A 42,216-nucleotide genomic window follows, 5' to 3' on the forward strand; every position below is an offset into this window, starting at 1 on the left:
ACGTCCGGTTTTTCATAATTTTAAATCGAGTTTCTTCTATTATATATGTCACCTGTCGGTTTATGTCGAAGGCCGGTCAGGACCTTCCAGTTTTTTATCACCGTATCCTTCTAAATCTTCTTCGTTAAATCCCCTTGGTTTTTCCTTTTCTTTTCGCTGGTCTGACCGTCTTTTCTTTTCTTCTTTTGCCAATTTACTAACCTCCTCTTGAGCTTTTTAGAACGTTGGCAGATTATCTAAGTTGTTGGATGGATCGCCATCAGCGTTTGACCTTAAATGCTCATCGCCATCCCTGCCTTTGAACACATTAACACCTTCAACTTGACCACCTTTGGCCATTGCCTGCGCTTCTTTATAATCGACCACTTTTCCTGACGACGTTTTTAATTCGACGATGTCACCGTCACCATTTTTCCTAACTGCAACAAATTTATCAGCCATTTGGTTTCACTCCTTGTAACAATATGATGAGCGGGTGTCGCACAGATTATGCAGGAAGCCGCTGCTACTTTTGACACATTAAGATAAACCGATGTGATGGGATATCTATATAGCCATTTGTTTCGATATTAACGTGGAGTTTGTATAGCTGATCCATATAGGTGCCAACCTGGCGCTGGGAAATGGCAGCGGTTCACTTGCCATTCTTCCGGTATCAGTAAAGAAAACTCGCCGATTGGCGAGCCTTTGGTGAAGACAGAGGCGTAGTTGCGACGCACAGGACGTGCTAGTACTGGCGTTGTAACAGGATGTTACGTCTTTAGCCAGTGCACTTATGTGCGTCAGAAAGTTATACTTTCTGATTAACTTAAAAACGAAAAGTCCCACCCTGAAAAAGGCCTTTTTGCTTGCTCTAAATAAAAATAAAACATTTCCTCCGATTTCATTGGATAACTCCTTTTTTATTTTCCATTATGCCATAACATGTTCTTCCTTTTAACAAAACGACAACAAATAATGAAACCGCTTTCAAATTTATGTGATTTATCATATGATGGAATAGAGAGATAGATATTATGGGGAGGTCATTTTAGAAATGGTACACCAAAAGAAGCGGTTTGAGACGGAAATTATTCATACAGGCTATGATTCGCTTGAAGAACAAGGCAGCTTAGTCCCGCCTCTTTTTCAAACGTCAACATTCACCTTTTCCAGCGCACAAGAAGGTGAACAGCGCTTTTGCGGTGAATCGAACGGCTACATTTATTCTAGACTGGGCAATCCAACCGTTCGTATTTTAACTGAAAGAATAGCTGCCCTCGAACAAGGCGAGGCTGCTCTTGCATTTGGCTCGGGAATGGCTGCTGTATCCGGAACCCTTTTTCATCTGACAAAAACTGGCGATCATATCCTCTGTTCACAAGGCATATACGGCTGCACATTTGGGCTGCTCCAGTTAATGAAGGAAAAACATCAAATTACACATGACTTTCTTTCAATGGACAAAGAGGATGAGTTGCGGAGTGCGATTCGTGATAACACAGCATGTCTCTATATCGAAACACCGATAAACCCTACAATGAGGCTGATTGATCTAGAAATGGTTGTCAAGGTGGCAAAAGAATATAATGTACCTGTTGTTGTCGATAATACCTTTAGTTCCCCGTATTTGCAACAGCCTCTCACCTTGGGTTGTGATTATGTCATACACAGCGCGACCAAATATATAGGCGGCCATGGGGATGTCATTGCCGGGCTTGTTATTGGCCGTCATGAAGAACTTGGGAAAATGGCAATGTCAACACAGAAAGATATCGGCGGCATCATTTCACCATTTGACGCGTGGCTCTTGCTTCGCGGCCTTAAGACGTTGCCTGTTAGAATTGACCGCCATTGCGATAATGCCGGAAAAATCGCGAAAATGTTAAAACAGCATCTGGCTGTGAAAAAAATGTATTTTCCTGGCGATCTTGATTTTCCGCAACATGAATTGGCTCAAAAGCAAATGAAGCGTCCGGGCGGCATGATCAGCTTTGAAATTAACGGCAACAAAGAGGATGCACAAGCGTTTCTAAATGCTTGCAAGCTGATAAAAATTGCAGTAAGTCTTGGTGATGCGGAAACATTAATCCAGCATCCGGCAACAATGACTCACGCTGTTGTACCAGAAGAAGAACGCCTCAAAATGGGCATTACCGACAATCTGATTCGTCTATCCGTCGGTTTGGAAGCTTGGGAAGATATCTGGGATGACCTCAAGCAAGCACTGGATCTTATGACCCCGGAAAACACGGCTTATGAAATGAAATAGCAAAAGCGATGGCGCCTTTAGCCATCGTTTTTCTTTTTCTTACCACTCAATTTTGCATTTTATAGCCAAATTCCCCCAAAGTGCTAATTTAATAAAACTCGTGATATTTTACCCTTATTTTCCATATTTTTGAGCTCCATTCTTTCTTAACATTAGTGCGAATATTATTATTTGTTTCGGTTAAGTTATTGTTGTAACACTTTTTAACCAAACTGAAACTTTTTAAAGGAATAATTCGTCTAAATAAGGGTATGTATTTTATTATGTTTCGTTAAGTTAAAAAATATGGGTTGTATCTGAGTTTGATAAACGGACGACCATTTTCCTATGGACCTGTAGCCTATCTTTAGAAATAATTATCCGGTTACTTGACATTTTATTTCAAAGCGCTAAAATAATTTAGGATACTATGAATCCAAACACTGGAAACTATAGGAATATAAGATTAATAAGAGAAGTCTTTTTACCGCCAGCTCAATAAATATTATGGGATGTTTTACACAATTATAAATTGCTGGTTTAAAAGTCATTATAATGACACGCAGGAGGTATGAAGTTTATGAAACTGACATTGAAAAAATGCCAGGATCTATTAAATAAGAAGTACTCGCTCTTCTTTTTAGTAGTTTTTCTATTCTGGATTAAAACGTATCTTACTTACGTCACGCAATTTCACCTTGGAATCAAGAATGACATGCAGGAATTCCTGCTATTTATTAACCCATTAAGTTCGGGACTCTTTTTCTTTGGAATCGCCCTTCTATTTAAAGGACGCGGCAGAAATATCGCAATGATCGTTATCCACCTGATCCTATCTGGACTATTATATGCGAACGTCGTATTCTACCGGTTCTTTAACGACTTTATTACGCTGCCAGTTCTTTTCCAAACAAAGAACTTCGGTGACGTTGGCGGAAGTGCGGTAGCATTAATGAGACCTTACGACTTTTTGTTTTTCCTAGACACTTTATTACTTATTGGACTTATCGTCTTTAAGGTTGTTAAAACACAGGCTAATCGCATTGGCAGACGCGCAACGTTAACCGTATTCGCGACAGCCATTATGATTTTCATTGTTAACTTAAGTCTCGCTGAAGCTGACCGTCCGCAATTATTGACAAGAACATTTGACAGAAATTACCTTGTTAAATATCTTGGAGCGTACAACTTTACCATTTATGATATCATTCAAAACACAAAATCATCCGCTCAGCGGGCATTCGCTGACAGCAGTGATATTACAGAAGTAGAGAATTACACAAAATCAAATTATGCTGACCCGAACAAAAAGTATTTCGGCAAAGCAAAGAACATGAACGTCATTTATGTGTCGATGGAGTCATTCCAAACCTTTATGATTGACCGAAAGCTAAATGGTAAGGAAGTTACACCATTCCTAAATTCATTGGCACACGGGAAAGACGGCACGTTCTACTTTGATAATTTCTTCCACCAGGTAGGTCAAGGTAAAACATCCGATGCCGAATTTATGATGGCAAATTCATTGTTCCCGCTGCCGCAAGGATCAGTCTTTACAACTAAGGCTCAAAATACGTACCAAGCAACACCGCAAATCCTTAAATCTAAAGGCTATATGTCGGCAACATTCCACGGTAACTATAAGACATTCTGGAACCGTGACGAAATGTATAAATCACTCGGAATCGATAAATTCTTTGATGCTGATTACTATGACATGAGCGCTGAGCATACGATCAATTATGGTATGGAAGATAAGCCATTCTTCAAAGAATCAATGCCATACCTTAAGAACCTGCATCAGCCGTTTTTGACTAAATTTATTACACTGTCTAACCACTTCCCGTTCAAATTAGATAAGGAAGATCAGGATTTTCCTGCGGCAGACACAAATGACCAAGTAGTCAATCATTATTTCCAGACCGCACACTACATGGATGAAGCACTAAAACAATTCTTTGAAGAATTGAAGGCTTCCGGTCTTTATGACAATACTGTCATTGTTCTTTACGGAGACCATTATGGTATATCTGAAAATCACAATACTGCAATGGCCAAGATCACTGGCGGAGAAATTACGCCATATAAAAATGCTCAATTACAGCGGGTGCCATTATTCATTCACGTACCTGGGGTTAAAGGCGGTGTAAGGCACACTTATGGCGGTGATGTGGATGTCCGCCCTACTGTATTACATTTACTTGGTGTTAATACAAAGGACTACATCTCTTTCGGAACCGACCTATTGTCTAAAGAGCATCGCTCAATCGTACCGTTCCGTAACGGCGATTTCGTAACACCAAAATTTACTAGCGTAAGCGGAACATGTTATGCCAACCCAAGTGGCAAACAAGTCGATGGCGAAAAATGTAAGCCATACGATAAAGTCGTCAAAAAAGAGCTTGGGCTCTCCGACAAGGTCGTGTACGGCGATCTGCTTCGTTTCTACAAGCCAGATGGATTTGAACCTGTAAAACGCTCTAAAATTAGCTATACAGGCGATCAAACCCTCCCGCTTGAAAGATATGTGGATCAGTCCGAAAAGTCAAAACACCTAACTAATAATCAGTTAATAAAAAAAGATGGGTCAGAGACAAAATCAAATAACGAATCAAAGCAAAAGTCTGATCAATCTAAATAACTCCTTTACCCTTCGGCAAATCATGCCGGAGGGTTTTTCTATATAGAGAATGGCAAGAGCTGGCTGCAATCATTTTGTGTATTAGGGAGAGCCTAATAAAGAAGGAGGTCAGATTATAATGGGCAACAATAATCATTATCTTGTACCTGAAGCAAAAGAAGGCATGCAAAAATTGAAGGAAAAAGTGATGGCTGAACAAGGCTATAACGTTAATCCCGAGCAGCCTAATGATGTAAAATATGAGGTTGCAGAAGAAGTCGGTGTTCCGCTTAAAAAAGGATATAACGGTGACATGACCGCTAAAGAAGCCGGTAAAATCGGCGGCAATATCGGCGGTAATATGGTTAAGGAAATGATCCAAATGGCTGAACAAAGCCTAACCAACAAAAAATAACTGGCTGACCCTTCACAATTAGGGGCATTCCCGAATGAGTGGGGATGCCTTTTATCTCGTCAAATGATATAGGGGTAAATATAACAAACCCCCGGAGGTATTTGGGCGGCACTGCGGAAATACAGTCGCTTTCCCGCAGGAGTCTTATGTATTTCCGTTGATTCGTGATTTTCTAGACCGTATCAACTCATCTAAAAATGTTTCTATGATGATTATACAACTTATGTTGTATTGATTAGCCGATTTTAATGAAAGAATCCGAGTAAAAAATAGTAAAGAAAACTCGCCGATTGGCGAGCCTTTGGCGAAGACAGAGGCGTAGTTGCGACGCACAGGACGTGCTAGTACTGGCGTTGTAACAGGATGTTACGTCTTTAGCCAGTGCACTTATGTGCGTCAGAAAGTTATACTTTCTGATTAACTAAAGAATAAGGCTACATTTCGTTCGAAATCAAACGAAATGCAGCCTTTTTAAATATGGATACACTTATAAATTTGAAAAAGGTATGTTTTTCAGCGGCCTCTGTATTTGCCGGGGGTTTTAGGTAATGCTTATGCTTTTGGTCCTGTCATATCCTCCGGTCTGACCATTTCATCAAATTGTTCTTCAGTGAGAATCCCGGTCGCGATGGCAGCCTCTTTCAAAGTAGTCCCTTCTTTGTGGGCCTTCTTTGCAATTTTAGCGGCATTTTCGTAGCCGATATGCGGGTTCAAGGCAGTGACCAGCATAAGAGAATTGTGCAAATAAGCGTCAATTTTCTCTTTGTCAGGCTCTATGCCTACCGCACAATGATCATTAAATGATACCATGGCATCCGCAAGCAATCGCGCCGATTGCAAGAAGTTATAGCCGATGACAGGCTTAAAGACGTTCAATTCGAAGTTCCCTTGGCTCGCAGCAAATCCGATTGCAGAATCATTACCCATAACCTGAACGGCAACCATTGTGACTGCCTCAGCTTGAGTTGGGTTTACTTTACCAGGCATAATTGAACTTCCAGGTTCATTTTCGGGAATGGTGATCTCCCCTATGCCACATCGTGGACCGCTTGCAAGCCATCTGACATCATTTGCGATTTTCATTAAATCAGCAGCAAGTGCCTTTAACACACCATGCACTGTTGTGATTTGGTCGTGGCTCGTAAGGGCATGGAATTTGTTATCCGAAGATGTGAAGGATTTCCCTGTCATGTTGGAAAGCTCTTCTGCTGTCATCTTGCCGAAATCAGGATGGGCGTTCAAACCTGTTCCAACCGCCGTCCCGCCGATCGCAAGTTCCTTAATGAATTCGGTCACGCTTTTAAGCATCTTTTCGGTTTTATTCAACATCTGATACCAGCCGCTGATCTCTTGGCCGAGTGTAAGCGGGGTGGCATCCTGCAAATGAGTGCGGCCGATTTTGATGATATCGTTAAATGCATCTGATTTTTCTTTTAATGTTGCTTTTAATTTCCCCAGTGACGGAAGGACATTTTCCTCAATCGTCAAAACACTTGCAACATGCATAGCCGTCGGATAAGTATCATTGGAGCTTTGTGATTTATTCACATCATCATTCGGATGGACTTTAAGCTCGCTGTTCTTTTCTTTAAGTATTTGATTCGACCTGTTTGCTATTACTTCATTAACGTTCATATTCGATTGCGTGCCGCTCCCGGTTTGCCAAACAACAAGCGGAAACTGATCATCCCACTGACCGTCGATAATTTCATCAGCAGCTTGTACTATCGCGTCAGCCTTTTCTTCTTCAAGCTTACCTAACTTCTTATTAGCAAGCGCTGCACCCTTTTTAAGCATCGCAAACGCTTTAACAATTTCTAAAGGCATTTTTTCCCAGCCTATTTTAAAATTTTGCTTGCTGCGCTGCGTCTGGGCAGCCCAAAGCTTATCAGCTGGAACTTTCACTTCACCTAGTGTGTCCTTTTCAATTCTGTAATCCATTGTCATCCTCCCTAACTTTCAAACAAGATTATTCCATCTAATTATGGCACTCCTTCCACGGGTAGTAAAGGGGTGCAGCCTCCCTGGGTCTGACCCCGCCTTTTTTTTCTTTTTTTGATCAAAATAGTTTACATGTATGAAATATTTATGTACTATATATAATTAGTGATTTGTTATCAGGGGGTTTGAAATGGAAAATAGAGATATGATGATTTTTATCGAACTGATTCGTCAGGTCAACAAAAGTGTCCGTAAAGAATGGCACTTTAACTTATCCGGTCCGCAACTGAGTCTTTTGCGAATTCTTAGATACAAAGGCCCGCAAAAAATGTCTGAGCTCGCGGAAGAGATAGGCATCAGTCATAGCGGTGCCACGGCCCTTGCAGACCGCATGATTAAGGGGGGATATGTTGCCCGGGACCGTTCTGAGAAAGATCGGCGGGTCGTCAATCTGGCCATCACAGATAAAGGTGAGGCTTTATGTGAAAAGTTTTCAAAATCCAGGGATGTTGCCGTAGAGAGGTTTTTTGGCAAATTGGACGCTGAAGAAACAGCTGAACTCCTGAGAATGTGCAAGAAAATGTTGGAATGATATTTAATGGTTAATCGATAAGCTTTCAAGCTACACTATCCATTACCACGTCTGATTTATATCGACCATTACGAAACCTTGTTATTTATTTTATTAACTTTATATAGAGGTGTTATTATGCCATTAGATGCTGAACAAATTGAACAGGCCGTTGAAACTGTCGAACACGACGATCACTCTTTTAAACGAATCTTTAAACAGCCAAAGGCTGCCTGGGCAGTTGCTTTTGCCTGTGTTGTCGCTTTTATGGGACTTGGCCTTGTTGACCCTATTTTACCGGCGATCGGGAAACAACTGCATGCTACTCCCGCTCAGGTAAACTTACTTTTTACAAGCTATATGCTTGTAACAGGTGTCATGATGTTGATTACCGGCTGGCTATCCAGTCGGATTGGTCCAAAACGGACCTTGCTCCTCGGACTTATTATTATTGTTATTTTTTCCGCTTTGGGCGGCTTTTCCAGTACAGTAGGTCAATTAGTCGGTTACCGCGCAGGATGGGGCTTAGGGAATGCTTTATTCATATCCACAGCCCTTGCTGTTATTGTCAGCGTTGCAAGCGGCGGTACCGCGAGCGCAATTATTCTCTATGAGGCAGCTCTTGGCCTAGGGATGTCAGTTGGACCTTTACTTGGAGGCTGGCTTGGGGCCATTAGCTGGCGTGGACCGTTTTTCGGCGTCGCGATCCTTATGGCGATCGGGTTTATCGGGATATTAGTCTTGCTCAGCGATGTTGAAAAGCCAAAACAAAAGAGCTCCATCCTTGATCCTATAAAAGCCCTTGGGCACCGCGGGCTCCTATCCATGGGTATCATGGCGCTCCTTTATAACTTTGGTTTCTTTACACTCTTAGCCTATTCTCCTTATGTTCTTGGCCTTGATGAACACGGGATCGGATATGTCTTTTTCTTTTGGGGTGTTTGTCTTGCGATTACCTCGATCTTTGTCGCTCCAAAGCTTGAAGTAAGATTCGGAACGAAAAAATCAATGTATGTTGTTCTTTTTTTAATCGCCTTAACTTTGGCCGTGATGGGACTTGGCGTTCATTCTCAAGCATTGCTTATTGCCTGCATCATCATCATCGGTGCTTTCTTGGGGATTAACAACACATTAGTCACCACAGCAGTCATGGAGGTCTCGCCCGTTGAACGTTCGGTGGCATCCTCCGCTTACAGCTTCGTCCGCTTTGCCGGCGGCTCTGTCGCTCCGTGGCTGGCGGGGAAGCTCGCTGAATGGTATAATCCTGAAACACCTTTCTACGTTGGTGCCGTCGCTGTTATCCTTGGTATGATCGTACTCTTCTCCGGACGACACCATATGAAGGAAATTAGTTAGTATAAAGAAAACTTACCGATTGGCAAGCCTTTGACAGGCGCTGCCAAAGGCTTAGTTGCCCTTATGTGCGTAAGAAAGTTTATACTTTCTTATTAACTTGAAAAAAATGGATCGGCAATCGCCGATCCATTTTTTTAAACCCGCTCTTTCTGCATATTCCAGTTATGCGATAAAATCATTCTGCATTTCTCGATGCTATTTAAGCATTCATCGGTAATCGGTGATTCGGGAATACCGTGTGGATCTTGAAATTCAGTATACATATTAGTCATACCTTCAATCACCCCAAGCGTTGCAATTGGCAAATAAGGCAAGCTATAGCCGCCCTCCTGTAAAACAACGAGACGTGCATTTGATGTGGCGCTTGCCATTTCTCGCACTTTCCCTGCCATAGCTTGAAACCCAGGGCGCATAACCCTCATACGCGAAAGCGGGTCCAAACCGTTTGGGTCTTGACCGGCTGATACAATAATGAGGTCAGGCTGGTATTGTTGAATAATGGGGTCGATTAAATGATCAAAAACAATGTTATATCCAGCGCTTCCCGTACCTGAAGGTAAAGGAATATTTACATTGTATCCTCGCCCATCTCCCTCCCCAATCTCTTCTAACTGCCCGCTGTATAGTGGAAAATAATTTTCTTCATGAATTGACATGAACAGCACTTGATTTTGGCTATAAAAAATTTCCTGCGTGCCATTGCCATGATGCACATCCCAATCGATAATGGCAACTCTTTTTAAGGGATATTTTTCAATAGCATACCTTGCTGCCACTGCTGCATTGTTATAGATACAAAACCCTTCCGCATGATTTGCCCCCGCGTGGTGTCCAGGGGGACGTATAAGTGCATAAGCCTGATTAATTGGCTCCAGCTCATTACATACAATATCAACTGCTTTCATTGCCCCTCCCGCTGACAAACGAGCAATTCTCTCAGAGTCCTGACAACCGTACACCTCAGAACCAAGTAATCTTACACCTTCCTGACACTTTTTCCGCATATCATTAATGTGACGCTGAGTATGAACGCGAAGCAAATCTTCTTCGGCGGCTTCATATGGAAGGACATGTTTCATATGTTCCAGCAATCCCGTTTTCTCCAACATGTCTTTGATGTAGGCTACCCGCTTTCCATTCTCAAATTCTAACCCGACATCCATTGAATGACCGCTTGGTAACCGGTACATTTGTTTTCCAGTATTATGTTTCAAAAAATCTTCGTGATAAATAAAAGCAGTTGGAACCATCATATCTCTCCCCTATTAGTAGGATTCCGTTTGAAGATTGTTGTTTGCGACGTTACCCTTATTTTCATTAAAATTAAATTGCGGCGGTTTTTTACTAAAGAATTTGGTAATCCCAAGCAAATACACAAATCCGATTAAAAACCATGTTACACCGACTGATAAGGATCCAAAACCTAAGTTAATCCATAGAACTAAGGTTAACACCGCACCTAATAAAGGAAAAACAAGATAAAGACAAGTACCCCTGATTGAACGTTGTTTCTTTTTAATGAAAAAGTGTGAAATAACTGATAAATTAACAAAAATAAAAGCTATAAACGCCCCGAAATTAATTAATGATGTGGCGGTTTCCAAACTCAGGAATAATCCCGAACAGGAAAACAATCCAATCAATACAACGTTGTATACTGGGGTTTTAAATTTTGGACTAATATAACCAAAGATTTTGTTAGAAATGACATGATCTCTTCCCATTGCGTACAATAGCCGTGATGCACTTGCGTGTGAAGCAAGGGCGGAAGCTGTTGTTGACGTTAAAATTCCTGCCAAGAACAAGATACTAAATAATTTGCCGCCGATTATACTAGCAATTTCAGAGGCAGCCGTATCAGTGTTTTTAAATGTTGAATAATCCGGGTGGACAAGATAGGCAAAATAAGAAACCAAGATAAATAATCCACCACCGATGATGACAGTTAATAAAATGGCTCGTGGAATCGTTTTAGTTGGGTTGACCGTTTCTTCTGAGACGGTCGTCACTGCGTCAAATCCAAGGAAAGATAAACCGACCAATGCAGCTCCTGATAAAACAGACGAAATTGAAACATCGGGATTATAAAACGGTGTGACCGACATCAGTGAACCCGTCCCAACACCATGAACGACGGCTTTTATTGCTAAAATAAAAAATAACACGATGACAAAAGCCATGTACAGAAGCAACAGTCCGTTGATTGTGGTATTTAGCTTAATTCCAAGGACGTTGACTACGGTTATTCCTACAATAAAGAGAAGAATCCAAAGATCAGCCGGTATGGCCGGAAAGGCATCAGCCAAAAACAAACCCGCGATCAGGAAGTTGATCATTGGCAGCAGCAGATAGTCTAATAAAGTCATCCAACCAACTAGAAAACCAATATTTGTCGATATTGTCCGTTGGGTGTATGTATAAGCCGAGCCTGCAAGGGGGAATGTTTTCGCCATCAGGCCATAGCTGTTGGCAGTAAAAAACATAGTAATGACGGTAAAAAGATAAGCGACCGGAAGCAGCCCTTTACTCGTTTCCACACCTACACCATAGGTGGAAAAGACCGTCATCGGCGCCATATACGCAAGCCCAAACAACACGACGGGTCCAAGAGTCAATGACCTGCTTAAAGAATGGTTTTCTTTCAAAATTTAACACGCCCCTTTGGGTTTCTTTTTTTCATATCACGACTTGCAATTTATATGCCAAGCTTCAAACCATCTAAATAATCTGATGAATAAGCAATTGAAGGAATATACAGAATATAGTTGTTATTCACTCTTGCATCATTTATTCCAAATTGCATATAAGCGGGATATATAAAGAGGAACGCATACAATGAACGTTCCTCTCTGCCACCCCGGGACGGATGTTACCCCGTAATTTTAACCGTTTATTGTTTCATCAAAGTCAAATTTGGGCGGTGCATTCCTAAAAAACTTGGTCAAATACAGAAGATAAATAACCCCAATGGCGACCCAAATCAAACCAAGGATTAGCGCATCCAAATCTAAGCTGAACCACAAATATATGTTGAAAGCTAGACCAATGAGGGGGATGATGACATAACCGATGGTTGATTTAAATGTACGGGTTCTTTTTTGTTTGAAATAATAGACAATGACTGATAAATTGACAAATGAAAAGGCGGTAAATGCTCCGAAATTAATAAATGACGTTGCCGTCGCCAAGTCCAAGAATAGAGCGGAAACAGCCAAAACCCCTAAAAATATAATGTTAAAAACTGGTGTCTTTAAGCGTGGATGAACATAACCAAATAACTTTTCCGGCAGCACCCTGTCCCGCCCCATTGCATATAAAAGACGGGATGCACTAGTCTGTGCAGCGAGACCCGATGCAATAACGGATACAAGCGCCCCGGCAAGGAACACTGACTGGAAAAGCTTGCCGCCAATGAATAAAGCTATTTCCGGTGATGCACCTTCAATGTTCCCCAATTTTGATATGTCAGGGAATAAAGATTGCATAAAATAGGTTACCGAAATAAAGAAAACGCCACCGATAATAGCAATTAAGAAGATGCCCTTAGGCACATTTTTTTTTGGCTCAATGGCTTCTTCCGAAAGGGTCGTAACTGCATCAAATCCAAGAAACGATAATGCCAAAATAGATGCTCCTGCAAACAATCCAGGAATTGACATAGAGTGTGAATATATTGGATCAAACACGAAGTGACCTTGATCACCGGTTATAATAGCTCTAATCGTTAGAATGACGAAAATCAGCGCAATTAATGATTGAAAAACAACCATTAACATGTTGGCAGAAACCGCTATTTTGACACCCATGATATTAACAATTGTGATAAACACAATAAGTCCGACGATCCATACCCAACGCGGAACATTTGGAAAACCTGAAGAAAGATAAATATTTGTGAGTAAAGCATTGATCATCGGCAGAAAAAGATAGTCAAGTAAAGCCGCCCACCCGACAAGAAAACCGAGACTTGCATTCATCGTTTGTCTTGTATAGGTGTAGGCGGAGCCTGCCGTCGGGTATACCTTGACCATTTTGCCGTAGCTAAATGCTGTAAAAAGAATCGCAACAGTAATTAATATATAGGATGCGGGAACATGCCCGTTTGTTGTGTCGGAGACAATGCCAAACGTATCGAAAACCGCAAAAGGCGACATATAGGCCAAACCGAGAAAAACAATGTGCCTTAACTTTAATGAACGTTCAAGCTGACCATGACTTTCCTGCATTTTTACCCACCCCTTTTTTTGGAAGCGCTTCACTATTGACTTAAAAACTTCCATCTGTTTTTTATTCGGTCATTTGGCTGCGATTTGATTGGGATAGGGCAGCCGCCCTATCCCTTCATCCGCCGGAGTTTAACGCAACACGCGTTTTGTTAGTTCGCCATAGCTGTCAGGCCTTCTATCCCGATGAAACTGAAGAATATGCCTGGCTTTTTTCACTTCCGATAAATCAATGTCGGCCATAATGATTTCGTCCTCTTTTGTTTTCGCTTCTTGAATAACCGTACCCCAAGGGTTGCTAATAAAGCTGCGGCCGTAAAATGCCATATAGCCATCTTCTGAGTCTTCCCGGCCGACCCGATTAACAGCGGCAATGAACATATTATTATGAATGCCGTGGGCACGGATCGCATCCATCCAAGTTTGTGATGTATCAAGGTCAGGATAATCCGGCTCTGAACCAATGGCTGAAGGGTAGAACACAATGTCAGCTCCTTTAAGAGCAACGATCCGGGAAGGTTCCGGGAACCACTCATCCCAACAAATCAAGACGCCGATCGTTCCGTATGTTGTTTCGAAGACCGGGTAACCCGTGTCCCCTTCCGCGAAGTAATATTTCTCAAGGTATTGCGGTCCTTCAGGAATATGATGCTTGCGATATTTACCAAGGTTCGTGCCGTCTGCGTCAAATACAACAATGGTATTAAAATAAAGGCCGTCCATTGCGTATTCATACAATGACGTAATGATAACCACGCCAAGTTCTTTGGCAAGCTTTTGCATCTTCATCGTTATCGGCCCCGGTATTGGTTCAGCCCATTCATATTTCTCGGCATCAACCGTTTGCGGGAAATATGTGCCTCCAAATAATTCCTGGGTGCAAATCACCTGTGCTCCCTTACTTGCAGCGTCCCGAATCATTTTCGCTGCCTTTTCCACGTTCGCTTGTCGGTCATCCGAGCAGCTATGTTGAATAAGTGCTATATTTACCTTACCTTTTTTCATCATTTTCCCACCCCTATTATTAAATCACGCTTTCGGCTGCTGCTGCGTAATACAATGAATATTGCCTCCGCCCAAAGCAACTTCGCGTGTGTTGACCTGCACAGCCTTTCTGTCAGGAAAAAGTAACTGGATTTGTTCTAAAGCCATTTGGTCTTGAGGATCATTAAATGCAGGTACGATAACACCGCCGTTACATATATAACAATTAACATATGTTGCTGCAAGTTTTGTTCCGGGCTGCCGGCCATAAGCACCTCGTGCGGCGTCAATCCCGTCACTATCGTTCTCTGTCATCTCAATTTGTGCGGGAATTTGGATTTTATGGATCTCTAAAGGCCTTCCTTTGGCATCTCTAATGTTTTTCAACTGTTCATAGACATCATTTAGCACCTTATATTGGGGATCATTTTCATCATCCGTCCAACTTAATGCAACAACCCCTGGGCGGACGAAAAAAATGACTTCATCAACATGGCCGTCCGTTTCGTCGTAAAGCATGCCATTTTTTAACCAAATGATCTTTTCTACATTTAAATAGTCTTTTAATTTCTTTTCAACTTCTTCTTTGGAAAGATGCGGATTACGATTTTTATTTAAAAGACATTGCTCGGTGGTAATCACCGTCCCTTCCCCATCAACTGCAATAGCTCCGCCTTCCAAAATAAAATCTTGTGCATCATAGCGGTGAATATGCTCCATCTCCATCACTTTTTGTTTAACGAAGGTATCCATGTGCCATGGAAAATAGAGCCCTTTTTCCAAACCGCCCCAGGCATTAAATCCCCAATCAATCCCTCGTACGTCTCCTCGATCATTTTTAACGAATGTCGGTCCGATATCCCTCATCCAAGCATCATTCGATGAGATTTCAACAACTCGGATCGAATCAGGAACAACTTCCCGGACGTGTTCATATTGGTTTGCTGTCGCGCATAGCGTGACAGGTTCAAAAGTTGAGATGGCAACCGCAATGTCTATAAATGTCTTCTGGGCTGGTTTTGCACCGAGCCTCCAGGTATCCGTTCTTTCAGGCCAAAGCATCCATGTTCCTTGATGAGGTTCAAATTCTCCGGGCATTCGGAAGCCATCATGCTTCGGTGTTCCCTTCATGGTTTTCGACATCTTCTAACCCCCGTTGCATAAGCAATATTCTGTAAATTCATTCAAGCCTTCATCTAGTTAAATCATACTAAAAAATCTAACATTCTAAATTGATCACTTTTTGGTAATTCTCATTGATGATGACACTCACAGGAGAATGCCTCTTCATTAATCGAAGCAAGCACAAGGCCAGGAATCACTTTATCGCCTTTTTTAACTTCCACTGAAGCGACCATACCGCTTGCACTGACAACAACTTTTTCTAAAACGCCCTGTTCGGTTTCTATAATAAAAAGCGGTTCCCATTCAGCTATTTTGTCGTTTGGTTTAATATTGACCTTTTCCACTCTGCCAAATGATGGACTCGTTACAATCTCCTTCTTGTCCCAATATTTTGTCGTGACTTCCCGCACACGCATTCATTCACCGCCTAACCTATAGTTTTAAAATGCTATTGACATACAATTTGTTATGACGTTAAAAAAAGAAGGGGCATTTCTTCGCCCCTCCATTTTTATTTGGATGACGCAGGTTATTTTGCCTCGACTTTGGCTAACACTTTGCCGAACGTCTCAATGACTTGATCGACCTCTTTATAATCGATGGTCAATGGCGGTTCAATACGGATTGTTTTCGAATTGACTAGTGTACCGGCAACTAGGATACCTTCATCAAACATGCCTTTGGAAACGTCATAACCAACCTCATCCTTGTGGAATTCAATGCCGATCATTAAGCCCTTCCCTCTGATTTCCATGACTTTATCTTCGTGGCCAAGCGCCTTATCCTTTAGTCCCTGAAGGAAGTATTCACCGACTTCCGTAGCACGGTCTGGCAAGTTTTCTTCGATTAAGACATTAAAAGTTGCAATAGCCGCAGCACAAGCAAGCGGATTACCGCCAAATGTCGTGGTGTGAATGAATGGATTATCAAACCATGTTTTAAAGACTTTCTCTTTGGCAACAACTGCACCTGCAGGCATGACACCGCCGCCAAACGCCTTTGCAAGGCACATAATGTCAGGGACAACATCATAGTGTTCAGCACAGAACATTTTGCCTGAACGGCCCATACCTGTTTGAACTTCATCAAATATTAGCAAAGCACCAAATTCATCACATAAGTCTCGGACTTGTTTCAAATAATCCTTCGGCGGAATGATGATGCCTCCCTCACCTTGAATCGGCTCCAGTAGAACCGCAGCAACATCATCGCCCGTTATTGCGCATGCTTCCATCGTCTTTCTCATCATCTCAATATCGCCATATTGAACATGACGGAAGCCGTTGACTAGCGGCTGGAACGGTTTACGGAAAATAGATTTCGCCGTTCCGGATAATGAACCTAAGCTTTTTCCATGGAAAGCGCGGGTGGTAGCGATAAATGTCGTCCTGTCGCTATATGATTTCGCTAGTTTTAAAGCACCTTCTACAGCTTCCGTACCGCTGTTAACAAAAAATGAATATTTGAGATCGCCGGGCGTTACGTCCGCCAAAATCTTAGCAAGCATGGCCCTTAGCGGGTCCAGCAAATCTTGACTGTGCAGTGCTTGCCTGTTAAGCTGCTCTTCAACCGCTTTGACAACTTTCGGATGACGGTGGCCAACGTTATAAATACCAAATCCGCCGAGACAATCAATATATTCCTTGCCATTTACATCTTTAAAACGGGAACCGCTGTCAGACCATTCTACCGCAGCGAACTGTGTATCCTTTGTGACTGTTTTCCGATATTCAAGAAAGCCTGGATTAACGTGCTCACGGAAATTTTCAACGGTTTGTTTTGTGATCCATTCAGCATCCTCTGTTGATACATGATCTTTTTCAATTAACCCCAATACTTGATTAATATAAGCCTTTACATTTTCATAGTTTGGTTGGGTGTTTTTACTTTCTGATTTCACTTGAGTACTCATTTTATCTCTCCTTATAATTGTGTTTTATATATGGATCAGGCAGGCTTACTCTGAGAACCACCCTGTTGGTTCAACTTGTAAATTAATATTGATTTGTTTCATTTCCTGAAATTCTTCCAATCCAAATGTACCTAAGCTGCGGCCGATGCCGCTTTGTTTATAACCGCCCCAAGGCGCTTCATTATAGGTCGGGTGATACGTATTGATCCAGGTAATGCCCGAACGGACTTTTTTAATAACACGGAGCGCTTTAGCTCCATCCTGCGAAAACACAGCCCCTGCAAGCCCATAATCTGTACTGTTTGCAAGTTTAATAGCTTCTTTTTCATCCTTGAATTTTTGAATGGTGACGACAGGCCCAAATATTTCCTCTTGCACGATTCGCATGTCGTTTGCCACATCAGCAAAGGCTGTTGGTTCAACAAAATAGCCGTTTCCTTTACTGCCTTCTGTGAGACGATTTCCGCCGCAAACAAGACGAGCCCCCTCTTCCTGTCCAATAGCAATGTAATGTAATACCTTCTCCATATGTTCTTGGCTTACTAATGGCCCCATTTCTGTATTGGCATCATCTCCGGCGCCTACACTGATTTTTTTTGCCCTTTCAGCAAACCTGTCAATGAATGATTCATAAATACTTTCTTCTACAAGGATCCGCGAGCCTGCTGAACAAACTTGTCCTGAGCCGGCATAAATCCCCATGAGCGCACAATCTACAGCTGTTTCAAAATCGGCATCTGCAAAAATGATGTTTGGTGATTTCCCTCCAAGTTCGAGTGATATTTTTTTCAAATTGCCTGTTGCTGCCTGCATAATACGTCTGCCGGTTTTCGTTCCGCCTGTAAAGGACACCATATCTACATCTTTACTTTCAGCTATTTCATTACCGACGCTTGCGCCTTCCCCTAATACCAAATTGGCAACCCCTTTTGGGAGGCCGGCAGCTTCGAAAATTTCATATAATTTAATGACGGTTACAGGCGTGATTTCCGAAGGTTTCAAAATAATCGTGTTTCCCGCCGCAAGCGCTGGCGCAACCTTCCAAACACTCATTAATAATGGATAGTTCCACGGGACGATCAGACCGCATACACCGACAGGTTCACGAACAACCATTGCCTGTACGGGCTCGGGAACGTCATAAGTTTGCCCATCAGGTTTTGTGATCAAGCCTGCATAATAGCGGAAACATGCTGCAGCATCGCTAATATCTGCGCCGGATTCTCTATGGGGTTTGCCATTGTCCATCGTTTCCAATTGTGTTAATTCATCCTGTTGTTCTTCTATTCTATTTGCAATGTCAAATAGGATCGCAGCGCGTTCCGCGGCCGGCTTTTCGGACCAAACACCACTTTCAAAAGCTGCCTTAGCTGCAGTAATAGCATCCTTTGCATCTTGTATTGTTCCCTCTGCCGCCTCCGCAATGACGTCGCCATTTGCAGGATTAAGAATCGTTCTTTTTTCCTTTGAATCCCGCCACTGTCCGTTAATATACATTTTTAATTCCAGCACGGCTCTCTCTCCTTTTGTTCGATTTCATTTTTATACTTGCAAGTTTTATGCCAAGATTATAAAGGATTAAAAAGGCTTATGATTTGGGGAATTTGCTTTCATAAACTAGAATCTAAAAACAACTAACCTATGCATGTATGCATAGGTTAGTTGTTTTTGCATATCATGATTCACTTATCATTGCCGACTCTTCTCTTTTAAGCGCTTTCTGATATTTACGGCTGACAGAAGACTGGCTGATGCCAAGCGCCTTTGCGGCTTTCGTCGTTGTCTTATATTTTTTCATAGCAAGTAAGATGAGCTGCTCTTCCACACAGTCCTGGGCTTCCTGAAGAGGATAAATATCCGTTATGATCGGTTTTTTATAACCCTTTGTTTTAATTTTTATAAATCTGCTGACAAATTCGGCATTGATCGTTTCATCTTCTGTCGTAACAAATAAGCGTTCTACAAGATTTTGCAATTCCCTAATGTTTCCCGGCCAAGAGTGTACTTCTAATAAATCAAGACCATCCGGTGAAAAATGGCAGTCTTTATGATAACGTTCATTTAATTCTTGAAGGAAATGAAAGGCCAATAAAGGAACATCTTCTGGCCTTTCCCTTAAAGGGGGCACCTTCATAGGAATGACATTAAGCCGGTAAAAGAGGTCCTCACGAAATGTCCCTTGTTTGACCATATCTTCCAAATGCCTGTTGGTTGCTGCAATGATTTGCAAATCTATGTTGACAGGACTGGTGCTTCCTATAGGCACAACTTCTTTTTCCTGTAACACTCTTAGCAGCTTGACCTGAAGCTGCAATGGCATCTCGCTCACCTCATCAAGAAAAAGAACACCTTTATCCGCCTTTTGAAAATAGCCTGTTTTTCCGTTCGCATTAGCACCTGTAAATGCCCCTTTTATATACCCAAACAGTTCACTTTCGAGCAGGTTCTCCGGTATCGCCCCACAATTAATTTTTAAAAATGGATGATGAGCCCTTTGCCCTAGTTTGTGAATGGATTCGGCAATAAGTTCCTTGCCAACCCCTGATTCGCCAAGAATGAGAACCGTTGAGGAAAAGTCAGAGACCTTTTTCACTTGGGCCATCAATTTTTCCATTTTAGGGCTACAGTAAATGATCTTTTTTAAAGCTTCATCATGGCTTTTGAAGCTTTCTAATTCTTCCTTGTATTTATTGGATATTTTCTGCATCTCTTTCAGTTTTGTCTTTAATTCAGTCGTTTCCGTAATATCCCGTGATGCGATCACAATCCTGTGAATATCGCCGTCATCATCAAAGACGGGATTACCGACTGCCAAAACCTTTTTTCCATGTCTTGTTTCTTGAACGACCGATACTTTTTTCTTTTGTTCAAGAACTAATCGAGCCACCGAAGGGTTGAAATTGCCTTCCCTTTCCAATTCTAGAATGTTCTTGCCGACATAACCCTTTAAATCACTCTCCCAAAATTCTGGAATGATATGCTCGCTATATCGCAAAAGTTCGCCCTTATTGTTAACAACCAAGATCTCATCGTAAATAGTAGAAAGAATGGCATTGAGATCCCTATTTAAATCTTTTACATATTCTATCTCCATCGCCATATCTTCCACCATTGGCAAATCCTGCACAATCACAATTAAACCGTCAACTTTGCCTTCTGGACTAATGATTGGGCTATAATCAACCAAGATGCCAACATGTTCGGTCACATGGACTTGATTAAGCAGTGTCTTTCCGGTATTAAGAACCGTTTCAATATGATCCTTGTTAAAAATTGAATGTGCTGAGGCATGCTTTATTTGCTGTGATGACGATTTAATCATGTTTAATCCTGATTCATTAAAATTGATAATTTTTTGATCGCTGTCAATAACAAAAATCCCCATCGGAATCGATGTCAGCATCGTTTTCAACAGATTAATATTCTGATTTTCCCGCTTGAATAGTTCCACAAGGGCATCTTCCCGCTTAACATATCCAGTTAATTCATTCTTATCATCTGCAACTAACGAAATGGGGCTCCCTAGTATTTGGAATATCAACGGTAATGATATCGTCTTTTCCTTGGTTAAAACCGCGATATTGTCAATGGCAATCGCATGATCATTTAGCATACGTAAAGATAAATGTGAAGGGTCTCCATTCGCTAAATTTTTCAAGTTAACATAAGCAAAAATTGATCGATCTTTTTTTAAAAATATAAAAGGTTCCTCATTTAAATGGATCTGTGCCTTCCAGTCTTTCCCCTGATCATCGACGGAAATACTTAGCACAGGCCTTACCTTTTTACTGATTTTTTTCATATAGATCGCCCCTTCTTTAATCATTTTTTTATCGTCATGCCCCAGCGGTAAATCGCATCCCTACAATTCCAACAATAATGCATCCGAGGAACAGCCACTGAACCATACTAAACCTTTGACGAAACCAAATGATGTCGACTAATGTTACGCCCAGAGTCCCAATTCCCGTCCAAACAACATAGGCAACACCTGACGGGATGCTCTGCATGGCTTGGGACAAACAAATAAATGAGAATATGAAGCCGGCAATGATCACAATGATGGGTACTTTACGCTTCAAACCATCAATATATTTTATTGCCGTCACGCCAACAACCTCTTCCAGCCCTGCTAGAATTAGAAGAATCCAAGACATTATTTGTTACCCCCTTTTGAAGCAGACTTTTTCCTTTCGGATGACACCTTTATGCCAATAACCCCCACTAACAGGAAAATGAGAAATATAATTTGTTTAAGAGAAACAGGTTCTTTCAGAAAGAAACCCGTTATAAAAGTCCCAATCGCACCAATCCCCACAAATACGGTATAACCAAGCGTGACAGGTATTGTTTTGAAAGCATGAATGATCATAAAAAAACTGATCAGAATGGTTAGCACAACACCTGCCCAAGTTAAAAAGGAATCGGCATATTTTAATCCAATCGCCCAAACGATTTCCAATAAACCAGCTAAAAAAATCAAAAACCAGTTCATCATTAATACTCTCCTTAATCAATAAAATGAATGACTATCAGTCATTTTTAACTTAAAATTTATGCACCCGTTTCTTTAAAATCAAACAAGTGCCTTTTTGATAAACTTAAATAAATCTTCCTTAAATGCTTTAATTGTGTGCGAATCAATATCAGGATTGGAAAAAATCATATTCTCAGCGGTTTGTTCGGTCACGCCTATGATCATTCTTACAACATTCTCGGTTCTGAGATTTGGATCAATTTGTTTCTTTTCCTTTGCTTGATTTAATTTTGTTTCCAGCCATCGATAATAAGGAAAATAAATCTCCTCCCACTTTTCAAATGAATGATAAAAAGCCATTCCCGAATAACAGAAAATAATCAATTCTTTATAGGTTCGTGTGATGTTAAAGGTAGAATCAATTAATGTTTTAAGCTGTGTCCATATATCATTGGCATCATCTGTTTTCTCTTTCAAATCTTCTAGTTGCTGTTCAAAAATGTATTCGGCAATAGCCGGAACAATGGAATTTTTTGAGGTAAAATATAAATAATAGGTACCATGCGCGACACCTGCCTTCTTAACAATCTCCGCTACCGATGCTTTTTCAAATCCTTTTTCCGTAATAATGTCCATCGCAGCTTGTAATAGTGCCTGATATTTTTCTTCCTGTTTTTGTTTCATTTCGTCCTCCAAACAAATGACTGATTATCAATCATTATATAATATTTCACGATATTTTGAAAGGGGTCAGACCCCGGAGGGTCTGACCCCTTTCTTTACACTGATTCCATTAGATCATCCTTGATGTATGCCAAAACCATACCAGGGATGACACGATCACCTTTCTTTACCTGAATGGAATGAATCACGCCGCTTACTCCGACGGATATTCTTTCATGTATCCCATTTTCAGTCTTTATCGTTAAGAGCGGTTCGAATTCTTTCGTTCTCGTGTTTGGTTGGACTAAGACCATTTCAACCTCACCAAATGACGGGCTTGTCACAATCTCTTTGTTTCCCCAACGGTAAGACAGCATTTCGCGAATGACCACATCATCTCCTCCTTTTTTATACCCAGCCGCGATATCTTGAGGCTTCTGCCATATCACGCACGCCGACCATGTATGCAGCAAGGCGCATATTGATCTTCCTTGTCTGTGATACTTCATATACATTAGTAAACGCTTTAACCAGGACTTCTTTTAAGCGTTCTTGGACCAACTCCTCCGTCCAATAATAGCCCTGATTGTTTTGTACCCATTCAAAATATGAAACGGTGACACCGCCAGCGCTTGCCAAAACATCTGGCACGAGAAGGACATCACGCTCTGTTAATATTCTGGTTGCTTCTAAGGTAGTTGGTCCATTGGCCGCTTCCACAACAATATTCGCCTTTATACGAGGGGCATTTTCTTTGGTAATTTGATTTTCAATGGCCGCAGGCACAAGAATGTCACAATCTAATTCCAGGAGTTCGTTGTTTGTTATTGTATTTTTAAACAATGTGGTTACTGTTCCAAAGCTGTCACGCCGGTCAAGCAAATCATCAATATCCAAACCGTTCGGATTGTACAAAGCACCATAGGCATCTGAAATTCCGACCACATTTGCTCCAGCGTCATGCATAAACTTAGCGAGATAGCTTCCCGCATTGCCAAATCCTTGAATAACGACACGGGCACCATTTAGCTCCAAGTGGCGTTTCTTTGCGGCTTCACGAATACAAATCGTCACACCCATTGCCGTTGCGGAATCCCGGCCATGTGAACCACCTAATACAACCGGTTTACCGGTTATAAATCCGGGTGAATCAAATTCTCTTATGCGGCTGTATTCATCCAGCATCCAGGACATAATTTGAGAATTTGTAAAAACATCAGGCGCCGGAATGTCTTTGGTTGGTCCAACGATTTGACTGATCGCTCTGACATAACCGCGGCTTAATGCCTCAAGTTCACGGAAAGACATTTCTCTTGGATCGCAAATAATTCCGCCCTTCCCGCCTCCATATGGCAAGTCTACAATACCAGATTTTAAACTCATCCAAATCGACAGTGCTTTGACCTCATCTTCGGTGACATCAGGGTGAAAGCGAACACCGCCTTTTGTCGGTCCAACGGAATCATTATGTTGAGAGCGGTAACCTGTAAAAATTTTGACCGAACCATCATCCATCCTAACCGGAATTCGAACAGTGAGCATACGAATGGGTTCCTTTAGCAACTCGTACATGTCATTTGAATATCCCAGTTTTTCCAACGCCTCTTTTATCACTGTTTGTGTTGATGTAAAAAGATTTAATGATTCCTTTTCTTCTTCAATGTGCCGTTCATCTATTTTTAAAACTGCTGTATTCATCATTCCACCCCTGATCATAATATATTTTCTAACCCTATAAATAAGTACCTACCTTTTGTGCTTAAGAAAAACTGTCCAACCAACCCATTTGTAAACTTCTATCGTTTTTATTTTTTCATTGCCTCATTTATTACGTCCTTTCCAAGAGAGAAGACCATTCAACAATTTACCATGCAATTTACATGCCAAATGATTTAAATAATAACTTTCCATTAAAACAAAAGGTTCCATTTGACTTTTTATTCGTAAACTCTAAAATCGATCATTCAAATATGAATAAACCCTTTCGGAATGATTCATCATTGCATAAGAGGAAATAGAACCAATAGGTGTTTGCTTGCATAGCCTAAAAAGAAAACGATGAGTGCCGATCATGTGAAAAAGGAGCGAGCATCTATGCAACGTCAATATGGATATCCTGGATCCGGCTTCCCCCAAGGAGGTCAAGGGGGCGGAGGACAGCAGCCCTCAACACAAACTCAGCCGCCTGGCCCGCCGCCATCATTTACACCACAAGCGGAACCACAGGCACAAGGCGGAGCTCAAGTCTACGCTGTTGATCCCGGAGCCATTCGGGGCTGCCTCTATCGCTGGACATATATTTGGCTGAGAGGCCGTCAGCAATTTTGGTTTTACCCAATTTTTGTAGGACCGCGTTCTATTGCCGGTTTCCGCTGGTCAGGGCGGGGCTGGTACTATTACGGTGTCGATCTCCGCCAAATCACCCAGTTTCGTTGCTATTAAAGAAAGCTAAAAAAGGGGGAAAATACATGAGTGTCAATGTATCTTCCCCTCTCTCGTTATTTAGTTTTTGCTAAAATAATTTCAGCTTCTTGATTCGTTCAACCATTTCAAGCAAACGATCTTCACCGGCCAAAAGTCCGGCTCGGACATAAGAATCGCCTTCCTTTCCAAAACCGATTCCCGGGGCTACGGCAATATGAGCTTTGCTGAGCAGAAGATCGGAAAACGATTCAGATGTAAACCCCGAAGGTACAGGGAACCAGGTAAAAAAGGACCCTTTAGGGTAATCAACTTCCCAGCCAATGTTCCGGAGCCCGCCAATCAAAGTATTTCTCCTAGATTCATACATTTGGACAAGGTCACGGACGCAATCTTGTGGACCAAGAAGTGCCGCTTTCGCCGCTTCCTGTACTGCCCCAAACAAACTGACGAATAAGTGATCTTGAATCAAATTGATGCTTTTTATAACACTAGGGTTGCCAAGTGCGAAACCCACCCGCCAACCGGCCATATTATACGATTTGGACAATGTGTAAATTTCAATACCGGTTTCTTTAGCACCTGGTGTTTGCAAAAAGCTAACGGGTTTCTTGTCATCAAATCCAATCGCACCATAGGCAAAATCATGAACAACACATATATTCCAGCGGTCTGCTATTTGAACAGTCTCTGCAAAAAATTCCGGTGTCGCCACAGCCCCGGTCGGATTGCCCGGATAATTTAAGAACATCATTTTTGCTTGGTTTAGCACCTTTACGGATAATGCATCATAATCGGGTAAAAAAACATGACTTTCACGCAAGGGCATGAATGACATCCTGCCTTTTGCCATTGAGATGCCTGACCAGTAATCGGGATAGCCCGGGTCAGGTACAAGAGCAGTATCACCCGGATTCAGCAGGCACTGGCTTACCTCGACAAGCCCGCTTTTTCCTCCATAAAGAATCGCAACTTCTGATTCCGGATCAATTGGAACACCATACTCCCGCTTATAAAATTCAGCTATAGCCTCTTTCAAAAAATCATGACCCTGAAATGGTGAGTATTTGTGGTAAAGGGGGTTATCAGCTGCCCGCTTCAGCGCATCAATGACATGCCTTGGAGTCGGCTGATCGGGGCTCCCTTGTCCTAAATTAATCACATCGTAACCCGAAGCGGAAAGGCGGGCGACCTTACCAACCAGTTTTGCAAAGAACTGATCGGGAAGTTGTTTTAACATTTGTGATGATTGGAATGATTTCAATGGTTATTCTCCTGCAGATTATCCCACTCTTCCCGCAACATGCCCATGCGAATAGAGTCATAATACTTACCGTTATAATACCGGCATTTTCTCAAGCGCCCCTCGAGCTGCATACCGATTTTCTCAGCTGTCCTCATCATCCGTTTGTTGCCTGACCATGTCGTAATACCCACTCTTACCAGAGGCATGGTTGTGAAAAGATGGCCGACCCACAGTGTCATCGCCTCAGTCCCATAACCCCCGTTCCAATAACGGGTATCATAGATAACAATACCAGCCTCAAGCCAGTTCGAGGCTTTGTGCTCCCAATAATAGCTCACCATACCGATAACGTTATTGTCCGCCACAATAGCCATCTGACTCGTTTTACAAAGAGCGGCTTGCATTTTTTTCTTTTCAACATACGCATCATAACTAATCCATTCCAAAGGAAAATAGGGGGCATCCCACTTTTTCCATTCTGGATTTTGTTCACCGTAAGTAAAGTTCCAAAGTGTTCTATAATCAGCTTCCCTTATCGGGCGTAATATTACCTTTTTGCCAATTAGTCTTATATCAGTTTCCATCTTCATGACTATCTCTCCCTGCTTGCAAATCGTGTGTCCTTAATTCCTTCTACACAATTTCCTCGTGTCCTTTTTTATGTCGGTAATTTCTTATAAATATGCGGTATGATGTTTGGATAAATGAATTTTCCGATCTATGTCCTAACAAAATGTTTATTTTCCCTGAAACTCAGCGTATGTCCATAACGAAAAGATCCACTGATCCATATGATGTATTATGTTTGAAAAAGGGGGTGGCAAATTAATGGGCTTCTATGGTGGAGGCGCCGGTGGCGCTGGATGCGGCTGTGGCGGCGGTGGTGGTTATGCCGGCGGTGGATTCGCGCTCATCGTTGTACTCTTTATCTTGTTGATTATTGTTGGTGCGGCTTACGTATACTAACAGCCCGCTTGAAGATGACCCTCTGGACGTATTCAGATAAACTAAAAAACAGGCGAGAGAGAGACTTCTACGCCTGTTTTTTTGGTGCAAAAAAGAGACCAACCTGTGGTCTCTTTTTAACATCATTTGCATTATGTCTGTATTATCTATAAGGCTCTTTTTCTTTACTTGTTATGTTTTGTGCCACTTCCTTAGCTTTTCCAACCAATTGCTGTGATTGATCAGTTAAAGATTTGGCGACCTCAGTTGACTTTTGGAGAACATCCTTTGATTGTCCGCCAAGATCTTTACGAAGTTCCTCACCCGACTTAGGGGCAAGTAAGAGTGCGGAAAACGCACCGATCATACCGCCGACAAATGTTCCAATGATAAAATCCTTAGTATTAATGCTGTTGCTATTGTTGTTTTGATCTTGATCTTGAACTTGTTTTGAACTCATTGAAATATCCTCCTTCTAAATTAATTGCTCTTATCATCTGGGATGGTGAAACATATTTTGTTACTACCCTATATGTTCAAGCGTCAAACATATTTTTCAAAGATAAAGAGCAACTTTACAGTAGTATACCAATCCCTGTCTTATTCGTCTATTTCCCAACAATGGGTTTTGATAAACCACATTGTATTTATCGCCAGATTTGTTATAGCAAGTCCATATAGTTGCATAAGCTCTCAGCTTGCTGCCCGTTCCTCCCTGTTACCGGGTCGGCAGTGACGAGCGCATTAAGCACTGATTCCTCTGTCGCCTCAGCAACAGCGTGAAAGGCCTGATCAATGTCATTTTCATGAATCACATTCAGTGCCAATAAGTCTGAGTGATGATCATGCGGGATATGACCCGCCGTTGAAAAACCAATGGCAATATCGCCACTGCCATTTCCAATAAATGATCCCGTTCGGCTCAGCCCTACTGCTGATCTTTTAATGATTCGGTTAAGCTGGCGGCTACTGACGGGTAAATCCGTAGCTATAATAATGATCACTGACCCTTTTTCCGGCTCCTTATCGTTCCTTCGCCCCATCATCGCGCCAAGCATGTGACCATTCACCATCAAGTCATCCCTTCTGCCAAAATTGGCTAATACGAGCACACCGATTGTATATGTGCCATGGGGGTAATGAAGGACTCGAGAGGCAGTGCCAATCCCGCCTTTTAATCCATAACAAACCATGCCCGTCCCAGCGCCTGCACCGCCTTCTTCAAATGTCTTGTCAGCGCGATTAATGGCAGAAAAAACGTGATCGCGCCGAACGAAGCGTGTGCGAATATCATTTAAAACCATATCATTGCATTCACATACAACCGGATTAACAGTCCCTGTCGATCTGCCGATTTCCGGGTTCCAATGGAGCATATAATCGATCAGTGCTTCTGCACACGTGCCGACGCTAAATGTATTTGTTAAGATAATTGGGGTTTCTAGTGTGCCTAGCTCATTAATTTGTACGAGCCCGATTGATTTTCCGAAGCCATTGAAGACATGTGAGGCGGCTATTAACTTATATTTAAAAAGGTTGCCTTGATAAGGCAGGACTGCGGTAACACCCGTTTGCATATCACCATCACTCAAAGTCACCTGTCCCACTGTTACCCCTTCCACATCAGTAATGGCATTCCTTTCCCCAGGCTGCAAGCGGCCAATTTGGATACCATGGTCACGAATTCTTTTTTTTCGGTGCATCCTTTTCCCCCTTTCTCGCCATTATTCGATAACTATCTTTTTCTTCATCAAATCGTTATTATCCTTCTTAATGTTGTTGGCAGACTGATAAAATAAATAGTTTGGGAGACCAAAAAGATGTGAACATTAGCTGTTTTATCCTCCTAACGACACTGTTATCAATTTCGGGCGGGATAATAGAACTAGGTCTAGCGATTGGAAAACTGCCTCAATTCCGCACTGAAAACATCGGATGATTAGGTCGTATTAACCGTTTTCCCTTTAAAATGTTTTTAATTATCAGAAATAGTCTATAATAAAAACATACTTACCTTAAGTTTTTAAGGTTAATACCCATCCATACCCCCTTTTTTGGAGCCCTTTGCTTACGGCAAAGGGTCTTTTTTATATCCGTACTCATTTTAATAAAACTTGTAAATGTTCCGTCAATATTGTGTAAATGTCATTCACAGTAAAAAGTGTCTATGCTACGATTTCGGTAAAGTCTTAAATCTATTAATCTCTAAGACCTACTATGTATTGGAGGGACACCGATGTTAAAAATGTTGAAAAAGTCCGGTCTTGTTATTGCTGCCTTAATGCTTTCCGTGGTCATGCTAGACAAACAGACACTGGCGAAAACGAGTCGGTCTCTGCTCAATCCACATCACATTTTGGACATTGCCCATCGCGGGGCTTCGGGATATGCACCTGAACATACCCTTGCATCTTATAAAATGGGCGAAAGATTAAAAGGTGATTACGTGGAAATTGATTTACAAATGACGGGTGACGGCAAATTGATCGCCATGCATGATGAAACGCTCGACCGCACAACGAATGGAACGGGTCTTGTCAAGGATTATACGCTTGACGAGATTAAGCAATTAGATGCGGGATCATGGTTCAATGAGAATTACCCGGAAAAGGCAAACCCTGCTTATGTTGGTTTAAAGATCCCTACCCTTGAGGACATCATCGACACCTTTGGCCGCAGTGCGAACTATTATATCGAAACAAAATCCCCCGATGTCTATCCCGGTATGGAAGAAAAGCTGCTTGGCATTCTTAAGAACCATAAGCTGATTGGACCGAACGCTCATTCCGGGAAAGTCATCATCCAGTCATTCAGTAAGGATAGCCTGCTTAAGATCCACAATATGGATAAAAGTATCCCGCTTGTGCAACTCTTATCTTACCATTCAGATGCAGACATTTCTCAGGGAGAAATCGCTGCCATCAAACAGTATGCTGTCGGCGTCGGACCAAATTATAAATATATTGACCGCGACTACGTCCAAAAAGTTCGAAATAACGGTCTTCTCATTCATCCTTATACAGTGAACACCAGAGAGGACATGGAGATGCTATTGGACTGGGGAGTAACAGGCATGTTCACAAATTACCCCGACCTTCTGCACGAAATTATTAAAGGCCAACCTCTCAAGGTTGGCCTCGGGTCTTAATTGTTTATTTACTGTCTTTCAAAAATATTTTTTCTAGGTCATCTAGCACCATGTTGGCTGAGATGACTCCGCCTGATGTATTCCAGACGGCATCACTGACCTGGTAGGCATGGCCCTGTTTCACAGCGCTTAGGTTCTTCCAAAGGGGATCATTCGTCCATTCTTTTTCAGCCTTAGATGCGTTGCCATCACCCGTTTCATAGGTGAAATAGAAGATGTAGTCACCACCCATTTTTGGAATCATTTCTTTCGTAAGATGCTGAGCTGCAAAATCATCTTTATCCTGATTAGCAGGGCGCTTAAAACCAACCTGGCTTAAAATAATGCCGGCAAACGTATCCTTATGATAGATGCGGATATCCGACGGCATAAACCGAACAAGGGATATTTTATTATTCAGTTTATCCCCAAGCTTATCATGCAGCGTTTGCACATGATTATCGTAATCTTGAAGAACTTCTTTTCCCTTGTCTTCTTTACCAACTGCTTTAGCGTAAAGCTTAAAGTTTTCCTTCCAGTCTCCCCGAAGTGTTTCAGAGAAGACAGTCGGAGCAATTTTACTAAGTTGGGGGTATATTTTTTCCTGACGCATTTTGTTGCCAATGATCAGATCCGGATGAAGCTTGGCAATAGCCTCAAGATTAACCTGTGATTCTTCCCCTACAACCTTAACACCTTTCATTTTATCCTTAATATGTTTGTACCACGGATCACCTTCCCAGGATTTAACCGCTCCAACGGGTTTAATGCCCATTGCAAGAAGCGCTTCAGTCGATTCATTTGTCAGGGATACAATTCTTTTGGGATCATTGCCGATTTTCGTTTTGCCCATCGCATGCTTAATGTCATATGTATCCGATGTATTTTTATCACTCTCGGATTTGGATTGATCCGTTCCTTTGCCACACCCAGCTAAAGCTAAAATAACTGCTATAATAACTGAAAACAAAATCAGTTTTTTCTTCATTGTCATTTCCCCCTCTGGAAACCCCACTTGATAATCATTCTCAACCACTATACCCCCTATATTCACAGGTTGTCAACAATAAATGATAATGATTTTCAATGTCATTGACAATCATTATCATTTAAAATAAACTAGACTTATATACTTATAATCTGCATTAAATAGGGGCATCCCCTTATATATAGAAAGGCTGAAGGTGTATGCAGGGGGTATTTCGAAGCAACCTTATTAAAGGGTGCGGCCTTGTGATTTTCATGATTATTGTTTTGATTTGTATGGTTGCAAGTGTCATTTTGGGATTGACACACGTCAATGCCGCTATGGTGATTGATGCCTATACACATTTTGATGGTTCCAACCAACATATCATTATTCGACAAGAACGTGTTCCAAGGGCCTTAATCGGCGCATCCGTTGGTGCAAGCCTAGCGATCGCCGGGGCATTAATGCAAGGGCTGACCCGCAACCCTTTGGCATCACCAAGTATTCTTGGAGTCAATGCCGGGGCAAGCTTTTTTATTGTCATGGCAGTAACATTCTTTGGCATGACATCACTTTCCGGCTTTACCTGGCTTGCTTTTCTTGGTGCTGCCGCAGCATCCGCAGTTGTCTATGGCATCGGTTCGCTTGGACGGGAAGGTCTGACGCCTGTCAAATTGACCTTGGCCGGGGCCGCTATTGCTGCATTATTTTCTTCATTGACCCAAGGGATGCTGTCAACAAATGAAAAATCGCTTGATACCGTACTGTTCTGGCTGGTTGGCTCAATCCAGGGCAGAGACTTGACGCTGCTGCTCGCCGTTCTTCCCTATCTTGTCATTGGCTGGCTGGTATCACTTGTTATTTCGCCAAAAATCAATACACTCATGCTTGGGGAAAACGTCGCGAAGGGACTCGGCCAAAATACAATTATCGTTAAAATGGTTGCAGGGCTTGTCGTTGTTTTTCTTTCAGGAGGATCGGTCGCCATTGCCGGTCCTGTCGGCTTCATCGGCATTGTCATTCCCCATATTGCAAGATGGTTTGTTGGGAATGACTTCCGCTGGCTGATTCCTTATAGCGCAATGCTTGGCGCAACGCTTTTATTGGTCGCAGATATTGCCGCCAGATTTGTGGTAATTCCGAGTGAGGTGCCAGTGGGTGTCATGACGGCCATTGTTGGAACACCATTCTTTATTTACCTTGCACGGAAGGGGGATTTTAAATGAAAAAATACATCCCCGTTCGTTTCAGAAACTTTTCAGTCCTCGCAAGTTCGCGCGCAATTTGGATCACTGTTATCCTAATGGTTTTATTTCTTGTTGTGCTTGTTGTCAGCGTTGGATTGGGAGACATTAAAATTGCTCCTGCGGAGGTTTTTAAATCCTTTTTCGGAACAGGCTCGGATTTGCATAACCTCGTTGTCCGGACCTTCCGATTGCCCAGGATTCTGCTTGCGGCATTTGCCGGAGCAGCACTTGCGGTGGCGGGAGCAATTTTACAAGGTATCATCCGTAATCCGCTGGCATCACCTGACATTATTGGTCTGACAAGCGGCGCGTCATTAACAACGGTCGGATTTCTTGCAATATTCACGACCAGTGACAACGCTTTAACCGTCAGCATCAATTGGCTGCCTCTCGCTTCATTTTTGGGTGCTCTGCTGACCGGTATTTTGGTTTACCGGCTTTCGGAAAAAAACGGCTTGTCACAGTTTAAGATTGTGTTGATCGGGATCGGGCTTGCAGCAGGTGCAGAAGCGGTAACCAACTTAATCATGGTCATGGGCTCTATCTACATTGCCTCAAGAGCAAATATTTGGCTTGTCGGCAGTGTGAATGGGGCGAATTGGCCGGAAGTGGTCATATTAATGATATGGTTTTTCATCTTATTTATCATGGCACTTCTTCTCTCAAGAAGATTGAATATATTAGAGCTGGGTGACACCATCACTGTTAGTGTCGGGAGTTCTACAAGCAAGGATAAGAAAATTTTACTGATCATCAGTACAGCCTTAACAGGCGGTGCGGTTGCATTCGCAGGGGGAATCGGCTTCGTCGGTCTCATGGCGCCGCATATGGCAAGAAAACTGGTTGGTTCAGCTTACGGAGCGCTCATTCCGGTTTCCGCCTTGCTTGGGGCAATGATTGTCATGATTTCCGATCTCATCGGACGGACATTGTTTGCGCCGATTGAGGTGCCTGCAGGTGTTTTTTCAGCAATAATCGGCGCGCCTTATTTTATCTACTTGCTCTATAAGAGCCGGAACATTTAAGTGGAGGGGAAAAATAGATGAGTATTCTTGAGGCCAAAGATTTATCGGTATCGTACGGGGACACCAATATTCTGGATGAATTGAATCTTAAGATACCTAAAGGGAAAATCACCGTTTTCATTGGCAAAAATGGCTGCGGTAAATCAACATTGCTGTCAACCTTTGCAAGAATCACCAAACCAACCAAGGGTTCGATTATTCTCGACGGCAAGAGTATCGCTAAAATATCGACAAAAAAGATTGCCAGGGAACTTGCCCTGTTGCCGCAGGGTCCATCGGCACCAGAGGGCATGAACGTTCTTCAGCTTGTTAAGCAAGGCCGCTACCCTTATCAAAACTGGATGAAGCAATGGTCTCGCGAGGATGAAGAGGCTGTGTCTAAAGCCTTATCTGTGACTGGAACAGCAGAACTTGCTGACCGCCCCGTCGAAGATCTTTCAGGCGGCCAAAAACAGCGTGTCTGGATCGCCATGGTCCTTGCCCAAGATACAGATACGATCCTCTTAGACGAACCGACGACATATCTTGATCTTTCCCATCAAATCGAGATTCTGGATCTGCTTTATGATTTAAATCAAAATGAGAACCGCACGATTGTGATGGTTTTGCACGATTTGAATTTGGCCTGCCGTTATGCTGACCATATTGTCGCTATACAGGATAAACATGTATTTGCCCAGGGTGCCCCCGAAGAGATCATGTCCTGTGACCTTGTTAAAGATGTTTTTGGAATGGATGTTAATATTGTTAATTGTCCATTATTCGGAACACCGATGTGCATCCCATACGGCAAAGGCAGAAATGTTAAAGAGGGCCGCTGTACGGCAGTTGCTTACTAAGATAAGATAAGGGCCAGTCCTGGGTCTTATTACCCCTTATCACCTGAAACACTGCGCCCAAATGGGGAATATCGAACCGGTTGAAGCATAAAGTTTTATGGTACAATAAAGAAAACTTGCCGATTGGCAAGCCTTTGGCGAAGACAGAGGCGTAGTTGCCCTTATGTGCGTCAGAAAGTTATACTTTCTGATTAACCAAAAAAGGACGTGAGGCCCCCGGTCATCAACTAGCCGGGGGCACCCGCGTCCTTCATTCTATTTACCTTCAAAATCATTTATATCAATCTTACACTCTTGCAAAGGAATAACCTTAGTTTTCCGTTTCATTTTATAACCCAACCATAAAATAAAAAACAACGGAATACCAAGATAGGCAGCAACGATTCCACCCCAATCAATATTCTCGCCAAGAAATGCTTGATAGTCTTGGGCGAAGATGACGACAAGACAGACGATAAAGGCAAAGATCGGTCCAAATGGGTACCATTTGGCATGGTATGGCAGCTTGTCCAATGAATAACCCTGGGCAGTGTATGCTTTCCTGAAGCGATAATGGGAGACTGCAATGCCAATCCAAAAGATAAAGCCCGTTACACCAACCGAATTCATCAGCCACACATAAATTTTCCCATCACCGAAAATTGAAGCTAGAAAAGCAAGCATACCGACGAGTGTTGTCGTAACCAGTGCGGCAACGGGAATGCCGCGTTTATTCAATTTGCCAAAGGATCGAGGGGCTTGTCCTTCTTGAGCCATCGCGTATAGCATACGGGCAGATGCATAGAGACTCGAGTTACCGGCAGATAATACAGCTGTCAAAATAATCGCGTTCATAATTGAAGCCGCAAAAGCCAATCCCGCTTTCTGGAAAACAATGGTGAACGGACTGACCATCACATTGTCACTTAGCAGATTATCGTTGGTATAAGGAACGATCAACCCAATGACTAAGATAGCCAGGATATAAAATAACAAAATACGCCAAAAAATACTTCGGACAGCTTTGGGCACATTCTTGCTCGGATTTTCACTTTCCCCTGCTGTGACGCCAACAATCTCTGTTCCCTGAAAAGAAAAACCGGCTGCCAGGAAAATACCTAGGAAAGTGAGAATACTGCCATGAAATGGTGCATCTTGGACCGTAAAGTTTTTAAATCCAATCACTTCTCCACCCATAATGCCAAAAATCATTAACACGCCCACGATGATAAATATAACGACCGTCGCGACTTTAATGAAAGAAAACCAATACTCCCCTTCTCCATAGCCTTTCACGGATAAATAATTTAACAAGAAAATTAATACGAGGAACAGTCCGCTCCATAACAAAGATGGGCTGTCTGGAAACCAAAATTTCATCACAAGTGTTGAAGCGGAAAGTTCTGCAGCAAGAGTCATTGCCCAGCTGTACCAGTAGTTCCAACCCAAAGCAAAGCCCAGCGCAGGATCAATAAAACGGGTTGCATAAGTGCTGAACGATCCGCTTACGGGCATAAATGACGCAAGTTCACCAAGACTCGTCATAACAAAATACACCATAATGCCGATTACCCCGTAGGCGAGCAATGCACCGCCTGGACCAGCCGTATGAATAGCCAAACCGCTGCCGAGAAAAAGCCCTGTGCCGATCGTGCCTCCAAGGGAAATCATTGTTAAATGACGTGATTTTAATTTTCTTTTTAAATGATTGGCAGATTGGCCATGCTCATTATTCTCATCTTTTAATTGCAATTGGTGATTTTCCAAGTTGCATACCACCTTAAAATCTATTTGGCTTTTTATAATCGGGAACGACTCTATTATTATCTTTTACCAGATTGATGTCCTATTAAGGCATTATCTTACAGCAACTTTTCTCCAAATAGGGAGCCGACTAAAGCAACAGCAACAGAAGCTGTTTTGTTTTTATCATCTAATATTGGATTAACCTCAACAAATTCAGCTGATGTAATGATATCTGATTCTGCGAGCATTTCCATCGCTAAATGGGTTTCACGGTAGCTGATGCCGCCATTTACTGGTGTTCCGACACCTGGCGCATCTTGAGGATCAAGTCCGTCTAAGTCAAGGCTTAAATGAACGCCATCTGTCTTTTCAGAAAGATAGGCCATTGCGTCCTGAATGGTTGAAGTCATACCATTGCGGTCAATGTCATGCATCGTGTAAACGCGGACCCCTTTTTCACGAATTAACTCTTTTTCACCATCATCGAGCGCACGCGCTCCAATAATAACGACATTCTCAGGTTTAATTTTAGCTGTCTGACCCCCGATATTTGTTAGATCTGGATGTCCAAGACCAAGGCTGACTGCAAGGGGCATACCGTGGATATTTCCGCTCGGCGATGTTTCAGCTGTATTCAAGTCGCCATGGGCATCGTACCAAATCACCCCGAGATTTTGATAATGCCGGGATACGCCTGCCAGCGTGCCAATGGCAATGCTGTGGTCCCCGCCAAGAACAAGCGGAAACCGCTTGTTCGAGATAATGTCCGCAACGGAGCTTTCCAGTCTGGTATTTGTTGCCGTTACTTCTTTTAAATTTTTTAAGTGGCCGTCTCCACCTTGATCCTTACCAGCTAGATCAACCTTAATATCACCAAGGTCTTCGACATCATAATCTAGAGCTCTTAGTCTCTCCACGATGCCTGCGTAGCGAATGGCGCTCGGTCCCATATCCACCCCGCGTCTTCCTTGCCCTAAGTCCGATGGTGCTCCGATGATTGAAATATCCTTTAACATATCGATCTGCTCCTTATTTTTCATTAATCGCTTCCCGTAATTAGCATGTCATCTTTTATTATCGCAAGGGCCGTATCCATTGTGACTTCTTGACCCGGTTTGATTTCCACTGATACAACAGTTCCGCTGATGCCAATAGAAACTTCCTTTACAACGCCTTCATTTGTGCGAATTGAAAAGAGCCTCTCCCACTCATAAACAAGGGCTGCATCACTTATGAAAATGTCCTCTACTCTTCCATGAAAAGGACTGTAAACGGTTTGATTCATCTCGTTTTCCTCTCTTTCCAAAAAGATCAGCTGTATACCTTATATCCATCCTCTGAATCGTGAGGCTTCCGCAACTTTCTTTATACCAACCATATAAGCTGCTAAGCGCATATCTGCATGATGCGTCTGTGACATGTCATAAACTTTATTAAAAGATTCAACCATCGCTTTGTACAAACGGTTCGCGACTTCTTCCTCGGTCCAATAATACCCTTGGTTGTTTTGCACCCATTCAAAGTATGACACGGTGACACCGCCGGCACTGGCCAAAACATCTGGAACAAGCAGGACACCCCGTTCGGTTAATATCTTTGTTGCTTCCAATGTCGTTGGACCGTTAGCCGCTTCGACAACGATATCAGCCTTAATATTTGCCGCATTTTCTTCGGTAATTTGATTTGAAATGGCAGCCGGAACGAGAATATCACAAGGCAATTCAAGAAGTTCTTTATTCGTTATTGTATTTTTGAACAGATTGGTAACTGTTCCGAAGCTGTCACGGCGATCAAGCAAGTCATCAATATCGAGGCCTTCCGGGTCATACAAAGCGCCATAGGCATCAGAAATCCCAACCACTTTTGCCCCGGCATCATGCATAAATTTGGCCAGATAGCTGCCTGCATTCCCAAATCCCTGAATAATAACTTCTGCACCATTGATCTCTAAATGCCGTTTTTTTGCCGCTTCGCGAATACATATTGTCACACCGGTAGCTGTAGCGGAATCCCTGCCGTGAGATCCGCCAAGTACAACCGGCTTGCCGGTAATAAATCCTGGTGAGTCAAATTCACGGATACGGCTGTATTCATCCATCATCCACGCCATTATTTGCGAGTTGGTAAAAACATCGGGTGCAGGGATATCCTTGGTCGGACCGACAATTTGGCTGATCGCCCTAACATAGCCGCGGCTTAATTGCTCCAATTCCCGAAAGGACATTTCCCTAGGGTCACAAATGATGCCGCCCTTTCCTCCTCCGTAAGGCAAATTAACGATGCCGCATTTTAAACTCATCCACATTGATAAAGCTTTCACTTCCTCGACGTTTACCTGCGGATGAAATCTGACCCCGCCTTTTGTCGGTCCAACGGCATCATTATGCTGGGAACGATAACCGGTAAATATTTTAACTGATCCATCATCCATTTTTACCGGAATGCGGACGGTAAGCAATCTTACCGGCTCTTTTAATAATTCAAATGTCTCATCGGTATAACCGAGATTATCCAGCGCGTTTTTAATAACAGTTTGTGTTGATTTAAAAAGGTTCAGTGACTCCTGCTCTTCCTTTTGCTGCCCACGATCTATTACCATAGTCGCTCCCATGATTCAATTCCACCTCTGTTTTTTAACTATGAATAATATAGTCTAACTATTATTTTGAAAAGACATCGTAAATTTTTGTCAGCGCCCAATCAAGATCCTCTTTTTCAATAACAAGCGGCGGTGCGAATCGAATCACATTTTCATGTGTTTCTTTACAAAGAAGCCCTTCTTGTTTTAGCCTTTCACAGTATGGGCGTGCCGGCTGATACAATTCAACGCCTACGAACAAACCTTTCCCGCGCACCTCTTTAATAATGGGATTGTCAATACCTTTTAACCTTTCCTGGAAGTACTCCCCAAGTTCACGTGACCGCTCCGCGAGATTCTCCTCTTCAATAACTTCTAATGCTGCAACTGAAACCGCTGATGCTAATGGATTCCCCCCGAATGTCGAACCGTGTGATCCAGGGTTAAAGACACTTAAAATATCTTTATTTGCCGCTACGCAGGAAATAGGAAAGACGCCGCCGCCAAGTGCTTTTCCCAAAATATACATATCAGGAACGACATTTTCCCAATCACATGCAAAGGTTTTACCCGAACGTCCAAGACCCGCCTGAATTTCATCTGCAATAAAGAGGACGTTTTCTTTTTTACACACGTCATATGCCTCTTTTAAGAAGCCTTCAGGTGGGAGGATAATCCCCGCCTCACCTTGGATAGGTTCAAGTAAAAAGGCTGCTGTATTTGGCGTGATCGCAGCTTTTAGTGCTTCAATGTCACCGTAAGGGATGAGCTTAATGCCCGGCAGCATTGGGCCAAACCCCTGCTTGTTTTCTGCATCGGACGAAAGCGAGACCGCCGTCATCGTTCTGCCGTGGAAGTTGCCAACGCACGCAATGATGTCACATTGATTTTCAGCGACACCCTTAACATCATATGCCCAGCGGCGCGCTGCTTTAACAGCCGTTTCAACAGCCTCCGCCCCGGTATTCATCGGCAAGATCATTTCTTTGCCGGTCAATTCGGAGACTTTTTGATAAAAAGGGCCGAGCTGGTCGTTATGAAATGCACGGGAGGTTAAAGTAATGCGATCGGCCTGTTTCTTCAATGCCTCAATAATTTTTGGATGCCTATGACCTTGGTTGACTGCCGAATAAGCGCTAAGCATATCCATATATTTATTGCCTTCAGGATCTTTGACCCAAACACCCTCAGCTTCTGAAAGGACAATTGGCAGGGGATGATAATTATTTGCACCATAGTGGTCTGTTTGTTCAATAATATTCTTTGATGTTAATGTTGTAGTCATTTTTATTCCTCCTAAAAAAATTTACTATTTGTTACTCACTACATATATGCAAGTTTTGTGCCAACTTTAAAATGCGATGTATTCGCTTTCTTTTGTAAAAGTAAGCTTGTTTGAGGTGCAAAATATATTGGCATATTCATGGAAATTTGGCGCAAAAAAGTTTTGCAGCGCAGCGTTTTTTTTATTAAAATGTATATGGGGAGGTCTTTTAAATGACAATCAATGAATTGAATATAAATGAACTTTATGAACAGCTTTTGAATGAAATAGATGTGGGCATTCATGTCATAAATGAAAAAGGAAAAACCATTATATACAATAAAAAGATGATGGAAATCGAGTCGATGAAAAGTGAGGATGTCCTTGATAAGGATTTATTGGATGTTTTTACGTTCGGCAAGAATCAGCGCAGCACACTTGTTGAAGCACTTAGGGGGAAAACGGCCAAGCGCGTCAAACAAACATATTTCAACTATAAAGGTAAAGAAATTACAACCATTAACGATTCTTTCCCTATTATAAGGAATGGGAACATCGCGGGGGCCATTGAAATCGCAAAAGATGTGACACAATTGGAACAGGTGATCAAGGAAAACGTCCTCCAAAAACAAAATACGAAGTTTACATTCGACCTTATGATTGGCAAGAACGTTGCTTTTCGAGAAATGATTGAAGAGGCAAAAAAAGCCACCCGCACAGCCTCATCGGTTCTTATTGTGGGAGAAACCGGCACAGGAAAAGAGTTAATAGCACAAAGCATTCATAATGGCAGCAGCCGCTCCCCTGCTCCTTTCATCTCGCAAAACTGTGCTGCCATTCCTGATAATCTCATGGAAAGTTTGTTATTTGGCACAAAAAAGGGAGCTTTTACCGGGGCTTTGGATCGGCCCGGCTTATTTGAACAAGCCGACGGCGGGACACTGCTGTTAGATGAGATCAACTCATTAAACCCTCCATTGCAAGCCAAACTTTTGAGGGCAATACAAGAAAAAACGATCAGAAGGGTCGGTGACACGAAGGATAAAATGGTTGACGTCCGGATTATTGCCACGATCAATGAAGATCCGATCGATGCCGTTTCCCAAAACCGTCTGCGAAGGGATTTATACTATCGGCTAAGTGTTGTGAGTCTATTCATCCCGCCCCTTCGTGATCGTAAGGACGATCTTATGTTATTAGCCGGAAGTTTTATAGAAAAGTATAATTCCTTGTTTCATATGAATGTTAAAAGTCTAAATGAGGAAGTTAAACACTTGCTTTATGACCATGATTGGCCGGGGAATGTGAGGGAACTCGAACATATTATAGAAGGCACCATGAATTTAGTTGTTGACGAGGAAACAATCACGGTATCGAAGCTGCCCTTTCGCTTTCGCAACCAGGCACGAAAAACGGACAGCCCTGCAGATATTGGCATTCAAATTGCACAAACCGAATTCCAAACAAAAACCTTAAAAGAAAAGATCCGGGAAGTTGAGAGGCATTATATTCAGCAAATTCTTGAGGAAAGCAATCACAATATTTCCAAAGCCGCCAAAAAACTTGGCCTCAGCAGACAGAGTTTGCAATACCGACTAAAAAAATTTAAATAAAAAAGGGGTCATAAAAAGGGGTCAGACCCCTTGAGGTCTGACCCCTGCCCTTATAAGAAATAAACTAATAATAAAGCAATGACACCAAGCACAATGGCACTCCAAGCAGGTGCTTTTTTAATTCCAAACAAACCAATAATACCAAGAATCGCTCCGCTTAGTCCAAGTGTAACCGGGTAGACAAAGAATCCTACGACAGCAGCAATAATTCCTAACCAACTGATCCATTCTAACGCTTTCATTTTCCCACACCCCCATAGATCTGTTAATAAAATAGCCATTTTCATAAATCGAGTCATGGTATTCCATCATCTTTATCAGTATTTTATGAGGGAGATTTGAAAAGGTGAATTTAAGTTGACTTGCAACTGCTTTATGGCTTTATCCCATGCTTTAATATCACTCGTGTGGTTATGGATACCTTTTTTCCTAAATAAGATATAGAATAAATAATAAGGGAATAGTTCTTAAACCCCTTTTACTCACAACGGAAATTTTTCCGCTTACATTAAAGAAAAGAACAAAATGGATCTCAGGCAAGGGACCCGACAACTAGGAGGCTTTCTCCATGGATTTATTAAATACTTTTGGTGCTTACAGTTTACCCGGATTATTCATAGGACTAACCGAAGAAGCAATTTGGATGAAAATTGGCAAACGCCTTCATTTATTTCGGAATTTGAAGGTGTTTTTCTAGCT

General features: G+C 42.3%; 40 protein-coding genes and 1 pseudogene. 13 read left to right on the top strand and 28 right to left on the bottom strand.

The features are described from left to right. Nucleotides 1-60: 60 nt before the first annotated feature. Both EV207_RS23680 and EV207_RS05835 read right to left on the bottom strand, forming a co-directional pair. A complete protein-coding gene (locus tag EV207_RS23680) occupies nucleotides 61-192 on the bottom strand; it encodes a hypothetical protein (RefSeq protein WP_279389172.1) in 132 nt (43 codons plus the stop codon). Between the two features lie 24 nt (nucleotides 193-216). After that, a complete protein-coding gene (locus tag EV207_RS05835) occupies nucleotides 217-441 on the bottom strand; it encodes a DUF3892 domain-containing protein (RefSeq protein WP_132744590.1) in 225 nt (74 codons plus the stop codon). 595 nt (nucleotides 442-1,036) lie between these two features. Here EV207_RS05835 and megL point away from each other — a divergent pair. The 3 genes from megL to EV207_RS05850 all read left to right on the top strand — a co-directional run bounded on the left by megL (nucleotide 1,037) and on the right by EV207_RS05850 (nucleotide 5,265). Beyond that, entirely contained in the window at nucleotides 1,037-2,251 is a 1,215-nt protein-coding gene (megL, locus tag EV207_RS05840) for a methionine gamma-lyase (protein ID WP_132744592.1), read from the top strand. A 559-nt stretch (nucleotides 2,252-2,810) separates the two neighbouring features. Beyond that, nucleotides 2,811-4,871 carry a lipoteichoic acid synthase gene (ltaS, locus tag EV207_RS05845; RefSeq protein ID WP_132744594.1) on the top strand — a complete coding sequence of 687 codons (2,061 nt, stop codon included), beginning with the start codon at nucleotides 2,811-2,813 and terminating at the stop codon, nucleotides 4,869-4,871. Between the two features lie 118 nt (nucleotides 4,872-4,989). After that, nucleotides 4,990-5,265, top strand: a complete 276-nt coding sequence (locus tag EV207_RS05850; protein ID WP_132744596.1) for an alpha/beta-type small acid-soluble spore protein — start codon at nucleotides 4,990-4,992, stop codon at nucleotides 5,263-5,265. Nucleotides 5,266-5,817: 552 nt separating this feature from the next. Here EV207_RS05850 and fumC read toward each other — a convergent pair. After that, a complete protein-coding gene (fumC, locus tag EV207_RS05855; protein WP_132744598.1) occupies nucleotides 5,818-7,206 on the bottom strand; it encodes a class II fumarate hydratase in 1,389 nt (462 codons plus the stop codon). Nucleotides 7,207-7,396: 190 nt separating this feature from the next. Here fumC and EV207_RS05860 point away from each other — a divergent pair, with 190 nt between their 5' ends. Then, entirely contained in the window at nucleotides 7,397-7,798 is a 402-nt protein-coding gene (locus EV207_RS05860; RefSeq protein WP_132744600.1) for a MarR family winged helix-turn-helix transcriptional regulator, read from the top strand. Nucleotides 7,799-7,915: 117 nt separating this feature from the next. Continuing rightward, entirely contained in the window at nucleotides 7,916-9,133 is a 1,218-nt protein-coding gene (locus EV207_RS05865; protein WP_132744602.1) for an MFS transporter, read from the top strand. Nucleotides 9,134-9,267: 134 nt separating this feature from the next. Here the strand turns inward: EV207_RS05865 and EV207_RS05870 are convergent, their stop codons facing one another. The 14 genes from EV207_RS05870 to EV207_RS05935 form a co-directional block, all read right to left on the bottom strand. Continuing rightward, nucleotides 9,268-10,386: a class II histone deacetylase gene (locus tag EV207_RS05870; protein ID WP_132744604.1), complete on the bottom strand. Its 1,119-nt coding sequence runs from the start codon at nucleotides 10,384-10,386 to the stop codon at nucleotides 9,268-9,270. A gap of 12 nt (nucleotides 10,387-10,398) precedes the next feature. After that, nucleotides 10,399-11,778 carry an APC family permease gene (locus EV207_RS05875; protein WP_132744606.1) on the bottom strand — a complete coding sequence of 460 codons (1,380 nt, stop codon included), beginning with the start codon at nucleotides 11,776-11,778 and terminating at the stop codon, nucleotides 10,399-10,401. Nucleotides 11,779-12,015: 237 nt separating this feature from the next. Continuing rightward, the gene (locus EV207_RS05880; RefSeq protein WP_132744608.1) at nucleotides 12,016-13,359 is read right to left on the bottom strand and encodes an APC family permease; all 1,344 of its coding nucleotides are present in this window, start codon (nucleotides 13,357-13,359) and stop codon (nucleotides 12,016-12,018) included. A gap of 129 nt (nucleotides 13,360-13,488) precedes the next feature. Next, the gene (locus EV207_RS05885; RefSeq protein WP_243646963.1) at nucleotides 13,489-14,364 is read right to left on the bottom strand and encodes a carbon-nitrogen hydrolase; all 876 of its coding nucleotides are present in this window, start codon (nucleotides 14,362-14,364) and stop codon (nucleotides 13,489-13,491) included. 21 nt (nucleotides 14,365-14,385) lie between these two features. Further along, nucleotides 14,386-15,483: an agmatine deiminase gene (gene aguA, locus EV207_RS05890; protein WP_132744610.1), complete on the bottom strand. Its 1,098-nt coding sequence runs from the start codon at nucleotides 15,481-15,483 to the stop codon at nucleotides 14,386-14,388. Nucleotides 15,484-15,593: 110 nt separating this feature from the next. Next, entirely contained in the window at nucleotides 15,594-15,881 is a 288-nt protein-coding gene (locus EV207_RS05895) for a biotin/lipoyl-containing protein (protein WP_132744612.1), read from the bottom strand. A 113-nt stretch (nucleotides 15,882-15,994) separates the two neighbouring features. Beyond that, nucleotides 15,995-17,377 (bottom strand): putrescine aminotransferase, encoded by a 1,383-nt coding sequence (locus EV207_RS05900; protein ID WP_132744614.1) that lies wholly within the window; start codon nucleotides 17,375-17,377, stop codon nucleotides 15,995-15,997. A gap of 45 nt (nucleotides 17,378-17,422) precedes the next feature. After that, complete coding sequence (locus EV207_RS05905; protein ID WP_132744616.1) at nucleotides 17,423-18,889, bottom strand: aldehyde dehydrogenase family protein; 1,467 nt, start codon at nucleotides 18,887-18,889, stop codon at nucleotides 17,423-17,425. A gap of 163 nt (nucleotides 18,890-19,052) precedes the next feature. Then, complete coding sequence (locus EV207_RS05910) at nucleotides 19,053-21,179, bottom strand: sigma 54-interacting transcriptional regulator (RefSeq protein WP_132744618.1); 2,127 nt, start codon at nucleotides 21,177-21,179, stop codon at nucleotides 19,053-19,055. 34 nt (nucleotides 21,180-21,213) lie between these two features. After that, the gene (locus EV207_RS05915) at nucleotides 21,214-21,534 is read right to left on the bottom strand and encodes a DMT family transporter (protein WP_132744620.1); all 321 of its coding nucleotides are present in this window, start codon (nucleotides 21,532-21,534) and stop codon (nucleotides 21,214-21,216) included. Next, nucleotides 21,534-21,875 (bottom strand): DMT family transporter, encoded by a 342-nt coding sequence (locus EV207_RS05920; RefSeq protein ID WP_243646964.1) that lies wholly within the window; start codon nucleotides 21,873-21,875, stop codon nucleotides 21,534-21,536. The genes EV207_RS05915 and EV207_RS05920 overlap by 1 nt, the downstream gene beginning before the upstream one ends. Before the next feature lie 78 nt (nucleotides 21,876-21,953). Further along, entirely contained in the window at nucleotides 21,954-22,538 is a 585-nt protein-coding gene (locus tag EV207_RS05925; RefSeq protein WP_132744622.1) for a TetR/AcrR family transcriptional regulator, read from the bottom strand. A 95-nt stretch (nucleotides 22,539-22,633) separates the two neighbouring features. Next, complete coding sequence (locus EV207_RS05930) at nucleotides 22,634-22,909, bottom strand: biotin/lipoyl-containing protein (protein ID WP_243646965.1); 276 nt, start codon at nucleotides 22,907-22,909, stop codon at nucleotides 22,634-22,636. Nucleotides 22,910-22,925: 16 nt separating this feature from the next. Continuing rightward, nucleotides 22,926-24,215, bottom strand: coding sequence for a Glu/Leu/Phe/Val family dehydrogenase (locus tag EV207_RS05935; RefSeq protein WP_132744688.1), 1,290 nt, complete (start codon nucleotides 24,213-24,215; stop codon nucleotides 22,926-22,928). A gap of 396 nt (nucleotides 24,216-24,611) precedes the next feature. Here EV207_RS05935 and EV207_RS05940 point away from each other — a divergent pair, with 396 nt between their 5' ends. Continuing rightward, nucleotides 24,612-24,959, top strand: coding sequence for a transporter (locus tag EV207_RS05940; protein ID WP_132744624.1), 348 nt, complete (start codon nucleotides 24,612-24,614; stop codon nucleotides 24,957-24,959). A gap of 70 nt (nucleotides 24,960-25,029) precedes the next feature. Here the strand turns inward: EV207_RS05940 and EV207_RS05945 are convergent, their stop codons facing one another. Then, entirely contained in the window at nucleotides 25,030-26,202 is a 1,173-nt protein-coding gene (locus tag EV207_RS05945) for a pyridoxal phosphate-dependent aminotransferase (RefSeq protein WP_132744626.1), read from the bottom strand. Continuing rightward, nucleotides 26,199-26,768, bottom strand: coding sequence for a GNAT family N-acetyltransferase (locus EV207_RS05950; RefSeq protein WP_132744690.1), 570 nt, complete (start codon nucleotides 26,766-26,768; stop codon nucleotides 26,199-26,201). Before EV207_RS05950 ends, EV207_RS05945 begins: the two co-directional genes overlap by 4 nt. Nucleotides 26,769-27,066: 298 nt before the next feature. On the opposite strand from EV207_RS05950, the pseudogene EV207_RS23400 reads away from it, so the two are divergent. Then, nucleotides 27,067-27,150: pseudogene (locus tag EV207_RS23400) on the top strand (YjcZ family sporulation protein); the annotation flags it as partial. A gap of 142 nt (nucleotides 27,151-27,292) precedes the next feature. Here the strand turns inward: EV207_RS23400 and EV207_RS05960 are convergent. Further along, entirely contained in the window at nucleotides 27,293-27,589 is a 297-nt protein-coding gene (locus tag EV207_RS05960; protein WP_132744630.1) for a YtxH domain-containing protein, read from the bottom strand. A gap of 202 nt (nucleotides 27,590-27,791) precedes the next feature. Then, nucleotides 27,792-28,832, bottom strand: coding sequence for a DmpA family aminopeptidase (locus EV207_RS05965; protein ID WP_132744631.1), 1,041 nt, complete (start codon nucleotides 28,830-28,832; stop codon nucleotides 27,792-27,794). Nucleotides 28,833-29,374: 542 nt separating this feature from the next. Between EV207_RS05965 and EV207_RS05970 the strand changes: the two genes are divergently transcribed. After that, on the top strand, nucleotides 29,375-30,277 hold the full coding sequence (locus EV207_RS05970; RefSeq protein ID WP_165886845.1) for a glycerophosphodiester phosphodiesterase: 903 nt from the start codon (nucleotides 29,375-29,377) through the stop codon (nucleotides 30,275-30,277). Between the two features lie 4 nt (nucleotides 30,278-30,281). Here EV207_RS05970 and EV207_RS05975 read toward each other — a convergent pair whose 3' ends face one another. Beyond that, on the bottom strand, nucleotides 30,282-31,250 hold the full coding sequence (locus EV207_RS05975) for an ABC transporter substrate-binding protein (protein ID WP_424511352.1): 969 nt from the start codon (nucleotides 31,248-31,250) through the stop codon (nucleotides 30,282-30,284). A gap of 194 nt (nucleotides 31,251-31,444) precedes the next feature. Here EV207_RS05975 and EV207_RS05980 point away from each other — a divergent pair, with 194 nt between their 5' ends. Genes EV207_RS05980 through EV207_RS05990 form a run of 3 tightly spaced genes read left to right on the top strand, consistent with a single transcriptional unit; the run spans nucleotide 31,445 to nucleotide 34,337 of the window. Next, a complete protein-coding gene (locus EV207_RS05980; RefSeq protein WP_132744637.1) occupies nucleotides 31,445-32,452 on the top strand; it encodes a FecCD family ABC transporter permease in 1,008 nt (335 codons plus the stop codon). Continuing rightward, nucleotides 32,449-33,498 carry a FecCD family ABC transporter permease gene (locus tag EV207_RS05985; protein WP_132744639.1) on the top strand — a complete coding sequence of 350 codons (1,050 nt, stop codon included), beginning with the start codon at nucleotides 32,449-32,451 and terminating at the stop codon, nucleotides 33,496-33,498. The genes EV207_RS05980 and EV207_RS05985 overlap by 4 nt, the downstream gene beginning before the upstream one ends. A gap of 17 nt (nucleotides 33,499-33,515) precedes the next feature. Further along, nucleotides 33,516-34,337, top strand: a complete 822-nt coding sequence (locus EV207_RS05990; RefSeq protein ID WP_132744641.1) for an ABC transporter ATP-binding protein — start codon at nucleotides 33,516-33,518, stop codon at nucleotides 34,335-34,337. Nucleotides 34,338-34,592: 255 nt separating this feature from the next. On the opposite strand, the gene EV207_RS05995 is transcribed toward EV207_RS05990, so the two are convergent. The 5 genes from EV207_RS05995 to EV207_RS06015 form a co-directional block, all read right to left on the bottom strand. Next, nucleotides 34,593-35,987: an amino acid permease gene (locus EV207_RS05995; protein WP_132744692.1), complete on the bottom strand. Its 1,395-nt coding sequence runs from the start codon at nucleotides 35,985-35,987 to the stop codon at nucleotides 34,593-34,595. A gap of 191 nt (nucleotides 35,988-36,178) precedes the next feature. Next, entirely contained in the window at nucleotides 36,179-37,078 is a 900-nt protein-coding gene (gene rocF / locus EV207_RS06000) for an arginase (protein WP_132744694.1), read from the bottom strand. A 23-nt stretch (nucleotides 37,079-37,101) separates the two neighbouring features. After that, nucleotides 37,102-37,347, bottom strand: a complete 246-nt coding sequence (locus EV207_RS06005; protein ID WP_132744643.1) for a biotin/lipoyl attachment domain-containing protein — start codon at nucleotides 37,345-37,347, stop codon at nucleotides 37,102-37,104. 39 nt (nucleotides 37,348-37,386) lie between these two features. After that, nucleotides 37,387-38,661 carry a Glu/Leu/Phe/Val family dehydrogenase gene (locus tag EV207_RS06010; protein ID WP_132744696.1) on the bottom strand — a complete coding sequence of 425 codons (1,275 nt, stop codon included), beginning with the start codon at nucleotides 38,659-38,661 and terminating at the stop codon, nucleotides 37,387-37,389. A gap of 61 nt (nucleotides 38,662-38,722) precedes the next feature. After that, the gene (locus EV207_RS06015) at nucleotides 38,723-39,925 is read right to left on the bottom strand and encodes an ornithine--oxo-acid transaminase (RefSeq protein WP_132744645.1); all 1,203 of its coding nucleotides are present in this window, start codon (nucleotides 39,923-39,925) and stop codon (nucleotides 38,723-38,725) included. Between the two features lie 212 nt (nucleotides 39,926-40,137). On the opposite strand from EV207_RS06015, the gene EV207_RS06020 reads away from it, so the two are divergent. Beyond that, nucleotides 40,138-41,517: a sigma-54 interaction domain-containing protein gene (locus EV207_RS06020; RefSeq protein WP_132744647.1), complete on the top strand. Its 1,380-nt coding sequence runs from the start codon at nucleotides 40,138-40,140 to the stop codon at nucleotides 41,515-41,517. Nucleotides 41,518-41,567: 50 nt separating this feature from the next. On the opposite strand, the gene EV207_RS06025 is transcribed toward EV207_RS06020, so the two are convergent. Next, nucleotides 41,568-41,759 carry a C4-dicarboxylate ABC transporter gene (locus tag EV207_RS06025; RefSeq protein ID WP_132744648.1) on the bottom strand — a complete coding sequence of 64 codons (192 nt, stop codon included), beginning with the start codon at nucleotides 41,757-41,759 and terminating at the stop codon, nucleotides 41,568-41,570. Between the two features lie 326 nt (nucleotides 41,760-42,085). On the opposite strand from EV207_RS06025, the gene EV207_RS23685 reads away from it, so the two are divergent. Further along, nucleotides 42,086-42,214, top strand: coding sequence for a hypothetical protein (locus EV207_RS23685; protein ID WP_279389173.1), 129 nt, complete (start codon nucleotides 42,086-42,088; stop codon nucleotides 42,212-42,214). Nucleotides 42,215-42,216 lie beyond the last annotated feature (2 nt).

Origin of the sequence: Scopulibacillus darangshiensis (assembly GCF_004341035.1) — a bacterium.
In the GTDB taxonomy this organism is placed as follows: Bacteria; Bacillota; Bacilli; order Bacillales; family Sporolactobacillaceae; genus Scopulibacillus; species Scopulibacillus darangshiensis.

Bases quoted from the DNA above. Each gene is read 5' to 3' on its own strand.
- EV207_RS05950 (WP_132744690.1), bottom strand. From the start codon at position 26,768: ATGGAAACTGATATAAGACTAATTGGCAAAAAGGTAATATTACGCCCG.
- EV207_RS05925 (WP_132744622.1), bottom strand. From the start codon at position 22,538: ATGAAACAAAAACAGGAAGAAAAATATCAGGCACTATTACAAGCTGCG.
- megL (WP_132744592.1), top strand. From the start codon at position 1,037: ATGGTACACCAAAAGAAGCGGTTTGAGACGGAAATTATTCATACAGGC.
- EV207_RS05900 (WP_132744614.1), bottom strand. From the start codon at position 17,377: ATGAGTACTCAAGTGAAATCAGAAAGTAAAAACACCCAACCAAACTAT.
- EV207_RS05860 (WP_132744600.1), top strand. From the start codon at position 7,397: ATGGAAAATAGAGATATGATGATTTTTATCGAACTGATTCGTCAGGTC.
- EV207_RS05985 (WP_132744639.1), top strand. From the start codon at position 32,449: ATGAAAAAATACATCCCCGTTCGTTTCAGAAACTTTTCAGTCCTCGCA.
- EV207_RS06020 (WP_132744647.1), top strand. From the start codon at position 40,138: ATGACAATCAATGAATTGAATATAAATGAACTTTATGAACAGCTTTTG.
- EV207_RS05940 (WP_132744624.1), top strand. From the start codon at position 24,612: ATGCAACGTCAATATGGATATCCTGGATCCGGCTTCCCCCAAGGAGGT.
- EV207_RS05910 (WP_132744618.1), bottom strand. From the start codon at position 21,179: ATGAAAAAAATCAGTAAAAAGGTAAGGCCTGTGCTAAGTATTTCCGTC.
- EV207_RS05970 (WP_165886845.1), top strand. From the start codon at position 29,375: ATGTTGAAAAAGTCCGGTCTTGTTATTGCTGCCTTAATGCTTTCCGTG.
- EV207_RS05935 (WP_132744688.1), bottom strand. From the start codon at position 24,215: ATGAATACAGCAGTTTTAAAAATAGATGAACGGCACATTGAAGAAGAA.
- EV207_RS05865 (WP_132744602.1), top strand. From the start codon at position 7,916: ATGCCATTAGATGCTGAACAAATTGAACAGGCCGTTGAAACTGTCGAA.
- EV207_RS05835 (WP_132744590.1), bottom strand. From the start codon at position 441: ATGGCTGATAAATTTGTTGCAGTTAGGAAAAATGGTGACGGTGACATC.
- EV207_RS05975 (WP_424511352.1), bottom strand. From the start codon at position 31,250: ATGACAATGAAGAAAAAACTGATTTTGTTTTCAGTTATTATAGCAGTT.
- ltaS (WP_132744594.1), top strand. From the start codon at position 2,811: ATGAAACTGACATTGAAAAAATGCCAGGATCTATTAAATAAGAAGTAC.
- EV207_RS23685 (WP_279389173.1), top strand. From the start codon at position 42,086: ATGGATTTATTAAATACTTTTGGTGCTTACAGTTTACCCGGATTATTC.
- EV207_RS06015 (WP_132744645.1), bottom strand. From the start codon at position 39,925: ATGACTACAACATTAACATCAAAGAATATTATTGAACAAACAGACCAC.
- aguA (WP_132744610.1), bottom strand. From the start codon at position 15,483: ATGTCGAAAACCATGAAGGGAACACCGAAGCATGATGGCTTCCGAATG.
- EV207_RS05990 (WP_132744641.1), top strand. From the start codon at position 33,516: ATGAGTATTCTTGAGGCCAAAGATTTATCGGTATCGTACGGGGACACC.
- EV207_RS05965 (WP_132744631.1), bottom strand. From the start codon at position 28,832: ATGCACCGAAAAAAAAGAATTCGTGACCATGGTATCCAAATTGGCCGC.
- EV207_RS05885 (WP_243646963.1), bottom strand. From the start codon at position 14,364: ATGATGAAAAAAGGTAAGGTAAATATAGCACTTATTCAACATAGCTGC.
- EV207_RS05870 (WP_132744604.1), bottom strand. From the start codon at position 10,386: ATGATGGTTCCAACTGCTTTTATTTATCACGAAGATTTTTTGAAACAT.
- EV207_RS05920 (WP_243646964.1), bottom strand. From the start codon at position 21,875: ATGATGAACTGGTTTTTGATTTTTTTAGCTGGTTTATTGGAAATCGTT.
- EV207_RS05880 (WP_132744608.1), bottom strand. From the start codon at position 13,359: ATGCAGGAAAGTCATGGTCAGCTTGAACGTTCATTAAAGTTAAGGCAC.
- EV207_RS05995 (WP_132744692.1), bottom strand. From the start codon at position 35,987: ATGATTTCCCTTGGAGGCACGATCGGCACAGGGCTTTTTCTCGGCAGC.
- EV207_RS06010 (WP_132744696.1), bottom strand. From the start codon at position 38,661: ATGGTAATAGATCGTGGGCAGCAAAAGGAAGAGCAGGAGTCACTGAAC.
- EV207_RS06005 (WP_132744643.1), bottom strand. From the start codon at position 37,347: ATGAATCAAACCGTTTACAGTCCTTTTCATGGAAGAGTAGAGGACATT.
- EV207_RS06025 (WP_132744648.1), bottom strand. From the start codon at position 41,759: ATGAAAGCGTTAGAATGGATCAGTTGGTTAGGAATTATTGCTGCTGTC.
- EV207_RS05915 (WP_132744620.1), bottom strand. From the start codon at position 21,534: ATGTCTTGGATTCTTCTAATTCTAGCAGGGCTGGAAGAGGTTGTTGGC.
- EV207_RS05980 (WP_132744637.1), top strand. From the start codon at position 31,445: ATGCAGGGGGTATTTCGAAGCAACCTTATTAAAGGGTGCGGCCTTGTG.
- fumC (WP_132744598.1), bottom strand. From the start codon at position 7,206: ATGGATTACAGAATTGAAAAGGACACACTAGGTGAAGTGAAAGTTCCA.
- EV207_RS05850 (WP_132744596.1), top strand. From the start codon at position 4,990: ATGGGCAACAATAATCATTATCTTGTACCTGAAGCAAAAGAAGGCATG.
- EV207_RS05895 (WP_132744612.1), bottom strand. From the start codon at position 15,881: ATGCGTGTGCGGGAAGTCACGACAAAATATTGGGACAAGAAGGAGATT.
- rocF (WP_132744694.1), bottom strand. From the start codon at position 37,078: ATGTTAAAGGATATTTCAATCATCGGAGCACCATCGGACTTAGGGCAA.
- EV207_RS05960 (WP_132744630.1), bottom strand. From the start codon at position 27,589: ATGAGTTCAAAACAAGTTCAAGATCAAGATCAAAACAACAATAGCAAC.